Here is a 57302-nt window from a genome sequence, read left to right on the forward strand (position 1 = left end):
TGCGCGCCGCGGCATCGTGGAGCACTGCGGCCGTAGCGCCGAGCGGCCCGAGCGACTCCCGGTCGTCGCGCACCTCCGCGCTGCGTGCGGCCACGAGGGCGCCGAGGATCCCGGCGAGCACGTCGCCCGTCCCCGCGCTCGCGAGCCAGGGGGTCGCCGGGCCGCAGCTGAGCACGCGCCCGCCGGGGGACGCGATCAAGGTGAGGGAGCCCTTGAGCAGCAGCGTCGCGTCGAGCCGCTCGGCGAGGCGCCGGGCGGCCTCCTGCCGCGCGGCAGCACCGTTTCCGCCGGCTTCGGCGTCTGCGGGGGGCCGAGCGACCCATTCGCGCGGCAGCGGGGCGCGCATGGTGCGCTCCCACAGGCGCTCGAACTCGCCCGCGTGCGGCGTGAGGATCAGTGGCGCGCGATCCGCACTCGGGCGGGGCACCAGATCCAGCGCACCCGCGTCGACCACGACGGGCGCGGAGCCGTGCAGCAGCTCGAGCAGCTCGGACTGTTCGAGCGCGGAGCGAGCGGCGGGGTCCGTGCCCGATCCGATGACCCAGGCGTCGCAGCGGCCCGGTCCGAAGACGGTCTCCGGATGCGCCGCGAGCACGGCCGCCGCGGGGGCCGGCAGCCCGTAGGGCGGATCCTCGTCGTGCCCGGGCAGATAGCGCACCATCCCGGCCCCGGTGCGCCAGGCGGCGGATGCGCCGAGCACCGCGGCCCCGGGATACCGGGCCGATCCGGTGCGCAGGCCGAGCACGCCGCGCCGATACTTGTCGTCGTGCGCGCCCGGGCGCCGCAGCCGCTCGGCCGCGTGCTCCCGGGTCCAGTGCTCGGTCACCGGTGCGGAGTCCCCGCGTCGGCCGCGCGCCGCTGCAGCTGCTCCAAGGAGTCGCGCACGGCGGCCTCGAGTTCGCCGAGTGCGCGTTCGGCCGCCGCGCGGCGCTGGTCGGCCGAGCCCTCGTCGCTGAAGGTGTCGAGATAGACCTTCAGCTTGGGCTCGGTGCCGCTGGGCCGGATCATCACGCGCGAGCCGTCCGCCAGGTCGTACCGCAGCACGTCTGCGGGGACGGCTGCGGCGCCCGGCACCAGCAGATCCCGGGTCTCGGCAACCGCCGCGTCGCCGAACGCCCGCGGCGGGTCTTGTCGCACGTGCGCCGCGAGCGCGGAGCACGCCGGCATCGATTCGAGGCGCAGCGTCACCTGCGCGCTCGCGAAGTGCCCGAAACGCTCACCGGCCTCGTCGAGCAGATCCCACACCGTGCGCCCCTCCGCGGCCAACTCCCGCACCATCGCGATCGCGTCGGCGCTCGCCGAGATCCCGTCTTTGTCCCGCACGATCGCGGGGTGGGTGAGGTAACCGAGGGCCTCCTCGAATCCGAAGACGAGGTTCGGCACGCGCGAGACCCACTTGAACCCCGACAGCGTCTCGGCGTAGTCGAGGCCGTAGTCGCGGGCGACCGCGCCGAGGGCGGGGGAGGAGACGATGGTGCAGGCGAGGGTGCCGGTCAGGCGCGATCCCGCGCGCGCCGCGGCGACCCGGGCGCGCTCGGCGGCGCGCCAGCCGAGCAGCAGACCGAGTTCGTTGCCCGTCAGCCGGCGGAAGCCCGATCGCTCCTCGGGGTGCGGCAGCGCGATGGCCAGGCGATCCGCATCCGGATCGTGCGCGACGACGAGGTCGGCCGAGGCGTCGCGCGCCGCGCGATAGGCGAGATCGAGGGCGCCCGGTTCTTCGGGGTTGGGGAAGGAGACCGTGGGGAATGCGCCGTCCGGGCGATCCTGCTGCGGCACCGGGATCACCCGCGGCAGGCCGACCGACGTGAAGACTCGACGGGCGATGTCGGATCCCACGCCGTGCATCGCCGTGTAGACGACCGTGAGCCCGGCGTCGGCGCCGACGGCGACGCCGGGGGCCTCGGGCCGCTGCGGCAAGCCCGCGAGCACGGCCGCCGCCGTTTCCGCGACATAGGCGTCGGCCACGCCCGGTCCGAGCACCGCGTAGTCGGTCGCGCGGGGGATCCCGGCGGCCGGCGTCGCAGCTACGGCCTCGATGTGCGCCGCGATCTCGCCGTCCGCCGGCGGCACGATCTGCGAACCGGCGTCGGCGTCGCCGAGATAGACCTTGTACCCGTTGTCGCGCGGCGGGTTGTGGCTGGCGGTGATCATCACCCCGGCCGAGACGCCCAGGTGGCGCACGGCGAACGCGGTGAGCGGGGTGGGCCCCGCCTCGGGGAGCAGGAAGACGCGCACGCCGGCGCCCGCCATGACCTCCGCCGCATCGCGGGCGAAGACGTCGGAGTTGACGCGTCCGTCGTAGCCGATGACGATCGAGGGCGGATCCTCGGCCGCACCCCGCTGCGTCCGCTCGAGCAGGTAGGCCGCGAAGCCGGCGCTCGTCTGCGACACGACGACCCGGTTCATGCGCCGCGGCCCGGCGCCCAGGCGTCCGCGCAGCCCGGCCGTGCCGAAGGCCAGGCGCCCTCCGAAGGCGTCGCCCAGCTCGGAGATCGCGCGGGCGTCGCCCTGCCGGGCCTGGGCCACGAGGCGCCGCGCCTCCGCGCGCGTCTCGGGGTCGATGTCCTGCGCCGCCCATTCGCCGGCTGCGGCGAGCAGCCGCTCCGTCCCGTTCCCCGGCGACGCCGGCGATCCCGCGTCGCTCGCGGGCGACGACCCGATTCCGGGCAGTTCCATCGCGGTCACTCCCTCCCCACGGCATGCGCCGAAGTGTTCTCAAGCTACCACTCGTCGAGCGTCTGCCGCGTCAGGCTCCGGCGGTCGTGTTTCGCCCCGATCCGCGGTCCGGAGTAGGCTGCCTGCTGTACGTCGTCTCCCGTGTCGTCGGCCCCGCAGGTCGAGCGAGCGTGGCGAGTCGAAACCTGCGGAGCGGGTGCATCGACTCAGCTCCGCCTCGAGAACTCGATCAGCGGGGCTGATGCTCGCCGCCGAGACCTCTCGCCCCGATCCTCGTCGAAAGGAACCCGCCATGTGCGCTCCCGTGCGCTGCTCCGACTGCGGCAAGACCACCTGGGCCGGGTGCGGTCTGCACATCGAGGAGGCCCTCGCCGGCGTGGCCGAGGAGCAGCGCTGCGCCTGCCCGCGGTGATCGCGGCGTGACGGGCCCCGACCGCCGGGCGTACCGACCCTAGCCGTCGTCGCTTCCCGGCGCGTGGGGCGCCGTGTCGTTCGGCTCGAGGTCTCCGCAGCCGATGGCGGCCTGCACTGCGAGCCAGCACTCCGCGGTGTCCTCGATCGACGACAGGTCGCGGTCGATGATCTTCTCGATGCGCGAGACCCGGGCGATGAGCGTCTGCCGGTGCACGTAGAGCCGCTCGGCGGCGCGCACCCAGCTGCGGTTCTCCTCCAGGAAGACCCGCAGCGTCTGCGTGAGCGAGGTGCCGCGCTGCTCGTCGTAGGTGCGCAGCGGGCCGAGCACCTGGCGGGCGATGCCCCGGAGCTGGTCGGCGTCGTTGGGGAGGAAGAGCGACGCGGTCGTGTTCTCCTCGAAGCGCAGCACGCGGCCGGACTGGTGATTGCGGATCAGGGCGCTGCGCGCCTGCCGGTGCGCGGTGGGCAGATCCTCGAGCTGGTGGAAGGGGGCGCTCACCCCGATGCGCCCGGTCTCGCCGGTCAGCGACTCGAGCACGCGGTCGACGCGCTCGGCGGCATCGGTGAGGATGAGCACCTGCCCGTCTTTGATAGTCGCGAGTGCCGGCACCCGATGCGCCGCGAACGCCGCGTGCACCCCGTCCAGGGCGGTGCGCACGTCGTCGTTCTCGGTTACGGCGAGCTGGTAGGGAGGCTCGACGTCGTAGGTGGCGACGAGCCGGGCGGCGGGTTCGGACGGTACGGAGCCGCCGCACAGCTCGGCCAGCAGCAGCGATCCGTGCAGCTGCTCGGCCTGACGCGCCCGCGCCGTGCGCTCGGCCTGGCCGGCTTCGGCGACCGCCATGGCCAGCGAGACGAATCGCACCTCGTGCTCGGTCTGCAGCACCGGGAAGCCGATCTCCGCTGCGTGGGCCAGCGCGCGGTCGGCGAGCGGCGTCTCGGGCATGATCGCGTCGATCGCGACCGCCGCGATCCCCGCCGCGTGCATCCCGTCGAGGTACGCGCACTGCTCGTCGGCGGTCGCCGGCAGGCCGATCCCCGTCGTCATCACGAGGGCGCCGCGACCGAGCCACTTCCACGGCTCGGGCAGTTCGCACACGTGCGCCCACGTGATCGCGCGGTCCTCACCCACCCCCGGCGTCAATGAGATCGTGCCCGCCGAGGGAAGTGCGAGGAGCGACCCGACGGTGAAGGTCATGTGCCCAGAATACGGCCGTCGTCGCGCGTCATCGCGTCAGCCCCGAGCTGAGCGCGGCGGCGGCCCGGTACCCGGAGGCGACCGCTCCCGAGAGCGACTGCGCGAGCCCGGTGTGCTCGCCGGCGATCGCCACCCGTCCCGCGGGGCGGTCGAAGGCCGTCGCATCCGCCGCGGTCCAGTCGAGCCCGGCCGCGGTGTAGGACCCGCGGGTCCAGGGATCGTCAGCCCAGGTCGTGAGCAGGGGCTCGCCGTCGATCTCGAGCTCCGGACGCATCCCCTGCAGAGCCCGCACCCACCCGTCCGGGCCCTCCGTCACGCGAAGAGCATCGAGGGCGAAGGGGCCGCCGGCGAATGAGGAGAGCGCGTCGATGCGGTGCTCGCCGTCGATCGAGAGCGAGCGCCACGACCACCAGGTGTGGTCGGGGTGCTGGAGCGCGATGTCGTCGTCGACGCGCTTCAGCGGCACGCCCAGCTTCGCTGCGACGCCCATGAAGCGGTGATCCAGCGCCAGCTGCTGCGCCTCGGGCAGCGCGAATCCGAGCTCGAGTTCGCGCAGGATCGGCAGCGGTACGGCCACGACGGCGGCGTCTGCGTCGATCCGGGTCCCGTCGTTCAGCCGCACCTGCACCCCGGACGCCGTCTGCTCGACGCCGGAGACCGGGTGCTCGAGGCGCACGCGATCGCCGAGGCGGCGCGCCAGCTCGATCGCGAGCGCCTGGTTGCCGCCGACGAACCGGGCGCCGTCCTCGATGTAGCCGTCGACGGTCGAGGACTCGTGCAGCAGCACCGCCTCGGCGCTGATGCGGCTCGGGTCGGCGGCGGCAGACGTGGTGGTGCGGCGATAGACGGGATCGAGGCGGTAGTCGGCCCCGAGCGCCTCGGCGAAGGCGCGCTCGAGCGACACGCGGGACTCCCCGTCCGCGAGCATCCGGGCGAGCGTCGCGCGCACCCGCTCGCCGGTCTCGGCGAGCTCCGCGAACGAGATCACGCGACCATCGACCGTGCGCCGGCCGTACCGCACGTTGTGCGACATGAGGGGCACGCCGACCTCGGCGGCGAGGCGGCGGATCGGGAACTCCGTGGGGAAGACGTACTCGCCGCCCCGCTCGGTGATCTCGCCGTTGCCCAGGCGCTCCGACCAGGTGCGTCCGCCGACCCGGTTGCGGGCCTCGAGCACCGTGCAGGCGTGCCCGGCCTTGCCGAGCTCCCACGCTGCGGTGAGTCCCGCGAGCCCGGCTCCGATGACGACGATGTCCATGCCTGTTCCTCCTCGAACTGCGAGCGATGCCGGTTCCATGCTAGGGATGGGGCCGCGATCGGGGGCTCGGAAATCGGCTTGATCGGCCGAATCCTTATGTTCGTACCACTGAGGATCGAGCGGATGTACGAATCTATGAAAGATGGCCCGAGCGGTAACGAAGAGGTAACGGGGGCCCGGTGGGCGGGCCCGCGCGCTGCTAGCTTCGGTGGCACCCGCCGGGCTTCCGAACCCTGTGGAGGCGCCCGAGGCGAGGCGCCCCGCCGGCGGGCACCACGATCACGATGAGGTGAGGAAACACATGTCCACTCTGAAGAACCCCAAGACCCGCCGGGGGCTCGCGCTCCTCGCGGGCTCTGCGGCGCTGGCGCTCACCCTGGTGGGCTGCAGCGGCGGAGGAAACGACGAGCCGGCTCCCGAGCGCGATCTGGGCACGCCGGTCGCGGGCGAGATCGAGGCGGGGGTGCTCGACGGCGTGACCCTGACGTTCGCCGGCTCGGGCGGGATCTTCCAGGAGGGCCAGACGGAGGCGCTCTGGGACCCGTTCGCCGCGGCATCCGGCGCGATGTTCACCCAGGACGCCTTCGACGCGGGCAAGCTCAAGGCGATGGTTGACAGCGGCAACGTCAGCTGGGACATCGTCAACACCTCGCAGTTCGACACGGCCCGCGGCTGCGGCACGCTCTACGAGGAGTACGACTACGACCAGGTCGACACCTCGAACGTACCCGAGGAGCTCATCACCGACGCCTGCATGGTGCCGCAGATCCTCTACGGCCTCGTGGTCGTCTACAACACCGATGCGTTCGGCGACGACCCGCCCACGAGCGCGGCCGATTTCTTCGACACCGAGAAGTTCCCGGGCAAGCGCACGGTCAGCCAGTCCACCTACGTCGACCCGCAGACGATCGAGTTCGCCCTGCTGGCCGATGGCCGCTCCGTCGACGATCTGACGGTCGACGACATCGCCACGGGAATGGACAAGTACAAGGCCCTCGGCGACGACGTCATCGGCTGGACGACCGGGGCGCAGGCGCAGCAGCAGCTCGAGGCGGGCGAGGCCGTGATGGGGCTCGTCTGGTCGGGTCGCGGCTACGGCGCCGCGGCGGCCGGAGCCCCCGTCGCCCCGATGTGGGACGAGTGGATGATCATGGTCGACTCGAACGGCATCCCGAAGGGGGTCTCCGACAAGCAGGCCGCGCTCGCCGCGGTCAACTACTCGATCGGCGCCGAGCAGCAGGCCGAGATGACCGAGCTCACCTCCTACGCCGGGGTGAACAGCGAGGCCCGCCCCGACGTCGACGACCAGCTCGCCGAGTGGCTCGTGACCGAGCATCTCGATACCGGCGTCTCGCCCAACATCGACTTCTGGGTCGACAACTACGACGCGCTGTCGGCGACCTGGGCCGCCTGGGCGACGGGCAACTGATCACCGTGACCGAAACCACCGTCACCGAGGCCGTCGCCGCGCAGAGCGGCGACGTCCTCGGTGCGGACCCCGGGATGCGGAAGCGGCGGGGGCCGAAGAACTGGCGCCCGCTCCTGCTGCTCATCCCGGCGTTCGTGATCGTCTCGCTCTTCTTCTTGGCGCCCCTGATCGATGTCTTCATCCGATCGGTCACCGATCCGCAGCCGGGCCTGCAGAACTACGTCTGGCTCTTCACCACCGAGGCCAACCTCACGGTGGTGATCCGCACCTTCGGCACCGCGATCCTCGTCACGATCGTCTGCCTCGTGCTGGCCTACCCCTACGCGTACCTCATGACCATCGTCTCGGATCGCACGCGCAACATGATGCAGCTGTTCATCATGATGCCGCTGTGGACGTCGATCCTCGTGCGCACTCTGGCCTGGATGGTGCTGCTGCAGGACACGGGCCCCATCAACGGGCTGCTGGCCGCGTGGTTCGGGATCGGCCCGATCCCGCTGATCCGCACCACGTTCGGCGTGGCGCTCGGCATGTGCCAGGTGCTGCTGCCGTTCATGGTGCTGCCGCTGTACTCGTCGATGGCCAAGATCGACAAGCGGCTGCTGCCCGCCGCGTCGAATCTGGGCGCGAATCCCGTGACCGCCTTCTTCACGGTGTACCTGCCGCTGTCGAAGCCCGGCATCTTCTCGGGCGGCGTGACGGTGTTCATCCTGGGCCTTGGCTTCTACATCATCCCAGCGCTGCTCGGATCCTCGAAGGAGATCATGATCTCGGCGCTCATCCAGCAGCAGATCAGCGTGTTCCTGATGTGGGGCCAGGGCACCGCGCTCGGGATCTTCCTGCTCGTGTGCACGATCCTGATCCTCGTGCTGGTATCGCGCTTCAACAAGAACGGCAGCCTGTTCCCGGGGGTGGATCGCTGATGACCACGAAACGTCTGCTGGGCGCCTTCGCGGTGCTCATCGTGCTGTGGCTGATCGTGCCGACGCTGGTGATCGTGCCGATGTCGTTCAACACCGCGACGTCGTTCAACTTTCCCCCGAAGGGCTTCTCGACGCAGTGGTACGAGAACTTCTTCACGGACCCGCTCTGGCTGAAAGCGCTTTTCTCGTCGCTGCAGGTGGCCGTGCTCACGATGCTGGTGGCGACCGCGGTCGGCGTGCTGGCGGCGCTCGGCCTCTCGAAGCTCCGATTCCGGGGCAAGGGGCTGCTCGAGGGCTACTTCCTGCTCCCCCTGATCGTGCCGGGGATCGTGCTGGCCGTGGGGCTCTACTCGCTGTTCCTGCGCATGGACCTGCTGGGCACCCTCCCGGGATTCGTGCTGGCGCACACGATCGTCTCGATGCCGCTCGTCATCACGAACGTGATGGCCTCGCTGCAGGGGCTCGATCCGCGGCTCGAACAGGCGTCGGCCACGCTCGGGGCCGGCAAGGTGCGCACCTTCTTCAGCATCACCCTGCCGCTGATCGCGCCCGGTGTGACGGCCGGCGCGCTGTTCGCCTTCGTCACCTCGTTCGACGAGGTGATCCTGTCACTGTTCATCCAGAGCCCCACACTGCAGACGCTGCCGGTGAAGATCTTCAACAGCGTCACGCAGACCAACGACCCGACGGTGGCGGCGGTAGCGGTGATCACGATGCTCACCTCGGTGGTCGTCATGCTCATCGCCCAGTTCGCCACGAGGAAGAGAAAGCGACCGGTAGCGTGAACGCTATGACCCACAACGACATCCCGGTGCCCGGCGGGCACGAGCAGGAGCTGCGCGACGGGGGGCTGAACACCTCGGCCATCCACGCGATCGGCGAAGCGGGGATCAGCCTGAACCAGGTGACCAAGCGCTACGGCGACAAAGCCGTGGTCGACGAGATCGATCTGGTGATCGAGCCGGGCGAGTTCATGACCTTCCTGGGCCCCTCGGGGTCGGGCAAGACCACCACGCTCAACATGATCGCCGGCTTCACCAGCGTCACCGACGGGCACCTGCACATCTACGGCAAGCCCGTCGCGAAGCTGCCGCCGCACAAGCGCGACATCGGCATGGTGTTCCAGAACTACGCGCTGTTCCCGCACAAGACCGTGTCCGAGAACATCGCCTACCCGCTGCAGCGCCGCAAGCTCTCGAAGGCGCAGCAGAAGGAGCAGGTCGCGGCGGCGCTCGCGATGGTGCGCATGAGCGACTTCGGCGACCGCTACCCGTCGGAGCTCTCGGGCGGTCAGCAGCAGCGCGTCGCCCTCGCGCGAGCGCTCGTCTACGAGCCGCGGGTGCTGCTGATGGACGAGCCGCTCGGCGCGCTCGACAAGAAGCTGCGCGAGTGGCTGCAGACGGAGATCAAGCGCATCCACCGCGAGGTGGGATCCACCTTCGTCTACGTGACGCACGATCAGGAGGAGGCGCTGTCGATGTCGGACCGCATCGCGGTCTTCAACAACGGCAGGATCGAGCAGGTCGGCACGGCCGAGGATCTCTACGAGGCCCCGCAGACGCTGTTCGTCGGGCGCTTCCTCGGCGAGTCCACGGTGCTGCTGGGTCGGGGCGCTCCGGTCGGCGACCGGCAGACCGCGATCGAGGTGGCCGGCCACCGGATCGTCGCCGACGGGCAGAGCCGGCACGAGGATCTGGCGATCCTCATCCGGCCCGAGAATCTGCGGCTGGAGCCCGCGGCGACCGTGCCGTCGGAGCACCAGAACGCGATCCCGGTCACGATCACCGACGTCACCTACCTGGGTGCCTCGCGCCGCTACTCGGTGCGGCTGCCCGACGGCAGCGAGGGCGCGGTGCGCCTGGGGCAGGACGCGCGCATCCATAATCGCGGCGACGAGGTCGCCATGATGTGGGACATCTCGTCCGGCGTGCTGCTCGTCGACACCGGCGAGGCGGGGGAGTCGGCCACGTAGGGGCGGCTCAGCTCCGTTGTCTCGCGCGGGGCGCTCCGTCGTCCTGCGCGGTCGTTTCCGTTGGCGTGCGCGGTCCCCGTCATCCTGCGCGGTCCCCCGTCGTCCTGCGCGGTCCCCCGTCGTCCTGTGCGGTCCCCTGTCATCCTGCGCGGTCCCCCGTCATCCTGCGCGAAGTCGCAGGATCCATAACCGATTGGATCCTGCGACTCGCTGCGCTCGCGCAGGATGACGGAGGGTGCGCTCGCGCAGGATGACGGAGGGTGCGCTCGCGCAGGAAGACGAACGGCCGAGCGAACGCGTCAGCGGCCGGAATCGCCGCTCATGCGGTGATCGGCATGCTGAATCAGTCGCCCTTTTCCATATACAGGCACGAAATCGGTATCGTTGAGCGTGAGGCTCGATGAGGCGGAGGAATCGAAGATGATCAACGGCAATGTGTCCCACTGGTGGGAGCAGATCGGGGAGCCGAAGCAGCGGCCCGAACTGCCCGGGAACATCACGGCGGACGTGGCGATCGTGGGCGCCGGCTACACCGGACTCTGGACCGCCTACTACCTCGCGCAGGCGCGCCCCGATCTGGACATCGTGATCGTGGAGCAGCGGCACGCGGGCTACGGGGCGTCGGGCCGCAACGGCGGCTGGCTGACCTCCGCGATGACGGGCGGCCGGGCGCAGTACGAGCCGACCCATGGACGAGACGCGGCGGAGCGGTTCCAGAGGGCGATGAACGAGACCGTGGACGAGGTGATCCGGGTCGCGGCGGCCGAGGGGATCGACGCCGACATCAAGAAGGGCGGCGAGTTCAACGTCGCCTACACGCCGGCGCAGGAGGCCCGCATCCGGGCGTTCGCGGCCGAGGAGCAGTCCTGGAAGTACACCGATCTCGAGCTGCTGGAGGCCCCCGAGGCGACGGCGAAGATCAACGTGGCGGGGACGCGCGCGGCGGTGTGGCATCCGCATGCGGCGCGGATCCAGCCGGCGAAGCTCGCCGCCGGTCTCGCGGACGCGGTCGAACGCGCCGGCGTGAAGATCTACGAGCGCACGCGCGTCGTCGAGATCGAGCCGCACCGACTGCGCACGACGCACGGCACGGTGTCGGCCGAGTACATCGTGCGGGCCACCGAGGGGTTCACCGCGGGGCTCAAGGGCCTCAAACGGTTGTGGCTGCCGATGAACTCGTCGCTGATCGCGACCGAGCCGCTTGTGCCGGAGGTGTGGGACGAACTGCACTGGAGCGAGGGCGAGGTGCTGGGCGACTTCGCGCACGTGTACATGTACGCGCAGCGCACCGCCGACGACCGGATCGCGATCGGCGGGCGCGGCGTGCCCTACAAGTACGGGTCGCAGACCGACACCGACGGTGAGACCGCGCTCGAGACCGTGGAGACGCTGAGCGAGATCCTGCACCGCTTCTTCCCGGCCACGCGCGGCGCGGCGATCGACCATGTCTGGTCCGGCGTGCTGGGCGTGCCGCGGGACTGGGCGGCCACCGTCGGGCTGGACCGCGAGACGGGGATCGCGTGGGGCGGCGGCTACGTGGGAACCGGGGTGACGTCGACCAACCTGGCCGGGCGCACCATCTCCGACCTGATCCTCGGGCACGACAGCGAGATCGCGGGACTGCCGTGGGTGAACCATCGGGTGCGCAAGTGGGAGCCGGAGCCGTTGCGCTGGATCGCGACGAAGGGTCTCTACGCCGCCTACGGGATGGCGGATCGCACGGAGCTGGCCGGGCGGGAGAAGACCTCCCCGATCGCGCATCTCGCCGATGTCGTCACCGGACGCCACTGAGCTCCCCGCCGGTTGAGCGAGTCGAAGCCGAGTCGAGACCCGATCCGCGCAGCACGATCCTTCAGAAAGGACCACCCATGACCACCACCATCCGCACGCACGCGGTGCACGACACGGCCGCGGTCGACCTCGGACCGCACGCGCCCAAGCCCACGGCCACCACCGACGGGCTCACCGAGGCGGCTGCGAGCACCTGGTCGAACGGCCGCATCGACACCGGGCTCTGGGAGTGCACCCCGGGAGACTTCTCTGCCGAGCGCAACGGTTACACGGAGATCTGCACGATCCTCTCGGGCCGCGTCACGATCGAGGTCGAGGGGCAGGATCCCGAGGAGTTCGGCCCGGGCGACGTCATGGTGATGCCCTCCGGCTGGAAGGGCGTCTGGCGGGTGCACGAGCCGCTGCGCAAGCACTACACCACCATCGACGACTGAGCGCGATCCGCGTACCGGGCCGGCGAACGCGAACGGGGAAGGACGAGAACATGACGGAGCATCTCGGCGGCGATCTCGCGATCGTCGGTGCGCGGCTGCGCACGAACACGGATGAGGGGATCGGGGCGACGGCCCTGCTCGTGCGCGCGGGCCGCATCGCGGCGCTCGGCGACGACGCGGCGATCCGCGCCGAGGCCGAAGCGGCCGGCATCCCGGTGCACGAGGCGTCGGACGCCACGGTGACCCCGGGGCTCTTCGACTCGCACACCCACCCGCACTGGGCCGCGGAGGTCACCGCGGGTATTGATCTGGGCGGCTTGGAGACGGTGGCGCAGCTGCGCGAAGTCATCGCGGCCGAGCACGCGCGCCTGCCCGAGGGCGCCTGGCTGCGCGGCTGGAACCTCGAGTACGAGCCGTTCGAGGAGACGGGTCTGCGCGGCGACCTGCTCGAGGACGCGGCGCCCGGGCGCCCTGTCGCGCTCATCTGCTACGACCTGCACACGGGGCTCGCGACGGCTCCGGCCCTCGCCGCGGCGGGGATCACCGGGGCGCGTGAGTTCGCCGACGCCAGTGAGGTGGTCGTCGACGACGCCGGGGTGCCGACGGGAGAGCTGCGCGAACCGACGGCGTACAACCTGGTCTTCGACGCTGCGCCGAAACCATCGGCCGAGGAAGAGCGCGACGCGCTGCGGAACATGTTCCGGCGTCTGGCTGCGGTGGGGCTGACGGGCGGGGCCATCATGGACGGCCGGGATCGCACGGTCGAGCTGCTCGCCGAGCTCGAGGGCCGCGGCGAGCTGGACCACCGGGTCACCGTGCACCACTGGCACGCGGTGGGCGATGATGACGACGACGTGGCGCGAGTGATCGCGGCCGGGGACCGCCGGGGGCGCCTGTGGCAGACGGGCGCGATCAAGCTCTTCAGCGACGGTGTGATCGACACCGGCACCGCTTGGCTGCACACCGTCGACGCGTGCGGCGACGGCCGCGTGCCGTTCTGGCCGTCGTGGGAGCGCTACGCCGAGGTGGTTCGCGCCTATCATGAGGCCGGAATGCTCATCGCGACGCACGCGGTCGGCGACTACGCGGTGAGTCGTGTGCTCGAGGTCTACGCGACGCTGCCCGCCCGCGACGGGCTGCCGTTCCACTCGATCGAGCACCTCGAAGTGCTCTCGGACGCCGATGTCGAGCAGCTGCGCGGCAGCGGCGTCACCGCGTCCATGCAGCCGCTGCACATGCAGTGGCGCGCGGCCGACCACAGCGACAACTGGACCGTGCGCCTGGGCCCGGGACGCGACGCCACGGGCTACCGGGTGCGCGACGTGCTCGACTCGGGGACGACGCTCGTGCTCGGCTCCGACTGGCCGGTGGCGCAGTACGATCCGCGACTCGGCATGGCGTGGGCGCGAGGGCGGCACGCCCCGGGAGATCCCGCGGCGCCCGTCTTCGAACCCGAGCAGCGTCTGAGCGGCGAGGAGGCACTGCTGGCCTACACGCTGTGGCCGGCGCGGGCGCGCGGGCACGAGGATCGCGGGGTGCTCGCCGTCGGCGCGGTCGGGGACCTCACGGTGTGGGGCGCGGATCCGGTCGACGCGACGCCCGATGAGCTGCCCGAGGTGCCGATCCGGCTCACCGTGGTCGAGGGGAGAGTGGTGCACCGGCAGTAGCCGGTGCGGCGCGGGTCCGCTCGCGCGTCGCGCGGACCCGCGCCGCCCGACGCGCCGACCATCTTTCGCGCGTCAGTAGTTGTCGCCAAACCTGAGGTTTGACGACAACTACTGACGCGCGTGCGCGCTATCGGAGGGCTTCGGCGACCCTGCGGGCTTCGCGCAGGCCCGACTCGATCGCGCCGTCGATGAAGCCGCCCCCGGCAAGGCGCTCAGGGAAACGCGTGAGCGTTTCGCGCCGACGGCGCTGAGCGCGCCCTCGCGCTCAGTGGGGCAGGAGGGCTTCGGCGACCCTGCGGGCTTCGCGCAGGCCCGACTCGATCGCGCCGTCGATGAAGCCGCCCCACAGGTCCGCGTTGTCGGTGGTGGCGAAGTGCACGGCGCCGTCGGGCTGCTGCAGCTCCGCGAGGTCGCGGGTGAGCTGGCCGGGCCGGTGCGTCATCCAGGTGGTGCGGGAGAGCGGGTCGGTCATCCAGTCGTGGGCGGTGACCTCCGTGACCTCGATGCCGGGCCTGAATGCGTCGACCGCGGCCTGCACGCCCGCGAGGTCGTCGAGGTCGATGCGGGTGTGGTCGGGGCCGAAGGCGACGAGGACCGTGTAGTCGCCCTGCTCGTCGGTCTCGTAGAACTCGGCCTTGAGTACCGACAGCGGATGGTGCTGGCTCGCGTAGGCGAAGAAGCGGGGCAGGTGCCCCTTCGCGCGCAGCCAGACCTTGGTGCCCTGCGACGCGACGGTCTCGGTGCTCTGCCGCCGCCAGACCTCCGGCAGCGCGGGTTCGAATCGGATCCCCGCGATCGCGTTGACGGGCAGCGTGCTGATCACGCGCCGCGCGCGGATCCGCGCGCCGTCGGCCGTCTCGACGACCGCGTGCGCGTCGGATCCCGCACCGTTCTGAGTCACCGAGATCACGGTCGTGTTCAGGCGGATCTCGCCGGGGATGTCGCCCGCGAGCGCGTCGGTGAAGCCGCGCATCCCATCGACCACTCGGTAGGTGGCGGAGGCCTCGTGCATGAGCTGCCAGTGGCCTCCCGTGGCAGCGACCCAGCGCAGCGCGCTCGAGAGGCCCACCTGGTCGAGCGGGGCGTTCACGTGGCCCACCCACACCGACTCGTTGGCGGCACGGGCCTCGGGGTCGAGGTCGAGCGCGTCGAAGCGGTCCTGGAGGCTGAGGCGATCGAGATCCCGGATCGCACCGTTCGTGGGATCGACGCCGCGCGGCATCGCTTCGCGTACGTCGTCGACGACGAGCTGCTGGCCCTCATCGATCAGCGCCATGAACTCCTCGAGGGTGCCCGTGCGCGGGGTGCCGTCGGCCCCGTGCCAGGAGGCCTCCTCGGCGCGGGGGCTGCGCACGATCCCGCGACTGTAGCGGGTCATCTCGGCCCACACGTGGGGCTGCACCCAGTGCACCCAGTTGGCGCCCATCTCGAGGTCTCGGCCCAGGCGGTGGTCGGTCCAGGTGCGCCCGCCGATGCGGTCGCGCGCCTCGAGCGTGAGCACCTCGAGGCCGGCCCGGCCGAGCTCGCGTGAGGCGATGAGCCCCGCGAATCCGGCGCCGATCACCACGACATCGACCGACTGCATGTTCTCTCCTTCGAGTTCGGGGCCGGCACGGATCGCACCGGATCTCAGCCTATCCGCGGGCTCCGGGTGCGCGCCGCAGACGTTCTCACGGAATCGAGGGCGAGGATCATACGAACGTAGGGGGATCCGCCCGCGCTCCCGCTCCCCGTGCGGCCGCGGCCCGGCGCTCACCCACGCAACTTCAGTACGCGCGTCAGTAGGTGCTGCCTCACCGCTGGAATACCGACATCTACTGACGCGCGAAGATCGGGTTGGGCCGGGCCGAGTGCGACGGGATGGGCGGGGCGAGACGGGCGGGCGGGCCGGGACGGGCGGAACGGGCTTGGCGGTGCGGGCCGGTCGGGCGGGCGGGGTCGGCGGGGCGGCTACAGCCGCGCGACGACGCGGGAGAGCAGCTCGGCGAGGCGGGGCTCGGCCGCCTTGCCCTCGGCGAGCACCTCTTCGTGGCTGAGCGGATCCTCGCCCATGCCAGCAGCGGGGTTCGTGATGAGCGAGAGGCCCAGCACCTCCATGCCCGCCTGCCTGGCGGCGATCGCCTCGAGCGCGGTCGACATGCCCACGATCTGCCCGCCGATGGTGCGCAGGTAGTGGATCTCGGCCGGGGTCTCGTAGTGCGGGCCGGGCAGCTGCACGTAGACGCCCTGCTGCAGCGACGGTTCCGCTTCGCGCGCCAGTGCGCGCAGCCGGTCGGCGTAGAGGTCGGTGAGGTCGACGAAGTTCGCACCCTCGACCGGGGAGGCCGCGGTGAGATTGAGGTGATCGCTGATCAGCACGGGCTCGCCGGCCCGGAACGCGGGATCGATGCCGCCCGCACCGTTGGTGAGAAGCATGATCCCGGCGCCCGCGGCGGCGGCGGTGCGCACGCCGTGGACGACTGCGCGCACGCCGCGACCCTCGTAGAAGTGGGTGCGCGCCCCGATGACGAGCGCGTGCCGGCCGCTCGCGAGACGGATCGAGCGCAGCGTCCCCGAGTGGCCGGGAACGCCCGAGACATGGAAGCCGGGCACCTCCTCGGCCGGGATCACGGCGACGGTCTCGCCGATCACGTCGGCGGCCCGGCCCCAGCCGCTGCCCAGGGTGAGGCCGATGTCGTGGCGATCCACGCCGGTGAGGCGGGCGATGGCCGCCGCGGCTTCGGCGGCACGGGCGGTGGGGTCGAGCGGCTCGGTCATGGAGTCCAGCTTAGGGGCTGTGCTCTTGGGCCCGGGGGGGGGCTCGCGCCGGTTGAGGGAGGCGGAGGTTGCGCGGTGGATCCTGCGACTGCGCGCAGGATGACGGTGGGTGGGCAGGATGACGGTGGGTGCGCGCAGGATGACGGTGGGGGCGCGCAGGATGACGGTGGGTGCGCGCAGGATGACAGTGGGTGCGCGCAGGATGACAGTGAGTGCGCGCAGGATGACGGTGGGGGCGCGCAGGATGACGGTGGGTGCGCGCAGGATGACGGTCGGGGCGCGCAGGGCGACGAGCGGCGCCGGTTGAGGGAGCGCAGCGAGTCGAAACCCGACCGCGGCGCCTACCCCTCCTTGAGGATGCGGTAGCCGCGCTTCGGGTCATAGCCGTGGATCTCGCGGGTGTCGAGCCGCGCCATGAAGTCGAGCACGCCGGCGGTGACGACCTGGCCGGGCACGAGCACCGGGAAGCCGGGCGGGTACGGCGTGACGAAGCCCGCGGAGACGGGCTCCTCCCCCCGCGCCACCCGCTCGCGAAGCGCATCGAGCCCCACGTGTTCTACCGCTCCCCGCTTCTGGCCCAGGAAGAACGCCGGCCGGATATCTCCGTCGGGGAGTCCGGCGTCGGACGCGTACTCCGGGGCGAAGTAGCTGAAGTCGGGCAGCGGCGGCATGTCCTGCTCCGGGGTGCGCGGCAGGTCGGGATCGCGTTGCGCCTGCTCTTCTTCGAACCGCTCGGCGAGCTTCACGAGCACCTCGATGAGGTAGGCGATGGCACTTCGCGTGGTGCCGATGTTGGTCATGAACAGCACCGTGTTGCGGCTCGTCTTGTTGACCTGGATCCCGTATCGGTTCATCAGGTACTCGTGCTTGAAGGTGTCGCCGTCGACCCCGGTGCGGGTGATCTCGACGGTGATGCGGCTCGGGTCGATGACGAACTCGTCGCCCGCCCAGGCCCGCCACATGGTCGAGAGCCCGTCGCGCAGCGGCATCGGGCGCTGCACCTCGCGGTGTTCGGCGGGGATGAGCTCGGTGGAAGTCAGCACCCGATAGGTGCGGCGCAGCAGCGGGTGGCGGGCGATTGCCTGCGCGAGGCTGGTGGCGAGATCGAGCTGGCGCTGCACGAGGTCGAAGCCCTCGAGCTCCACCTGGCGTCGCCCGAGATCGAGCGAGGCGAGGATCTGATAGTTGGGCGACGTCGAGGTGTGCGTCATGAAGGACTCGTGGAAGGGCTCCTCGGCCTCGCGCACCCAGTCCTGGTCGTAGACGTGGATCATGGAGCCCTGCCGCAGCGCGGTGAGCGTCTTGTGCGTGGAGTGCGTGGCGTAGACGCGGATCCGCGCGTCGGGGCTCGGGATCAGGCGCTCGTCGAGCCACGCGTCGTCGGGCTTCGGGGTGCCGTCCGCCTCGAACAGGCGCTGCTGCTGCTCGTGATACGCCTGCGCGTGCGCGGCCGACTTGAGCTTCGCCTCGAGGTGCTTGGCCGAGGCCATCGCCGTGCGCCGGCGGGTGACCGGGTGGAAGGCGGCGAAGGCGAACCATGCCTCGTCCCAGAGGAACACCAGGTCGGGCTTGATCGCGAGACACTCGGCCATGACTCGTTCGGGGTCGTAGACGATGCCGTCGAAGGTGCAGTTGGTGAGCGTCACCATGCGCACCTCGTCGAGGCGGCCCGCGGCGCGGTAGTCGAGCAGCATCTGCTTGATGCGGCTGAGCGGGACCGCTCCGTAGAAGGCGAACTCGTCGAGCGGGTAGGCCTCGAGATAGGCCGGACGTCCGCCGGTGAGCATCATCGCGTGGTGGTGGGACTTGTGGCAGTTGCGATCGACCAGCACCACGTCTCCGGGTGCCACGAGTGCCTGGTGCACGATCTTGTTGGCCGTGGAGGTGCCGTTCGTGACGAAGAACGAGTGCTTGGCGCCGAATGCGCGCGCGGCCAGATCCTGAGCCTTCTTGATGGCGCCCGTGGGCGCGAGCAGAGAGTCGAGCCCTCCCGAGGTCGCGCTGGTCTCGGCCAGCAGCAGGTTGAGCCCGTAGAAGTCGGCGAGATCCTTGATCCATTTCGAGTTCACGACCGATCCGCCGCGCGCGACGGGCAGCGCGTGGAACACCCCGACGGGACGGCGGGCGTGATACTGGATCGCCGAGAAGAAGGGCGTGTCGTAGAGGTGGGAGATGCGGCGCAGCAGCGTGAGGTGTAGCTCGAGCTGGTCCTCGCGGCGGAACACGCGGCGGAAGCGGCGGGTCAGCACCCCGGCGAGCTCCTCGATGTGCGCTCCCGCGACGAGGTAGAGGTCGAGTTCGGGGCGCAGATCGGCGAGCGCGTCGGCGAGACCCAGCACGCGCTGCACCGAGGCGAGCGAGCTGCGCGACGACGCGGGGTGCGTGCCGGCCGAGGCTTTCGCGAGCTCGATGGTCTCCTGGAGCTCCTTGCTCAGCGGCTGCTTGGTGCGGTCGCTGAACCCCGGTCGCACCACGCAGGCGAGGATCTTGGGGTTGGTGAGCACCGCGGCGATCGCGTCCTCCGCCGAGGGCACGACGACGAAGTCGTAGATGAACGCGTCTGCGGGCCCGCGCATCTTGAGCGACTCCGCGGCGAGCGCGTCCCGGTCGGCCTCCGTGGTCTCGTCGACCACGAGCACCTCGAAGCGGGGTCTGGGGTCGGCGTCGTCCTGCAGCTCGGCCCGCTCGGCCTCCTCTAACTGCTCGTCCCGCGGCTCGTCGGGCACGGAACTGCCCCGGAAGCGATTGACGACCCTGCCGATGCGCTCGAGTGCGGCCGGGTAGTCGCCCTCGACCAGCAGATCGCGGATGGCGCGCACGTAGCGCTGGCCGAACCCGGCCCAGTAGAGCTCGATGGTCTCGAGCGCGCGCAGCGACCGGAAGACCTCTCCGTCCTGGGAGAGCACGCCGTCGTTGTCGTTGCCCATCGCGATGCGCTTCACCGCGAAGCGCAGGTACTCCCACGCATCGCTCCGCAGGCGCCAGGTGCTCGACGGCATCCCGGGATCGCGCTCGAGCGAGGCCGCCCCGGAGCGGGGTGCGGTCCGGGAACGGAGGACGTCGCCGCCGGCGATCGTGCCGCGCGTCTCGGCGGCAGTGCTGTGGGCGGTCTTGATCCTCGTCATGAGCGGCTCGTCCTTCCAAACGTCCTCGTCCTCCGGCGCCGCGGCGCGAGCGTAGCGGCGCGGTCATCCCCTGTCACGATCTTAGGCGCACCCGGATGCGCGGATCGGCACCCGCCCGTCCGGGGCTCCGGACCCCCCATCCGCCGAGCGCGCGCGTCCGCAGAGCGGACATCCGTCGAGTGTGCGTCCGCCGAGCGCGCGTTCACCGAGTGCGTGTCTGCCCCGAGCTGATGATCCGCCGAGAGATCACCCGACGAAGGTAAGGATGACCTAAGATGGAGGCGTGAATGCCCCTGATGCCTCGATCCCGGACCCGGGCGACCCGCAGTTCGTCTCCGTGCTCGATCCCGCCGGTATCGACTGCGTGCTCGCCGCCGGTGACGCGTCCGACCTGACGGAACTGCGGGCCTGGCTCGGCGGGCTCCCCGAGGATGCATACGGGCGGGTGTTCATCGAGGTCTTTGCCGAGATGCAGATCGAGGATCTGCCCGCGCCGGCCAACGTGGGCGTCACCTGGCTGTGCCGCGAGCAGCGTGAGAAGAGCCCACGTCCGGGCCTCGGCCGTCGGCGCGGCGAAGCGCTCGCGGATGCCGTTGACGCGTGGTTCGACGAGTGGCTGTGGGCCGACAGCGCGGCGGTGCGCAACATCCAGCTCTGGATGGGCGCGCGCACCAGTTCGGTGATGCAGAGCTACTGGGCGGCGCTCGACCGTCGGCTGGAGAAGCGCTGGCCGAGCTACTGCCAGAACGCCTGCCGCGACTCCTGCCCGCGCAGGCACTGAGGGCGCCCGCACCTCGCGCAGGAGGAAGCCGCTCGCGCAGGAGGAAAGCGGCGGATCGGTCCTGCACGAGTGGTGTTCTCCTGCACGAACGCCCACTTCCCGCCGGCACCCGCCGGCCCGCCGCGACCTCGTAGACTTGAGGCATGGCGAAAGCGTATGAACGGAAGCACCGCATCGCGGTGCTCGGCGGTGGCCCCGGCGGCTATGAGGCGGCGCTCGCGGGCGCCCAGCTGGGGGCCGAGGTCACTCTGATCGAACGCGCCGGGGTGGGCGGTGCCGCGGTGCTCACCGACGTCGTCCCCTCGAAGAGCCTCATCGCCACAGCGGGAGGCGTGCAGGCGGTGCGCGACGCCGGTCGTCTCGGCGTGCAGGCATTCGTGCCGGGGGCTCACGGCAAGCCGGTGCGCCCGGAGATCGCTGTGAATCTCGCCGCGGTCAACAAGCGCCTCCTGGCGATGGCGGGCGCGCAGTCGGTCGACATGCTGCGATCCCTCGAAGACGCCGGCGTGCGCGTTGTGCAGGGGGAGGGGCGGCTCGACGGCCCCAACGCCGTGCTCGTGTCGACGGCCGCCTCCGGAGGTACCGATTTCGACCGGATCGAGGCCGACACCATCGTCGTGGCCGTCGGCTCCAGCCCCCGCGAGCTCGATTCGGCGAAGCCCGACGGCGAGCGCATCCTCACCTGGAAGCAGCTCTACGACCTCCCGGCGATCCCCGATCACCTGGTGGTGGTCGGCTCGGGCGTCACGGGCGCCGAGTTCGCCAACGCCTACCGCACGCTCGGTGCCGAGGTGACTCTCGTGTCGAGCCGCGAGCAGGTGCTGCCGGGCGAGGATCCGGATGCCGCGGCCGTCATCGAGCGCGAGTTCAAGCGCCTCGGCATGCACGTGATGTCGAAGTCGCGCGCCGACTCGGTCGTGCGCACGGAGCGCGGCGTGCTCGTCACCCTCTCCGACGGTCGCACGATCGAGGCGTCGCACTGCCTCATGGCGGTGGGTTCGATCCCGAACACCGACGGCCTCGGCCTCGAGGAGGCCGGCGTCGAGCTCACCGACAGCGGCCATATCCGCGTCAACAAGGTGGCGCGCACGGCGGTCCCCTCGGTCTACGCGGCCGGCGACTGCACCGACTTCTTCCCCCTCGCCTCGGTCGCCTCGATGCAGGGCCGCACCGCGATCATGCACGCGCTCGGCGACTTCGTGCGCCCCATCGATCTGCGCAACGTCGCAGCGAACGTGTTCACGTACCCCGAGATCGCGACCGTCGGCTGGAACGAGCGCACGCTCGCCGAGGCTTCCGGATTGGCGCAGCACGTCACGCACACGGTCCCGCTCAGCGTCAACCCGCGGGCGAAGATGATCGGCTTCACGGACGGCTTCGTGAAGCTCTTCGCCTGGAAGGCGTCGGGCACCGTGATCGGCGGCGTCATCGTGGCGCACCGCGCGAGCGAGCTCATCTTCTCGCTCGCGCTCGCCGTCGAGCACCGGCTCACCGTCGACCAGGTCGCCTCGGCGTTCGCCGTGTACCCGTCGATGACGGGTGCGATCACCGACGCGGCTCGCGCGCTGCATCAGCACTGAGGCCCCGGCGCCTCGCACGGATCAACCCGGCGCGGGCCGAACGACAGGAACGAGGAGTCGGCATGAGGATCGAAGGGCCGTCGCGGCGCAGCGTGCTGGGAGGCATGCTCGGCATGATCGGGATCGGGGCCGCGGCGTCGCTCGCGGGATGCGCCGCGGGCAAGCCGGACGCGGTGCCGTCCGACGACGACGTCGAGGCGGCGGTGACGGTGCGAGCCTTCGACAACGCCTATGATCCGCCCGAGGTGGAGGTCGCTCCGGGGCAGGCCGTGCGCTGGGAGTTCGAGGGCCCCGCCGAACACGACGTGGTGGCCGAGGACGGCGGCTTCGTGAGCGAGTTGATGACCTCCGGCAGCTATACGCACCTCTTCGAGGAGGAGGGGGAGTACCCGTATCTCTGCTCGGTGCACCCCGAGATGACGGGCGTGGTGCGGGTGCGCGTCCGCTGATCCGCCCGCGCCCGCCGCGCGCCCGCCGCGCGCCCGCCGCGCGCCTCCCCAACGTTCGCGCCCCTCCCCGCCCGTCCCGCGCCCGCTGCGACCTTCGCGCGTCAGTAGGTGCTGCCTCGCGCGCGGTTTGGCCGCAACAACTGGCGCGCGTAGGAGGGGGCTGCGGCGGATCAGCCGCGTTGGAAGACCGCCAGGGACTCGAAGTGGTGGGTGTGCGGGAAGATGTCGAAAGCGCGCAAGCCGGTGAGTTCGTACCCCGCATCGCGCAGGCTGCGCGTGTCCCGGGCCAGCGCCACCGGGTCGCAGGCCACGTAGACGACGTTCGCGGGCGCGAGCTCGGCGAGCTGCCCCATCACGTCCCCGCCCGCCCCGGAGCGCGGCGGATCCAGCACCACCGTGCCGCGCCGCAGCCGATCCCGCACCGGCGCGGAGGCCCGCAGCAGCTCGCCCAGGTGACGATCGACTCGCGCGGTGACCGCGAGCGCCCCCACCAGTTCGGAGAGGTTCTCGGCCGCGTCGTCCGTCGCGCCGCCATCGACCTCGACCGTGGTCACCTTGGTGCCGGGCCCGGCGGCCTCCGCCATCGCCGCCGCGAGCAGGCCGACCCCGCCGTAGAGGTCGAGGTTTCCCGCCGCCGGGTCGAAGCGGCCCTCGTCGATCAGCTCGGCCACGGCGTCTCTCACGGCGGTGAAGAGCACGGCCGGGGCTTCGCGGTGCACCTGCCAGAACCCTCCGGCGCGCACGAGGAAGCCGCGATCCTCCACGAGCTCCCGGATCGTGTCGTGCTCGCCCGCGCGGGTCTTCTCGCCCGCGAGACCGAGGAGCATGCGCGGGTCGTCGGCAGAGGGATCGACGAGGTCGACGGTGGCCGCCCCCGGCATCGCCTCTTCGAGCGGCGCGATCCGCCCGATGCCCGCGCTGGCGAGCGGCAGGGAGGCGACCGGGATCACGCGGCGGCTGCGTGCCGCGTAGGGGCCGATCGCGCCGGTCTCGGGATCGACGTGCAGACGCACTCGGGTGCGATACCCGAGCCCGTTCGCCTCGTCGTCACCGGGAGCGGCCTCCACGAACTCGGCGAGCGCCTCGCCGAGCTCGTCGTCGTCGGCCGCCGCGAGCTCGACCCCGCCGAAGCGGTGCATCGCATCGGCGAGCACCTGCGCCTTCAAGAGGCGCTGATGGGGGAGGGCGATGTGCCCGAACTCCGCGCCCCCGGCCCGATCCTCGGGAGCGCGTTCGACCGCGGCCTCGGCCCAGACGTGCGGGCGACGGGCTTCGGAGGCGTCGAGCACCTCGACCACGGCGGCCCGCGCGAACGACTTCTTCCGTGCGTCGGTCACCCGCGCGCGCACCCGCTCGCCCGGGATCGCGTCGGCCACGAACACCACCCGGCCGTCGTGGCGCGCGACGCTCACGCCGCCGTGGGCGATCCCGGTGATCTCGAGCTCGATCGTCTCTCCGATCTCGAGCGGAGCGGACGTGGAGGGCGCGCGTGATGACATGTGCTCCATTGTCCCATCACCGGCGCACGCACCGCGATCCGTGCGGCGGGATCCGCGATCCGTGCGGCGGGACCCGCGATCCGTGACCCGTGGCTCGGCCTCAGGAGCGCTGCTCGGCGAGCAGCGCCGCGATCGCCTGGCTGCGCGAGGCGACCCCGAGCGCGCGCAGGATCCGTGAGACGTGGAACTTCACCGTGTTCTCGCTCACGCCGAGACGGTCGCCGATCGCGCGGTTGCCGGATCCGGCGACGAGCAGCTCGGCCACCTGCACCTCTCGCGGCCGCAGGCGAGAGATCGCCGACGAGGACAGGTGCGCCCGCGGCGGGTCGAGCGGGAGGACCGCCGAGAGCTCGGTGCCCCAACCGGGCGTCGCGTCTACGGAGAGGCGTCCGTTGAGCGAGTCGATGCGCCGGCGCGTGGCGCGGCGGAGCATCTCGGCATCGGCCGGATCCCCGGGGCCGTCGTCGCGCACCGACATGAGCAGATGGACGCCGTCGCAGTTCCACTGCACCCGGATCCGGGTCACCTCGGGGATGTCGATGCGGCTGAGCACGACGCGTCGTGCGACGGCACGAGCGCCTCTCGCGACCTCGTCGGGAAGCGGGCGGCCGTCGGACGGGGGATCGCCGAACTGCAGCTCGAGATCGCGCAGGCGCACGGCGGAGAGCAGATCCTGCTTGAGGCGGTCGAAGGCCACGCCGACGGGCTCCTCGGTCAGTGTCCGCACCTCGTCGGTCACGGCCCGCAAGCGGACGAGCCCGTCGGCGGCGCGCGCGATCCCCGCCGCCCTCGCCTCGGAATCGGAGAGCTTGCGCGAGCGGAGTGCCGTGAGCAGCGCCTCCAGCGTCGTCGCGTACTCGTCCGCCAGCTCGGCGAGCGCCTTCAGGCGCGCCCCCGATGTCGAGCGCGCGTGCTGCAGATAGTCGGGCCTCGCCTCATCGGCGCGTTCCTGCACGTGCAGCGAGACGATGTTCCAGACGTCGAGCACCAGGCCGGTGTTCTCGAGGGGGCTCGGGTCGGCCAGCACGAGCAGGGCGCCGTTGCGGGCGACCACCTGCAGCGCCGGACGTCTGCGGTCTCCGGTGTCGATGTGGGTGCGGCGCACGGTCTCGACCTCGGAGGTGCCCCGGCGCAGCCGCTCGAGGTCGAGGCCGCGCACGCCGCTGACGAACGTGGGATCCCCGCAGCCCTGCAGCCGCCCGCCGCTCACGTCGGCGGTCAGCATGACCATGCCGGAGTGCGGCACGATCGGCGCGAGGAGGCGGGAGAGCCCGGGCAGGATCGCGCCGAGCGGCGCGGCGAGCACGTCTGCGAGTTCGCGCAGCAGCCCCTCGGTCGGCACCTGGTCCGGCATAGCGGCAGCCTACCCGAAGACGGCTACTCGAAGGTATGGCTTCTGCCCGTCGCCGGAGTAATTGAACCGGGTTCCAGGTTCATCGATACTCGGGGGACGTGGCACGGTCGGCCACCTGTCGGAAAGGACGAAGATGTCTGGAAACAGAGCAGTCGCATACCAGGGTCCCGGTGTGGTGGAGGTGATCGACACCCCCTATCCCGAGTTCGAGCTGAAGGACGGCCCGGGGGTGAATCCGGCCAACGTGGGCCGCAAGGTGCCGCACGGCGCGATCCTGCGCACGGTGGCCACGAACATCTGCGGTTCGGATCAGCACATGGTGCGCGGCCGCACCACGGCTCCCGAGGGGCTCGTCCTCGGGCATGAGATCACGGGCGAGGTGGTCGAGGTCGGGCCCGACGTCGAGTTCATCAAGGTCGGCGATATCGTCTCGGTGCCCTTCAACATCGCGTGCGGACGCTGCCGCAACTGCAAGGAGGGCAAGACCGGGATCTGCCTCAACGTCAACCCGGATCGGCCCGGCAGCGCCTACGGCTACGTCGACATGGGCGGCTGGGTCGGCGGACAGGCCGAGTTCGTGCTGGTGCCCTACGCCGATTGGAACCTGCTGAAGTTTCCGGACCGGGATCAGGCCCTGGAGAAGATCCTCGACCTGACGATGCTCTCCGACATCTTCCCGACGGGCTTCCACGGCGCCTACACGGCCGGGGTCGGACCGGGCTCGACGGTCTACATCGCGGGGGCCGGCCCGGTGGGCATCGCGGCGGCGGTGGGCGCGCAGCTGCTGGGCGCCGCGTGCGTGATCGTGGGGGATCTCAACGAGGATCGACTCGCCCAGGCGCGCTCGTTCGGGTGCGAGACCGTCGACGTCTCCCAGGGGGATCCGCGGGATCAGATCGAGCAGATCCTCGGCGTGCCGGAGGTGGAGTGCGGGGTCGACGCCGTCGGCTTCGAAGCCCGGGGGCACGGAGCGGATGCCGCGCAGGAGGCTCCCGCGACCGTGCTGAACTCGCTGATGGACCTCACGGAGGCGGGCGGCGCGCTCGGCATTCCAGGGCTCTACGTGACGGGCGATCCCGGCGGTGTCGACGCGGCGGCGAAGGAGGGCTCGCTCTCGATCCGCCTCGGCCTGGGGTGGGCGAAGTCGCTGTCGTTCACCACGGGGCAGTGCCCCGTGATGCGGTACAACCGCCGGCTCATGCAGGCGATCCTGCACGACAAGGTGCAGATCGCGAAGGCCGTGCGGGCTACGCCGATCTCGCTGGAGGACGCTCCGCGCGGGTACGCCGAGTTCGACCAGGGTGCCGCGAAGAAGTACGTGCTCAACCCGAACGGCTACATCACGACGTGACCTCGCACCGGCCCCGCCGGTGACCGCGCCGAGGCCGGCGGCCCCCTTCGGGGGAGCCGCCGGCCTCGGGCGTTCGATGGCCCGTGGGACCGCCGCCGCGCGGCGCGCCCTGCTCGGCGAACCGGGCCCGCGATGTCAGGCGTCGCGTCGGCTGCGCCCCACGATGAGCCCGTAGATGAGCAGGACCAGGATGGATCCGCCGATGGCGAGCAGCCAGGTCTCGAGCGAGAAGAACGCGCCGATGTCGGCCCCGAACAGGAGCGAGCCGAGCCATCCGCCCACGATCGCCCCCACGACGCCGAGGAGCAGCGTGGCGATCCAGCCGCCGCCCTGGCGGCCGGGAAGGATCGCCTTCGCGATGGCGCCGGCGATGAGTCCGAGAATCAGAAATGCGAGGATGCCCATGAGAACTCCTTACCTTCGGGACGGAGGATCCGTCTTTCTGGCGTCAACGGTACGGCGTGCCGAACGCGGGCGGTAAGGGGCTTGCGAGGGCGGCGCCGGGCGGTGTAGAACGGGCGCCGCGCGAGATCACTGATGGTCCTGATCAGGCGGTTCGGGCAGGAGGCGCAGGCCGGCGGGGGCGTTGGCCGCCGCGGTCAGCTCCTCGATCCAGGCGCGGTTGAGCGTCGGCGTGTCGGCCGATTCGAACTCGAACTGCAGGGGGATCGAGGGCTGCAGCCAGATGCTGCGCTGGATGCCGGCGTCGTTCCAGGTGAAGAGCAGGCTCTCCTGCTGCAGCAGCTTCGTCATGACGACCGTGCGCAGATGGGTGAGCGCGCGGTCGTCGAAGCGGAAGATCTGCGACGGGCCGTAGTGCAGGTATCCCACGGGATGCCTCCTCAGGGGTGCGTGGACGATGGTGGGCGGATCAGCCCGCGGAGCGCTGCGCCGCGTAGGTCTCGGCTTCCTTCTCGGTGATGAGGATCAAGCCGCGCGGCGTGTGGGAGAGTTCGCCGAGCACGTCAATCCACGTCTCGTTGAGCTCGGGCGTTCGGCTGCCGGAGAAGCGGAAGATGAGCGGGATCGCGGGCGAGAGCCAGAGCGAGACCCGGCCGCTGCCGCGCTCGACCGGATTGGTCCAGCTCAGGAAGAAGCTCTCCTGGCGGCGCAGCTTCATGCCGACCGCCACCTTGAGGTGCGCCAGCGTGCGATCCTCGACCGGATACTCGACCGATGCTGCGTAGATGAGATGCCCCATCCCCCCATCATCCCACTCGCTCCGACGCGGCACCAGACCCGGCGGGGTGGGGCGCCGATCCCGCGTAGACTCGGCCCCATGCGTCTGTACCTCGCCTCCACGTCGCCGGCCCGCCTCTCCGTGCTCCGCGGAGCCGGGATCGAGCCGATCTGCATCGCCCCGCAGGTCGACGAGGAGGCGGCGGTCACGGCGCGCGAGGCCGAGCTGGGCCGACCGCTCGCGGCCCCGGAGCTCACCGAGTACCTCGGGCGGCTCAAGGCCGAGGACGTTGTGCGCCGGCACGGGCACGAGATCGACGGACTCGTGCTCGGCGGCGATTCCATGTTCCTGCTCGACGGCGAGATCCTGGGCAAGCCGCACGAGCCGCAGGTGGCGCTCGAGCGGGCCCGGCGGCACCGCGGGAGCACGGGTGCCCTGCACTCCGGCCACTGGCTCGTCGATCACACCGGCGGCGAGGTCCGCGCGGCCGCCGGCGCCGTGGACACGGCGCTCGTGACGCTCTCGGCCGACCTCGGCGACGCCGAGCTGGCGGCCTACGTGGCGACGGGCGAGCCCCTGGAGCTGGCCGGAGGGTTCGCGATCGACGGGCTCGCCGGTGCGTTCATCGAGCGCGTCGAGGGCGCTCCGAGCTGCGTGATCGGCCTGTCGCTGCCGGCACTGCGGCGGCTCGTGATCGAGCTCGGTCACGACTACCCGAGCCTGTGGACGGAATAGCGCCGGGAGTTCGACCGGCCGGGCGATTGCCACGGCCGAGGGGGTCAGATGAACTCATGAATTGAGTTCTACTGCGAACCTCTGACAACGACCGATCCCGGGTCAGCCCTTCGCGAGCAGGGCGACGGCGAGCGTCGCGATCACGCTGCCGTCGGCGAGGTCGACCCCCAGCAGCTCCTCGATGAGCGCCAGGCGCTGGTAGAAGACCGAGCGCGAGAGCCTGGCGCGTCGGGCCGCGAGCGAGCGGTTCGTCGGGTGCTCCAGGTAGGCGCGCAGCACGAGCAGCAGGTCGCCGCTGTGCCCGGGGCCGCTCGCGGCGTCGTGCTCGAGCAGCGGCGCGAGCGCCTCGGCCGCGAACTCCTGCACCTCCGGCGCGGCCGACAGCCCGCGCACCAGGTAGGCGAGCGGCTGCCGTTCGGCCTGCTGCACGCTCACGCGCCCGGTGCGCGCCGCGGGATCCAGCACACCGGCCGCGCGCACCTGCTCGAGCGAGGTGATGAGGGAGCGCACGCGGGTGCCGGAGGCGCCCATGCCGAGATGCGCGCGCCAGACCGCCGGCGTCGTCTCGGGGAGCAGCATGTCGAGCTCGTGCGCGAGCCGCACCGCGAGCGGCGGCACCGCCTCGCCCGTGCCGGCGATGCGGGGGTCGTCGTGGGAGAACGAGAGCAGGGCGAGCAGCACCGGGCCGCCGTCGTCGCCGATCCCTGCGCGGCCCATCGGGCTGCCGGAATCTGCGGTATCGGGAGCGAGGATCACCCGCCCCTCCGGCGCCACGGCGCGGCGCAGCGCGGTCTCGAGGATCGCGCGCTCGAGCGGGGCGTCGTGCCCGTGAGTCGAGTCGAAGTCGCCGATTCCCCGCAGCGTGGCCCCCAGCAGGGTGCGGCCCTCCACCGGCAGGCCGCCCGCCGCGAGCTGCACCGCCAGTTCGTCGGCCCTGCGGTAGCGGCCGCCGAGCAGCACGTCGAACAGGCGCTTCGAGCCGAGTTCGAGCCACTGCTCGCCCTCCGGGTCGGCGAGGCGACCGAGCGCGAGCGCGAAGGCTCCGAGCTCGAGCACCGTGCGACGCCCCGCGGGATGCGGCGGACCCGGCAGCGCGGTGAGGCGGCCCCAGCGCCGGCCCTGCGCTTCGACCGGCACGCGATCCCAGTCCGCGGGAGCGGGAGGCTGCTGCGCCGTCGCGCCCCAGTGCGCGAGCGCGCTGTCGGCGTCGTCCGGACCCGACCACGCGACGACGCGCCGTGCCGAGTCCTCGAGCACGACCGTCGCATCGAGGGTGTCGGCGAGGCGCTCGACGACGTAGTCGACGGGGCTGCGATTGAGGCCCAGCTCCGTGAGCATCGTGTGCACCTCGGCGCGGGCGGCGAGCGCCTCGTGCTGGTCGGCGAGCACCCGCTGATGGATGCGCTGGGTGATCTGCACGAAGCGCACCTCGCGGTGCAGGGCGATGAGCGGGATGCCGTGCGCCTCGCACGCCGCGGCGAGCGGTGCGGGCGCGGCATCGAAGTTGCGGCCCAGCTCGAGGATCACGGCCGCCGGGTCGGCCTCGGCGAGCCGGCGCGCGAGGCCGTCCAGCTCGGCGGTGTCGCGGGGCCACCCCGCGCCGGTGGTGAGCACGAGCTCGCCGCCGTCGAGCAGCTGCGCGGCTCCGGTGCCCGCGACCACGTGGGCCCAGCGGATCGACCGGCCGAGGCCGAGCGATCCCGCGATGAGCTCGGGGGATCCGGCCAGCACCTCGGGCAGTTCGAGGGCGTCGCTCACCGAGAAGGCGCCCGGCGCGTGATCCATGCGGTTGCCCTCCATGCGGTCTCTCGGTGCGGCTGCCCCGGTGCGGCGGTTCCCGGCGCAGCCGTCCCTGGTGCCGCGGTTCGACAGCGTCCATACACAGTGTACGGGAAACGTGGAAGTTCGCGATACTGTGCCGGTGGTGATGCCGTGAATCCGTTGAAATACTGGGAGGCATCGCGCTTCAGCGATCCCGAACATATTGATCGATTTGAGAGGACTATCGGATGGCACTCATCCCTCACGTCATCGGCGGAGAGAAGATCACCGCGGCCGAGCGCACCCAGCCGGTCTACAACCCGGCGACTGGCGAGCAGCAGCACGAGCTGGCGATCGCGTCGGTCGCGACGGTCGAGGAGGCCATCGCCGCTGCGAAGGCGGCACTGCCGGCGTGGCGCAAGACGAGCCTCACCAAGCGCGCCGACGTCTTCTTCAACCTGCGCCAGCTGCTCAAGCAGCGCACCCCCGAGCTCGCCGCCATCGTCACGAGCGAGCACGGCAAGGTGCTCTCGGACGCCGCCGGCGAGATCGCGCGCGGGCTCGAGAACGTCGAGTTCGCCTCGGGCCTGCTGCACCTGCTGAAGGGCGAGCGCGACGAGCAGGTCTCGACCGGCGTCGACGTGCACTCGATCAAGCAGCCGGTGGGCGTGGTCGCGGCGATCACCCCGTTCAACTTCCCGGTCATGGTGCCGCTCTGGATGATCGCCAGCGCGATCGCGTGCGGCAACACGGTCGTGCTCAAGCCCTCCGAGCGCGATCCCTCCGCATCGATCTTCATCGCCGATCTCTTCCGCGAGGCCGGGCTGCCCGACGGCGTGCTCAACGTCGTCAACGGCGACAAGGTGGCGGTCGACACCCTGCTCGACAGCCGCGACGTCAAGGCCATCAGCTTCGTCGGCTCCACTCCCATCGCCAAGTACATCTACGAGCGGGCGGCCGCCAACGGCAAGCGCGTGCAGGCGCTCGGCGGCGCGAAGAACCACATGATCGTCATGCCCGACGCCGACCTGAACGGTGCGGCCGACGCCGCGGTCTCGGCCGCGTACGGCTCGGCCGGCGAGCGCTGCATGGCGGTCTCGGTCGTAGTGGCCGTCGGCGGCGTGGGCGACGAGCTCGTGCAGAAGATCGCCGACCGCATGGCCGACCTCACGATCGGCGACGGCACGGATCCCGCCTCCGAGATGGGTCCGCTCATCACGCGAGAGGCGAAGGAGCGCGTGGAGTCGTACGTCGCAGGAGCCGAGGCCGAGGGCGCGACCGTGGTCGTGGACGGCCGCGAGGCGCAGTTCGAGGGCGACGGCTTCTTCACCGGCGTCTCGCTGATCGACCACGTCAAGACCGACAGCAAGGTCTACCGCGAGGAGATCTTCGGCCCGGTGCTCGCGGTGGTGCGCGTCGACACCTACGAAGAGGGCGTGCAGCTCATCAACGAGCACCAGTTCGGCAACGGCACCGCGATCTTCACCCGCGACGGCGGCGTCGCCCGCCAGTTCGAGTTCGAGGTCGAGGCGGGCATGGTCGGGATCAACGTGCCGATCCCCGTGCCGGTCGGCTCGTTCTCGTTCGGCGGCTGGAAGGACTCGCTCTTCGGCGACGCGCACATCTACGGCCCCGAGTCGGTTCACTTCTACACCCGCTCCAAGGTGGTCACCACGCGCTGGCCCAAGCCCGAGCAGTCGAAGGTCGACCTCGGCTTCCCCAGCAACAGCTGATCCTCCTCCGCGATCGGAGCGATCGGCGGGCCGCTCCGCCGATCGCTCCGATCGAGCGGGGGCGTTCCGCCGATCGAGCGGTTCACCCCACCGGTCGCGCGGTTCGCGCCGCCGATCGAGCGGAGTCGAGATCCGCACCAGCGGATCCCGGCTCCGCCGCGCTCCGCACCAGCGGATCCCGGCTCCGCCGCGCTCCGCACCAGCGGATCCCGGCTCCGCCGCGCTCCGCACCTCCGGCCGCCGGGCCGCACAGATCCTGACACACGAGAGAGAATGACCGCATGACCGACTTCATCGACCTGAACGGCGCCGAGCAGAGCTTCGGCGACTCCGACGCTCAGCGCGAGGTGCGCGCGAACGACCGACAGTACGTCTTCCACTCCTGGTCGGCGCAGAACAAGATCGATCCGCTGCCCATCGCCAAGGGCGAGGGCGCGCGCTTCTGGGACTACGACGGCAACGAGTTCCTGGACTTCTCCTCGCAGCTCGTCAACCTGAACCTGGGTCACCAGCACCCGGGCCTCGTGCGCGCGATCCAGGAGCAGGCCGGTCGCCTCGCGACGATCCAGCCGTCCATCGCCAACGACGTGCGCGGCGAGCTCGCCAAGCGCATCGTCGAGCACTCCTTCGATGGCGCGCGCTCGGTGTTCTTCACCAACGGCGGCGCCGAGGCCAACGAGTATGCGGTGCGCATGGCACGCCACCACACCGGCCGGCAGAAGGTGCTCGCGCGCTACCGCTCGTACCACGGCTCGACGGCGACGGCCATCACGGCGACCGGCGATCCGCGCCGCTGGGCGAACGGCGTGCTCGACGCCGGCGTGGTGCACTTCTTCGGGCCCTACCCGTACCGCTCCGAATTCTTCTCGGAGAGCCCCGAGCAGGAGACGGAGCGCGCGCTCGCGCACCTCGAGCACACCATCCAGCTCGAGGGTCCCGACACCATCGCGGCGATCATTCTCGAGACCGTCACCGGCACCAACGGCGTGCTCGTGCCGACGCCCGGCTACCTGGCCGGCGTGCGCGCGCTCTGTGACAGGTACGGCATCGTGATGATCGCCGACGAGGTCATGGTGGGCTTCGGCCGCACCGGGGAGTGGTTCGCCTACCAGGGCTTCGATGTGCAGCCCGATCTGGTGACCTTCGCGAAGGGCGTCAACTCCGGCTACGTGCCGCTCGGCGGCGTCGTCATCTCAGAGGCGATCCACAACACCTTCGGCGACCGGGCCTTCCCGGGCGGGCTCACCTACTCGGGCCACCCGCTGGCGTGCGCCGCGGGCGTCGCGACCTTCGACATCTTCGAGGAGGAGGGGATCCTCGAGCGGGTGCGGGATCTCGGCTCGCGCGTCATCGCACCGCGCCTGGCCGAGCTCGCCGCCAAGCACCCGTCGGTCGGGGAGTTCCGCGGTCTCGGACTGTTCTGGGCGATGGATCTGGTGCTGGATCGCGAGACCCGCGAGCCGCTCGTGCCGTACAACGCCGCCGGCGAGGCGGCCGCGCCGATGAACGCGGTGGTCGCGGCCTGCAAGGCCGGGGGACTGTTCCCGTTCGTGCACTTCAACCGCCTGCAGATCGCCCCGCCGCTGGTGATCGGCGAGGACGAGCTGGTGCGTGGCCTCGACATCATCGACGCGGCGCTCGACGTGGCCGACGGGTACACCACCGGCGCGTAGGCCCTGCGGTCGGCGCGTGAAGCCGCGCGCCGACGGCGGGCACAGGCCACCCCGTTCGGCGCGCGGGGCCGCCGGTCGCGCCGGTCGCGCCGGTCGCGCCGGTCGCTTCGAAGTGGGAGTCCCGTTCTGCCGCATCGTTCCGACGGATGCGGCAGAACGGGACTCCCACTTCGCGCGTGCCGCGGGCTGCGTGCTGCGTGCGGCGGGATGCGGGCTGCGGGGGCCCGGGTGCCGTGCGGTGCAGGTGCTGCGAGGCCCGGGTGCTGCGGGGGCCCGGGTGCGGCGGGGTGCAGGTGCTGCGGGGCCCGGGGCTCGGTCGGCCTAGCGGCCGCCGGTCGCGAGGCGCATGAGGTCGGAGTCGAGGTCGATGCCGAGCTCGGCGCCGCCAGCGCTGCCGTAGGAGTGCTGGTAGCTGCCCCACGCATCGCCGCGCACCGCCGTGCGGAAGCCTCCGGCCACGAGCGCCACGAGCTCGCCGGCCGCGCGCTCGATCCGCCCGCCGAAGCCGCGGTCGTTCCAATCTTCGGGGGCCGCGAAGAGCGACGTGGGCGCCGTGACCGTGCGCAGGTAGGCGAAGAGGCCGCGCAACTGCTCGTCGACCACGAGCGCGTGGCGCGCGCTGCCCGCGGTCGCGGCCAGCGCGACGGGAGTGCCGATGAGCAGGTCGTTGTCGAGCACCTGGAAGAAGGACGTGAACAGGCCGCTGGGTCCGGCCTTGTAGACCGGAGTCGACGCGACGAGCGCGTCGGCGTCGCGCAGCGTGTCGCTCGCGCGCTGCAGCTCGGGCGAGACGTGCTGCGCGACGAGGGCGGTCGTGATGTCCGCGGCCAGGGCCCGGAGATCGATGAGGCGCACGCCCAGTTCGAAGCCGCGCCGTGCTGCCAGCGCGACGGCGCGGTCTGCGACCCGGGTCGCGAGCATCGTGGTCGTGGAGGGATCGCTCGTGCCGGCGGTGATCACCGCGAGGGTGCGGGGCGGTGCGGGCTGCCCCGGCTCCGCGGTCGTGCGCTGAGCGGCTCCGTCGAATGGTGCGTTCATGTGCTGTCGTGCTTTCTCGAGAGTGATCTGATCGTGGGGTGTCGCAGGATCCTCGGGTGTGGATCCTGCGGCTGCGTTCGCTGCGCTCACTCCGCGCAGGATGACCGGGTTGGGATCTCGAGCGGCGAGGCTCCTGTCATCCTGCGCGGAGGCGAGGAACGAGCCGGAGTCGCAGGATCCAGCGGGAGAAACCCGTCTACGCGACGAGCTTGCGGCAGAGGCGCTGGAGCTCCCGCATCTCGTCGGCGCTGAGCGCGGATCCGAGCTCGCGGCCCACGCTCTTCGCGTGCGCGCGTCCCACCTCGCGCTGGATGCGCGCGCCGGCATCGGTGAGCGACACGCGCACCGCCCGCCCGTCCTCGGCGTCTGCCTCGCGGCGCACCAGGCCGCGCCCCGCCAGTCGGTCGACCATGCGCGAGAGCGCCGGCTGACTGAGCAGCACGCCGTCCTGGATCTCGCAGATCCGCATCGGCTCGTCGCCCTTCGCGAGGGTGTAGAGCACGTCGTACTCGCGCATGCCGACCTCGCTCCACATGTCCTCCGCGGCGAAGCCGCTCATGAGCGCGGCGTGGGCGGTCATGACCGCTTCCCAGGCCTCGTTGGCGAGCCTGAGGTCGGTGCGTGCGTTCATGGTCATTCCTTCTGGTTGCGAAGCGTGTGCGATCCGGGGCGCGCGAGTGGCGCCGCAGCGGGGTCAGAGCCCGAAGGCCGCGCCGCTCTTCGGCGATGAATCGAGGTAGGGGGATCCGCCCGTCACGTTATCACCGCGGTTCGCCCGCGGGCGCGGCTGGCGCGGCGGCTCGTCGCCGTACTTGGCCCGCACGAGTGAGGCGTGGGTGGGGCTCTCGGGCACCTCGGGATCCCGATCCTTCGCCATCTCGCGGCGCAGCACCGGGATCACCTCCTCGCCCAGCAGATCGAGCTGCTCGAGCACCGTCTTGAGGGGGAGCCCCGCGTGGTCGACGAGGAACATCTGGCGCTGGTAGTCGCCGAAGACCTCGCGGAAGCCGAGGGTCTTGTCGATGACCTCCTGCGGGCTGCCGACGGTGAGTGGCGTCTGGCTGGTGAAATCCTCGAGCCGGGGACCGTGACCGTAGACGGGCGCCTCGTCGAAGTACGGGCGGAAGCGATCCACGGCGTCCTGCGACCGCTTCGCGATGAACGCCTGGCCGCCCAGACCCACGATCGCCTGCTGTTGCGTGCCGTGGCCGTAATGCTCGTAGCGCTCGCGGTAGAAACGCACCAGGCGCAGGAAGTGCTCGGAGGGCGCGAACAAGTGGTTGGCGAAGAAGCCGTCGCCGTAGTAGGCGGCCTGCTCGGCGATCTCCGGCGTGCGGATCGACCCGTGCCACACGAACGGCGGCACGTCGTCGAGGGGGCGCGGAGTGCTGGTGAAGCCCTGCAGCGGGGTGCGAAAGTTGCCGTCGTAGTCGACGACGTCCTCGCGCCACAGACGGTGCAGCAGGTTGTAGTTGTCGAGCGCGAGGGGGAGCGCGCTGCGGATGTCCTTGCCGAACCAGGGGTAGACGGGTGCGGTATTGCCGCGGCCGAGCATCAGGTCCATGCGGCCCTGCGCCAGGTGCTGCAGCATCGCGTACTCCTCGGCGATGCGCACGGGATCGTTCGTGGTGATGAGCGTGGTGCTGGTGGAGAGCTTGAGCGTCGTCGTCTGCGCCGCGATATAGGCGAGGAAGGTGGTGGGGCTCGATGAGAAGAAGGGTGGATTGTGATGCTCGCCGATGGCGAAGACGTCGAGGCCCACCTCCTCGGCGTGCACGGCGATGCGGGCGAGCCCCTGGATGCGCTCGGCCTCGCTGGGGGTCTCGTCGGCGACGGGGTCTCGGGTGACGTCGCTGACCGAGAAGATCCCGAATTCCATGGTGTGCTCCGTTCTGCAGCGAGTGCGATGGTGATGCGCTTCACGGTAATTATATGCGCTTGCATGTAGTTTAACGCCCGCGGGCGCGGACTATTCCCCGGCCAGCCGCTCGGGGCGAAGCGGAGCTTCGCGCGGCGATGCCGCTGCCTGCCGCGGTGGCGGCAGCGCGGATCGCGGGCCGACGCTTCGCGTCGTCCGGTGAGCGATCCGCGCCTCTGCGGGCAGGCGACGCGCGGAGCGCGGAGCGTGGGCCAGGCGCTCGGAGCGAAGCGGAGCTTGACGATCCCTCGTGTCCGCTTTAGACTGACTAGTCAGTTTAAGAACATCGACGAGAACCGCGAGGACAACGTGAGCACTGCTGCACTCACCGGCGCACGGGAAGCCGCGAGCACCGAGGTGCTCGGAATCGACGACCTGCTCGACCGGAGCGACGCCGACCGGGGCGACGCCGACCGGGGCGACGCCGGCCGGGGCGACGAGCGCTCGCCCGCGGGGCGGGCCGTCGCCGGAGGGCGCACCGCATCCGGCCCCGCGATCGACGTGCGCGACGCCGCCGTCACCGGGCCGCGCGGCCCGGTGTTCGGCCCGCTCACCGCGATGAGCGACCGCCCCGTGACCGTCGTGCGGGGATCCCGCGGCACCGGCCGCACCTCGCTGCTGCTCGCCATCACGGGGCGCATGCGGCTGAGCGAGGGGTCGCTCGTCGCGCTCGGTGCGGCGAAGCCCGCCGAGATCCGGCGCCGCACCGGCATCGCCGGCTTCGCGGAGATCGACGCGCTCGAGCCCGCCGTGACCCTCGGAGCCACGCTGCGCGAGCGCCTCGCCTGGGCGATGCCCTGGTACCGCCGCACACCGCGAATCACCCCGGAGCTCGCGAGCGAGCTGCTCGGCGAGGCGTTCGGCGAGTACGAGCAGCCGGATCCCGACACCCTCGTGCGCGAGCTCGATCCGGCGGAGGAGATGCTCGTGCGTATCTCGCTCGCCCTCATCGAACGGCCCGAGCTGCTAGCGATCGACGATTTCGACGCGCTCCGCGATCCCGCGGAGCGCGCGATCGTGGCCGAGCGGCTCAACGCGCTCGCCGACCGCGGCACCCGGATCGTCGTCGCCACGAGCGACCCCGGCGATCTGCACCGCTTCGCCGGGCACCGTCCGGCTCTCATCGCACTCTGAACCCCGCGTTCGAAGGAAACACCATGTCGCTCTTCACACGCAGCACCGAGCTCGCGCGCTTCCGTCGGGGCACGATGCCCAAGATCGCCCTCGCCGTGCTGCTCGTCATCCCGCTCATCTACGGCGCACTCTATCTATGGGCGTTCTGGGCCCCGACGGACAACATGGACAAGCTTCCCGTCGCCATCGTCAACCTCGATGCGCCGGCCGAGACGCCCGAGGGCGACACGCTCGCCGCCGGGGACGAGGTGGTCGAGCAGCTCGAGGTGAGGCGCGAGCTCGACTGGCGACAGCTCGATGCCGCCGAGGCCGCGCGGTCGGTCGCCGACGGCGAGGTCTACTTCTCGGTCACGATCCCGCGCGACTTCTCGAGCACGCTCGCCGGCCTGCAGGAGGACCCGAAGGCCGGCGAGATCGCGGTCGTCTACAACGACAACAACTCCTTCCTCGCGTCGACGCTCGGGAAGCAGGCGATGGTGCAACTGCGCGACGCGGTGGGCGAGACGGCGACGCGCACGGCCGCCGATCAGGTGCTGGTCGGCATCGAACGCTTGAGCGACGGCACGCGCGACGCGGCCGAGGCGGCCGGCACGCTCGATGCGGGCGCCTCGGCCGTGGCCGACGGGAGCTCCGCGCTGAGCACGGGCCTCGGCGAGCTCGCCGACGGCACCTCTCGGCTGGTGGCGCAGGCGCCAGAGCTCACGAGCGGCACGAGCCGGCTCGCCGACGGGCTCGACGAGGCTCGCTCGGGCAGCGCCCGGCTCGCCGAGGGGAGCGGCGCGCTCGCCGCCGGTGCCGGAGAGGCCGCGACGAAGTCGGGAGAACTGCGCGACGGTCTCGGTCTGCTGGACGACGGTGCGGCGCGAGTCTCGAACGGCACCGCGACCGTGGCCGACGGCACCCGCGGGGTCGCCGACGGCGCAGCCGGCCTCGGGACCGGTGCGGGCGAGCTCGCCGCCGGGATGTCGACGCTCTCGGAGGGCCTCGGGCATCTCGCGGACGGCGCTGCCGCCACCAGCGCGGGTGCCGCAGACCTCTCAGCGGGGTCGGAGACGCTCGGCGACGGCGCGGCGCAGGTCTCGGCCGGGATCGCGAGCATCGCGCAGATGGCGGCCGCGCACCCCGAGATGACGCTCGCTCAGCTCGATGCCGCGCTGCAGGCCCAGGGCACCTCGATCCAGGGCGTCTCCGACGGGGCGGCCGAGGTGAGTTCCGGCGCCTCGACGCTGCGCGACGGTGCGGCGACGCTCGCCGACGGCGCGGCGACGCTCGAGTCCTCGACCCGGACGGCCTCCGAGAGCGCCGCGCAGCTCGTGGACGGGGCCGACCGGATCGCGGGAGCTCTCGGGGACCTCAGCAGCAGCGCGGAGGAGCTCGCGACGGGGGCGTCGCAGGTGTCGGCGGGAGCCGGCATGCTCCACGAGCAGACCGGATCCGCGCACGCGGGCAGCGGCAGGCTCGCGGAGGGAGCCGCCTCGCTCTCCGCCGGCGCGCGGAGCGTGGCCGACGGGAGCGGCACGCTCGCGGGCGGCGTCGCCACGGCGGCCGACGGTGCGGATCGGCTCGCGGCAGGTGCCGGTGATCTCGTCGCGGGCGCGGCCCGACTCGACGACGGCGCGCAGCGGGCGAGCGAGAAGTCGGGCGAGCTCGCGGCGGGCGCCGGCGAGGTGAGCGACGGGGCCGGCGCCTTCGCCGAGCGACTCGCCGAGGGTGCGGACGAGGCGCCCGCGTTCGCGCCCGGTCAGCGCGTCGGGATCGCCGAGACCCTGGCCGCCCCGGTGCAACTCGCCGAGACCACCGAGAACGGGGTGCAGGGGTTCGGCGAGGGCTTCGCCCCCTTCTTCATCGCGCTCGCCTCGTTCGTCGGGGCGCTCATCACCTGGCTGATCCTGCGCCCGCTACCGCGTCGGCCGCTCGCCTCGAACGCCTCGGGGCTGCGCTCGGTGCTCACCGGGTTCCGGCCGGCCGCACTCATCGGCGTGGGGCAGGTGGTCATCATGATGCTCGTGCTGGTGTTCGGGATCGGCATGCGGCCCGCGCACTGGATGGGCATGGCGGCGTTCATGCTGCTCGTCACCCTCGCGTTCCTGGCGCTGCAGCAGATGTTCATCGTGCTGCTCGGCACCGCGACCGGCCGTGTGGTGAGCCTCGTGCTGCTCATGCTCATGCTGTCCTCGTCGGGCGGCACCTACCCGGTCGAGACCACCCCCGGGTTCTTCCAGGCGCTGCACCCCTTCATGCCCGCCTCGTACGTGGTGGACGGCCTGCGGCAGCTGATCGGAGGCGGCCTCGACGGGCGGTTCTGGATCTCGCTCGCGGTGATGCTGGCGGTGCTGCTCGGTTCGCTCGCGATCAGCGCGGTGGCCGCTCGGCGCCAGAAGGTGTGGACGATCCCGCGGCTGCACCCCGAGCTCGCGATCTGAGCGCGGGGCGCGGGCGCTGGCGCTGCGGGTGCGGGTGCGGGCGCTGCGGGTGCGGGATCCGCGGGCCGCGGCGGTGGCCCGCCCTGCGCCGCGCTGCGCCGCGCCCGAAGTGGGAGTCGCGTTCTGCCGCATCCCGCACGCCAATGCGGCAGAACGCGACTCCCACTTCGGGGGCGGCGCGCACGGCAGGGCAGAGTCGGGTGCGGACGCGGCGGGACGGGCCGGAACGCGAGAGGATAGGACCATGGCACGGGGAAGTACGAAGCAGCTCATCACCGACGCGGCGGTGCGCGTCGCGGCGCAGCACGGGATCAGCGGCGCCTCGATGGATCAGATCGCCGAGGCTGCGGGCGTGGCAAAGGGCAGCCTCTACTACAACTTCGCCTCGAAGGATGCGCTCTTCGAGCAGGTGATCCGGGACGGGTTCGAGCGGCTCGGGGACGCGATCGACGCGGCCCGCGACCAGGTGGATCCTGCTGAGGCGCCCCGTGCGGTCGCCGCCGCGACGCTCGAGACGCTGCGAGGCAACCTCGACCTGGCGAAGCTCATGGCCTCGGAAGTGTTTCGCACGGACCGTCCGTGGGCGGAGGCCATGGAGCTGGCTCGATCCTCGGTGGTGGTGCGGTTCCGCGACGTGCTGCGCGACGCCCGGGCGTCGCGGGGCGAGGGTCCGGCGAGCGCCGCAGAGGCCTCTCGTGCCGCCGAGGAGATCACCGAGACGGCCGGGGCGGCCTTCTTCGGCGCCCTCGCCGGGGCCTGCCTCGACTGGTTGCTCTTCCGCCCCGAGCAGCCGGTGGAGCGGGTGCTCGACCAGGTGCTGCGCGCGATCTGAGCCGCGAGCGCGGCACCGCGATCCCCGGCCCCGTGATCGTTGGCGGCGCGATGCTCGGCGGCCGAAGCGAGAAGCCGGTCGGGATCCCGCGATCCCGACCGGCTCCCCGCGGCGCCCGGAGCCTACTCCGAGAGCAGCGCCTGGATGCGGCGCACGCCCTCGATCAGCGCGTCGTCGCCGAGCGCGTAGCTGAAGCGCAGGTAGCCGGAGGGGCCGAAGGCCTCGCCGGGAACCGCGGCGACCTCGGCCTCGGAGAGGATGAGGTCGGCCAGTTCGAGCGAGGTGGCGGGGGTGACCCCGCGGTAGGTCTTGCCGAGCGCGCCCGCGACGTCGACGTAGGCGTAGAAGGCGCCCTCGGGGGTGGGGCAGACGAAGCCGGGAACTCGGTTCAGCTCCTCCACGATCAGCTTGCGGCGGCGGTCGAAGGCCAGCCGCATCTCCTCGATCGGCTCCTGCGGGCCGTTCAGCGCCGCGATCGCCGCGCGCTGCGCGATGTTGTTGACGTTCGAGCAGAGGTGCGACTGCAGGTTCGCCGCGCCCTTGATCACGTCGGCCGGACCGGCCATCCAGCCCAGGCGCCATCCCGTCATCGCGTAGGTCTTCGCGACCCCGTTGACGAGGATCGTGCGATCCTGCAGCGCCGGCACGGCCTCGACGATCGACACCGCCCGCACACCGTCGTAGACGAGATTCTGGTAGATCTCGTCGGCGACGACCCAGAGGCCGTTGGCCTCGGCCCACTCGCCGATCGCGCGTGTCTCCTCGGGGGAGTACACCGCGCCCGTCGGGTTGGACGGCGACACGAAGAGCAGCACCTTCGTGCGCTCGGTGCGGGCCGCTTCGAGCTGCTCGACCGTCACCTTGTATCCGTGGTCGGACCCGGCGAACACCTCGACGGGCACGCCGTCGGCGAGCTGGATCGCCTCGGGATAGGTGGTCCAGAAGGGAGAGGGCACGATCACCTCGTCGCCCGGATCCAGCAGCACCTGGAAGGACTGGTAGACGGCCTGCTTGCCGCCGTTGGTCACGATCACCTGAGCGGCCGGAATGGCCCAGCCCGAATCGCGCGCCGTCTTCGCGGCGATGGCCTCGCGCAGCTCGGGCAGGCCGGTCGCGGCGGTGTACCGGAAGTTCTTGGGATCGTCGAGCGCATCGCGCGCCGCGGCGACGATGTGCTCGGGCGTGGAGAAATCGGGCTCGCCCGCGGCGTAGCTGATCACGGGACGGCCCTCGGCCTGGAGTGCCTTGGCCTTCGCGTCGACCTTGAGCGTCGCGGACTCGGCGATAGCGGCGATCTTCTTCGAAAGACGGGAGATGTTGGTCACACCTCAAGCCTAGCCGCTGCACGGCGATTGCAGCGCCGAACGATGCCCGGTGGCCTCAGAACGCTCGTCGGCGCGGGGGAGAGATACGAGTGCGCGATTCCTCATCCGACGTACCCCAGGCTACGCGCGCCAGTTGTTGCGGTCTCCCGACGGGTTTGGTGACATCTCCTGGCGCGCGAAAGCCGGTTGCGATGGCGAAGGGTGTGTCGGTGCAGTGCTCTGGATGTGTCGGGTCGCCCCGGACAACCGGCATTTCGTATGATCCCACCCAGCGCTGGCCGCTGTCGGCCGTCCGAATCCCCTCTCCCGGGGCGCTCGCCGGTTAGACAAGCGTCGGCGGATCGCGTAGAGTAGCTCGCGGTGATTGACTTTCACCAAAATTTTCTATGCCCGAAAGGGTGAGGTCGAAAGTCGCAAGATCTCCATAGGGCGGTGGCGCAATTGGTAGCGCAGCGGTCTCCAAAACCGCAGGTTGCAGGTTCGAGTCCTGTCCGCCCTGCAGATCCCGCCCGGTGCTCGTGCACCGGGCGGGTCAATTGAAAGGACGTGCGAGTGAGCAGCAGCGAGGTCGAGGAGAGCGGCGGACTGGTCGAGCGCGCCAAAGCCGACCGCGAGGCGAAGCGCAACTGGTTCAGCCGGATCGTCCTCTTCGTGCAGCAGGTGATCGCCGAGCTCAAGAAGGTCGTCACGCCGACTCGCAAGGAGCTCATCAACTACACCCTGGTGGTGATCGCCTTCGTGATCATCATGATGGCCCTCGTCTGGGCGCTCGATCAGGTGTTCGGCTTCGTCACCGTCTTCATCTTCGGAACGCCGCTCGGCTGATCCTCGACCGACGAGCCCGATCCAGATCCCGAATCAAGGAAAGCAAGTGCAGATGACCAGCGAGAACAGCAACACCCCCGAGGCCGATCTCGAGTCGGCTCTCGACGCGCTGGTGCAGTCGGTCGACCCGGTCGCCGATGCCGCAGTGGAGGACGCGCTCGAGATCGACAGCGCCGAGGAGGCCGCAGCGGCCGCGAGCGCGATCGTCGACGAGGAGGTCGAGGAGGAGGCCGAGACCGCCGAGGATCCCTACAAGGCGTTCAAGAAGGATCTGCGCCGTCGTCCCGGCAAGTGGTTCGTGATCCACACCTACGCCGGCTACGAGCGCAAGGTGAAGTCGAACCTCTGGAACCGTCGCGAGACGATGGGCGCGGTCGACGACATTTACGAGATCCAGGTCCCCATGGAAGAGGTCATGGAGGTCAAGAACGGCCAGCGCAAGATGGTGACGCGCGTGCGCATCCCCGGGTACGTGCTGGTGCGCATGAACCTCACGGAGCACACCTGGTCGGTCGTGCGCCACACGCCGGGCGTCACCGGCTTCGTGGGCAATGCCAACAACCCGGTCCCGCTGCGCATCAACGAGGCCTTCGAGATGCTCAAGAGCACCGTCGAACTCGAGCCCGCCGCCACCGCGAAGGGCAAGGCCGCCGCCAATGCGGCCGCGCAGGGCAACGTCGAGATCGACTTCGAGATCGGCGAGACCATCACGATCAAGTCCGGCTCCTTCGAGGGGCTGCCCGGCACGATCAGCGAGATCAACCCGGCCGCGGGCAAGCTCACCGTGCTCGTCTCGCTCTTCGAGCGCGAGACTCCGGTCGAGCTCAGCTTCGACCAGGTCACCAAGATGGTCTGAGTCGCGGCTCGCGAACGGCGAAGCGCCCGCACCCCTCAACGGGTGCGGGCGCTTCTGCGTTCATGCGAGCCGGGCTGCGTCCTTCTTGGCCCGCCGCAGAGCGTGGAGCAGCGGCTCGGTATAGCCGTTCGGCTGCGCCGCCCCCTCGACGATCAGGCGTCGCGCCGCCTGAAAGGCGATCCCGTCGGGCCCTTCGCCGAGCAGCGGCTCGTACGCCGAATCCGCGGCGTTCTGCCGGTCTACGACCGCGGCGAGCCGGAGCAGGCTCTCGTCCACTTGCGCCTCGGAGATCACGCCGTGCGCCAGCCAGTTCGCGAGCAGCTGGCTCGAGATGCGCAGCGTGGCGCGATCCTCCATGAGCGCGACATCGTTGATGTCGGGCACCTTGGAGCAGCCGATGCCCTGATCGATCCAGCGCACGACGTAGCCGAGGATCGACTGGACGCAGTTGTCGACCTCGGTCGACACAGCCCGGGCGGAGAGCTCGCCGTCGGCCGCGAGGGGGATGCGGAGCAACTCGGCGAGGCTGTTGTGCGGCAGCGGGGGCAGCGCCCGGCGCTCCGCGAACGCATCGCGCCGGTGGTAGTGAAGCGCGTGCAGGGTGGCGGCAGTCGGTGAGGGTACCCACGCGGTCGAGGCGCCCGCGCGCACGTGGCCGATCTTCTGCTCGAGCATGTCGCCCATGAGGTCGGGCATCGCCCACATCCCCTTGCCGATCTGCGCGCGCCCGTCGAGGCCGCAGTCCACTCCGATGGCCACGTTGCGGTTTTCGTAGGCTCCGAGCCAGGGGCGCGTGCGGAGCGCCGCCTTGGGCGGCATGGGCCCCGCCCAGAGGGAAGTGTGGATCTCGTCGCCCGTGCGGTCGAGGAATCCGGTGTTGATGAAGACGACGCGTTCGCGCGCCGCTTCGATGCAGGCCGCGAGATTCACTGAGGTGCGCCGCTCCTCATCCATGATGCCGATCTTCACGGTGCACGCCGGCAGGCCGAAGAGCTCTTCGACGCGCGCGAACAGCTCGACCGCGAAGGCGACCTCGTCGCGTCCGTGCATCTTGGGCTTGACGATGTAGATCGAGCCGGTGCGCGAGTTGCGGCCGGCCGCGGGGCCCGTCAGATCTGCGAGCGACCCCAGCACGGTCATGATGGCGTCGAGGATGCCCTCGGGCACCTCCGCCCCGTCGCGGTCGAGCACGGCATCCGTGCGCATGAGGTGGCCGACGTTGCGCACGAACAGCACCGAGCGGCCAGACAGGGCGAGCGGGCTTCCGTCCGGCGCGGTGTACTCGCGGTCCCGGTGCATCGTCCGGGTGAAGACGGTGCCGTTCTTGCTCACCTGCTCCGAGAGGGTGCCGTCCATGAGCCCGAGCCAGTTGCGGTACCCGAGCGCCTTGTCGTCGGCATCGACCGCGGCGACCGAGTCCTCGAGGTCCATGATGGTGGTGAGCGCCGACTCGAGCAGCAGATCCTGAACGCCCGCGTCGTCGCCGCTGCCGATCGTGCCGTTCGGGTCGATGACGATCTCCACGTGGAGTCCGTGGTGCGCGAGCAGTACTGCCTCGGGCTGCTCTTCACCGCCGCGGTGTCCGGCGAAGGCTTCGGGCGCGACGAGCCCGGTGGTCGCGCCGTCGTGGAGGTGCACGACCAGTTCGCCGTCTCTCACTCGGTACGCCGTCGCGTCGCGGTGCGAGCCCGTCGCAAGCGGCGCGATGCGGTCGAGCAACTCGCGGCCGCGCTCGATCACGGCTGCGCCGCGGGCCTCGTTGTAGTGCTCGCCGGGTGAGAGCTCTCCGGTGCGCTCGATGGCGTCGGTGCCGTAGAGTGCGTCGTAGAGCGACCCCCAGCGGGCGTTCACCGCGTTGAGGGCGAAGCGCGCGTTGAGGAGCGGCACGACGAGCTGCGGGCCGGCGATCTCTGCGATCTCGGCGTCGACCCCTGCGGTGGTGACGGCGAAGGGCTCAGGCTCGGGCTCCAGGTAGCCGATCTCCTGGAGGAACGCGCGATAGGCGTCGGGATCGGGCTGACCCGGGTGCTCGCGGTGCCAGGCATCGATGCGGGCCTGCAGCTCATCGCGGTGCGCAAGCAGCGCGCGGTTCTTCGGGGAGAGATCGTGGATGATCGCGTCGGCGCCCCGCCAGAACGCGTCGAGGTCGAGGCCGCGGGCGGCCGCGGCGTGCTCGACGAAGTCGACGATGGGCTGGGCCACGCGCAGTTGCGCGCGCGCGGTGTAGACGGTGTCGTGCGCGGCTGCGGCTGCGGTTGTGGTGTTGATGGAGATCTGGTTCATGCTCTCTTCGACGTTTCGTGGCGGTGCGAATGGGTTGCGCGGTGCTGGTCGTGCTGCGCGGATTGCGCGGTGCTGTGCGGCGCGCAGGGCCCTTCGGGGATCACCCTAGGGAGGATCCCTCACTTTTGGAATCACCATTCCGTATGATGGAATTCGATGAGCGAAGCAGCGGCCGCCGGGAGCGGCGAGGGAGCCGGAGGAGTCCAGTCGGTCGTGCGCGCCTTCGGAGTGCTGGAGGCCGTGGCGGAGCTCGCGCCCGAGGCCGCACTCGTGGACATTGCGCGGGCGACCGGGCTCGCGCAATCGACGGCGCACCGCTTGCTGCAGACCATGGTGAACGCCGGGTACGTGCGCCAGACCGAGGCTCGGGGCTACGCGCTCGGCGCCGCGCTCATCAGCCTCGGCACCCGCGCGACGCCGCCGCTCGCGCTCCGAGCGCGCTCGGTCATGGTCGAACTCGAGGCACTCGCTCAGGAGACAGTCAACCTCGCCGTGCTCGACGGCGATCGCATCGCCTACGTCGGACAGGTGCCGTCGCGGCACCAGATGCGCATGTTCACCGAGATCGGGCACCGCGTGCTGCCGCACTCGGCAGGAGTGGGGAAGGCGATCCTCTCGACGCTGCCGGAGACGCGTGTGCGCGAGATCGTGGCGGTCACCGGCTTGCCGCGCTTCACCGCGACGACGCTCACCGATGTCGAGTCGCTCCTCGCCGATCTGCGAGCGGTGCGCCGCCGCGGTTTCGCCATCGACGACGGCGAGCACGAGGTGGGGGTGCGCTGCATCGCGGTGCCCCTGCCCGGCGCTTCGCCCCCTGCCGCGATCTCCATCTCCGGTCCCGCCGCCCGCGTCAATGATGAGCTCGCGGCGACCATCGCCGAGGCGCTCGTCGATGCGGCCCGTAGCCTGGCGTGACGAGCGCATCGCGGGTCGGGTCGCGCGGTGCCCGGCGCACCTGATGCGGTCGTGAGCAGTTCGCCTCATGAGGCAGAGTTCATCTGGCATGGTGCAGGCCCCGCGCGATGGCGCCGAGGACGGCGTCTTGCACCTCTGGCCAGGAGTACACCAGCTGCGCGTAGCTCACACGGATCACGTGGTAGCCGCGTTGGATGAGCGCCGCGTCGTGACGGTTATCCTCTGAGCGCTGGGCCCCTGAGTGATCGCGCCCGTCGAGCTGGACGACGAGGCGATCTCCGACCAGGAAGTCGACGCGGTGCCCGTGGATCCAGATCTGCTGGCGGATGGGGATCCGCAGCCAGCGGAGGCGCGTGCGGAAGAACGTCTCCAGGCCGGAGTCGGCGAAGGGCGAGCACTCCGCGAGGAGCGCGCGGGCGTTTCCGCGCAGGGGAAGGGCCGCGAGCGCCTCGAAGTCGATGAGCCGCTTCTGCAACGCCGAGTCCCATACCGCGAGTGCGGCATCGTGCGGCTGGCACGCCGCGACGCAGTCGAGCATGTTCTCGACACCGTCGGCCAGCGTGCCGGGCGGTCGCAGCACCAGGGGCCTACGGCGATGCACCGTCTTTCCGGCGAGGTCCACGTGGCGTCCTCCCGGTGCGGCGACGTGGGGCCGATCGTGCTCGAATACCCAGAGTCCCCACCGTTTCGCCTGCGTGATGCAGGTGAGGGCGACGCCGTGCCTGGCTGCGAAGAGCAGTTGCGGATCCGCGCTGCGCAGTGCGATCCAGCCGCGTCTCGGGCGAGTGAGATCACCGCTCGCGAAGGCCTTCCGGATGCGGTAGTGGGTGTGGCCGAGCTCGACGAGGCGGGAGGTCTGGGTGATGCCGCCGAGTGCGTGCAGCTCTTGGAAGATGCTCATGCGCACCAGTGTCGTCGCCCGCTCCGCTCGGTGGGCCCGCTCCCATCGGTTTGTGGATAAGCGGAGGCGGTATCGCACGATGCCAGCTTTGTGAGCGGCGAAGGGTGGGGGGTGCACGTTGGGTCCCGACGTGAGCCGTGTTCCTCGTGCACTGATTCGCGGAGAAACTCCTGAAACCGCGGGAACTCGCGTGTTCGGCGGCAAGACAGTGCCCCTGGGGGCGAGGGGCGAGCGGGTGGGAGGCGAGGGGCGAGCGGGTGCGAGGCGAGGGGTGAGCGGGAGGGGGGGCGAGGGACGAGCGGGAGGGGGGCGAGGGGCGAGCGGGTGGGAGGCGAGGGGCGAGCGGGTGCGAGGCGAGGGGCGAGCGGGTGCGAGGCGAGGGGTGAGCGGGTGGGAGGCGAGGGGACGGGATCGCCCGGGCGCCCGCCCTTCCCGGGCGCCGCCCCTCCAGGACGTCGCGCGATCGACGCGGATCGGGTAAGATGATGTGGTTTGCGTCTGCGAGCGCCTCGGCGCGCGTAGACCGGACAGCACCGCAGCCGGATCGGCCGGCATCGCGGGAGAGCGGGGAGACCCGTTCGAGGAAAGGAAACTGTCATGGCAAAAGCCAAGAAGGTGACCGGTCTGATCAAGCTTCAGATCGCAGCCGGCGCCGCCAACCCGGCGCCCCCCGTGGGCCCCGCGCTGGGCCAGCACGGCGTCAACATCATGGAGTTCTGCAAGGCCTACAACGCGGCCACGGAATCCCAGCGCGGCAACATCGTCCCCGTCGAGATCACGGTGTACGAGGATCGCTCGTTCGACTTCGTGCTCAAGACTCCGCCGGCGGCCGAGCTGCTGAAGAAGGCGGCCGGCGTGCAGAAGGGCTCCGGCACCCCGCACACCGTCAAGGTGGCGAAGGTCACCGCCGAGCAGGTGCGCCAGATCGCCGAGCAGAAGCAGGCCGATCTCAACGCGAACGACCTCGACGCGGCTTCGAAGATCATTGCGGGCACCGCTCGCTCCATGGGCATCACGGTCGAGTAAGGGGCAACGGACATGGCACAGAAGTCGAAGGCGTACCGCGCCGCTGCCGAGAAGATCCAGGCAGGCAAGTTCTACGCTCCCGCCGAGGCCGTGGCCCTGGCGAAGGAGACCGGTTCCACCAAGACCGACTCGACCGTCGAGGTCGCCGTCAAGCTCGGTGTGGACCCCCGCAAGGCCGACCAGATGGTGCGCGGCACCGTCAGCCTCCCGCACGGCACCGGCAAGACGGCGCGCGTCATCGTGTTCGCCGTTGGCCCGGCCGCTGAGGCCGCGATCGCCGCCGGCGCCGACGAGGTCGGCGGCGACGAGCTGATCGAGAAGGTGGCCGCCGGCTACACCGATTTCGATTCGGCCGTCTCGACCCCCGAGCTCATGGGCAAGGTCGGTCGTCTGGGTAAGGTGCTCGGCCCCCGCGGCCTCATGCCCAACCCCAAGACCGGCACCGTGACCCCGGATCCGGCCAAGGCCGTAACCGAGATCAAGGGCGGCAAGATCGAGTTCCGCGTCGACAAGCACGCCAACGTGCACTTCATCGTCGGCAAGGCGTCGTTCTCGGCCGAGCAGCTCACCGACAACCTCAACTCGGTGCTCGACGAGATCTCGCGTCTCAAGCCGTCGTCGGCCAAGGGCAAGTACGTGCAGAAGGGCGCCGTCTCGACGACCTTCGGCCCGGGCATCCCGCTCGACGTCGCCGGTCTCTGAGTAGACCCGCCGAGAGGTCTCCGCTCGCGTGAGACCGATGCGCACGGTGGCCGCATCCTCCTGATCCCGGGAGGGCGCGGCCACCGCGTCGTTTCCGGGTGCGGTCGGCTCAGCCTGCGCTGTACTCGCTGCGCGTGAGGGTGTTCCCCACGTTCGACGCCTGCACGCGGAAGGTGACCGTGTCGGGCAGGTACCGGTCCTCGCCGTACTCGATGGGTCGGCCGCCGCTCGTGAAGCTCGTGCGCCGCACGCGGAGCAGGGGGCTCGAGCGGCGCACGCCCAGCAGGGCGGCGTCTGCGCTCGACGCCGGCACCGCGTCGATCGCGTGGTCCGCGTGGGCGGTCGTGATACCGAACCGCCGGTGCATGAACTCGACCACGGACGACTCGTCAGGAGGGATCGAGGCGATGCTCTCGATCATCCACTCGGGATACGCGGTGCGCTCGAGCATCACGATCCTGCCGTCGAGGCTCCGCGTGCGGGTCACCCGGAGCACATTCTCGCGGGGCGCGATCCGGAGCTTTCGCGCCTCGAGCGCGGTCGCGGCGCCGGCGTCGGAGGCGTGCACGAGCCCGCCGGGCGTCATGCCCTTGCTGCGCGCCCACTGCGCGAAGGAGCGCAGCTCGGCGAAGCTCTGGGTGTGCAGCGTCGACTGCACGATCCACCCGGCCCCCTGCACCGGGGCCACCATGCCGCGGTCGGCGAGCCCGGCGAGCGCGTTGCGCACCGTGCCGCGGGCGACGCCGTAGCGCTCGGCCAGTCGGCTCTCGGACGGCAGCGCGGTGCCCGCGGCGAACTCGCCGTCCACGATCCGGGCGAGGAGGTCGCGAAGGACCTGGCGGTGGGAGGTTGCGTGCGGGGAGCTCACCTGCCCAGCGTACGGCGACCGGAGGGCCCGCGCGTACCGCAGGTGGACAGGCGTTCGCAGGTGTCCGCGTCTCGAGCGGAATCGCTCCGAATCGTTCATGGGACGTTCACCGCCCGGTTCGGAACTGCTCACCCGCAGCCGCCGTAATGAACGGGTGAACTTCGCACCCGTCGCACGATCCTCGGAACGGATCGCACCAGCACCAGCACCAGCACCAGCACCAGCACCAGCACCCGTCGCCGCCGCGACCACCGCCCGTTCGGCGCCCGCGCCCCTCGCCGTGCTCTGCGACATGGACGGCACGCTGCTCGACACCGAGGCCACCTGGCTCGACACGGTGCGGGACACCTGCGACCACCTCGGTCTCAGCGCCCCGGGCGAGATCGCCGCGAGCTTGGAAGGCGCGACGACGGCGCAGGCCAGCGTCCGGATCGTGGCCGCGCTCGCCCGGACCGGCCGCGAGGCCGGATCGGAGGCGGAGGTCGCCGCGCGGCTCGAGGCGCGCTCCTTGACCGCGATGGAGGGCAACATCGGCTGGCGCCCCGGAGCCGAGGAGCTCGTGCGCTCGCTGCACGCCGAGGGCGTACCGCTCGTGCTCGTCACGAGCTCCTCGCGTCGCTGGGTCGCCGCCGCGGCCCGACACGTCGATTTCTCGGCGTTCGCCCACATCATCAGCGCCGACGACGTGCGTTCCACGAAGCCGGATCCCGAACCCTACCGCCGTGCCGCGGCCCTCGTCGGGCGCGCACCGGAGGAGTGCGTCGCCCTCGAGGACTCCGAGGTCGGCCTGAGCGCCGCCCTCGCATCGGGCTGCACGAGCGTGCTGGTCCGCGCGGCGGAGGCGAGTTGGGGCGCCCGCGCCCACGAACAGCTGCCGGAGCTGCGCGGCATCGACCCCGAGTGGGTGCGCGCCGCCGCGCTGCGTCGCGCACGCGCCGCGCCGTCGTGATCGTCGCCCGGACCCGTCCGCCGCCTGATCCCTCGGAGCGCACGCTCCATCCGCACGCTCCATCCGCACGACGCATCCGCACGACGCATCCGCATGACCCATCCGCATCACCCATCCGCATCACCCACTGAAAGGCATCCCCTGTGAATACTTCACTCCGCCGCGGCCTCACCCTCGTCGCCGGTCTCTCGCTCGTCGGCATGCTGGCCGCGTGCGCCCCGGCGCCCGCCGAGTCGGCAGAAGCCGGGGCCGAGCCGGCGAGCTCGGCCCAGGGCTTCGCGAAGGACGAGAACACCCTCGTGATGGGTATGGTTCCCGATCAGCAGTCGGTCGAGAGCAACTTCCAGCCGCTCGTCGACTACATCGCCGCGAAGACGGGCAAGGAGGTCGAGCTCGTGCAGTCGACGGACTACGCCGCACTCGTCGAGGCGTCGATCGCGGGACGGGTCGACATCGGCAACTTCTCGGGCTTCACCTACGTCGCCGCCACGAACGGCGGCGCACCCCTCACGCCGATCGGCGTCACCGTGACGAGCGAGGGGGCGGAGCCCGGTTACGAGTCGCTGACCGTGGTGCCCGCCGGCTCTGACATCGCCTCGATCGAGGATCTCGCCGGCAAGCGGGTGTGCTTCGTGGACCCGGGCTCGACCTCCGGCTACCTCTACCCGAGCGCCGAGCTGCTCGGCGCGGGCATCGACCCCGAGACGGACGTCACTCCGGTGTTCGCCGGCGGCCACGACGCCTCGGCGCAGAAGACCGCGCAGGGCGTCGAGTGCGATGCGGGCTTCGCGGAGGACGCCGTCGTCGAGAGCACCGGTATCGCCGACGGGCTGTTCGCGGAGGGCGACCTCGAGGTCATCAACCGCGTCACCGTGCCGGGCGCGCCGCTCGTCATGTCGACGAATCTTCCGGACGACGTGCAGCAGTCTCTCCGGGAATCGCTGCAGAACATCACGATCGAGCAGATCGCCGCAGAGGGCATCGAGATCACCGATGCGTTCCGGGCGTTCTTCACGGAGCTCGTCCCCGTCGAGGACTCGTACTACGACAGCGTGCGCAAGGTCTGCGAGGAGACCGGCGCCGCGCAGTGCCAGCCGTAGTGAGCCGCTGAGCGCCCGGAAGGCCCGGCCCCGTCGCGCGGGTCGGGCCTTCCGGGCGCACTTCCGGATCCGGGCGCACTTCCGGATCCGGCCCCTGCCGCGATCCGGCCCCTGCCGCGATCCGGCACCATCCCTTCCTCCCCCTCCGCGCATCACCCCGCCCCGACCCTGAGGAGCACAGGCCCCATGACTGACACCCCGGCAATCCAGCTCACGGACCTCTCGAAGCAATTCGGATCCACCACGGCCCTCGACGGCGTCTCGCTCAGCGTCGGCTCGGGAGAGATCGTGGTGCTCCTCGGGCTGTCCGGTTCGGGCAAGTCCACCCTGCTGCGGCACCTCAACGGCCTCGAGACCGCCACCTCGGGAGACGTCCGCGTGTTCGGCGCCCCGCTGGCCGGGGTGCGCGGCGCCCGGCTGCGCGGGATCCGCCGTCGCATCGGCTTCATCTTTCAGCAGTTCGAGCTCGTGGGGCCGACCACCGTGCTCGAGAACGTGCTCACCGGAGCGCTCGCGACCCTCCGGGGCCCGCGCCTCGGGCTCTTGAGCTACCCGCGCCGGCTGCGCGTTCGCGCGCTCGACCTGCTCGCCGAGGTGGGACTGGAGCACGTCGCTTTCCAACGCGCCGACACCCTCTCGGGCGGGCAGCAGCAGCGGGTCGCGATCGCGCGGGCGCTGATGCAGGATCCCGAGATCCTCCTCGCGGATGAACCGGTGGCCTCGCTCGATCCCGAATCCTCCCAGCAGGTGATGGCGCTGATCCGAGAGATCGCCGAGCGACGCCGGCTCACCGTCGTCTGCAGCCTGCACCAGGTCGAGCTCGCTCTCGCGTGGGCCGACCGCATCGTCGGTCTGCGCCACGGCGGCGTCGTGCTCGACCGCCCCGCGGGCGCGCTCGACGCGGACACCGTCATGCGGGTGTACCGGCAGGTGGCCGTGGACGGCGGAGCGCTCGCGAGCGCGCTGCCCGATCCCGCAGAGATCCTCGGCTTCGGCGGGGCCCCCGCGTCCGAGCCGCAGCTGAGCGGGGTTCGCGCGTGAGCGCGTCGGCCGCGGTGCGGTCGGCCCGACCGCGGGCGACGCTGCCCGTGCCGAGCCGCAACTCGGTCATCGCCGCGGCGCTGCTGCTCGCGTTGCTCGCCGCGGGGCTCTGGTCCTTCCGCGGGGTCGGGCTCTCGTGGGAGCAGCTGGCGCGGGGGACCGAGTACGCGGGCCAGTTCCTCGCCCGCACAGTGCCGTTCGTCTGGCCCACGGTCGGGGAGACCGTTCGGCTCAGCGCGCTGACCCTGGCGATCGTCTTCTGCGGCACCGCGCTCGCCGCGATCCTCTCGATCCCTGTGGCGGTTCTGGCCGCGCGCAACACCACCCCGTGGCGCGGCGGCGGCGCACTCGGCCGTTTTCTCGGTGTGACCGCGCGGGCCGCGCCCGACGCGATCATGGCAATGATCTTCGCCCTCGTGATCGGGCAGGGCGCGCTCGCCGGAGTGCTCGCCCTCGGCATCCACTCCATCGGAATGATCAGCAAGCTCACCGCCGACGCGATCGAGCAGATCGATGAGGGCCCCGTTCGTGCGCTGCGCGCCGCGGGGGCGAGCCGTGCGCAGCAGTTCTGGGGCGGAATCTGGCCGCAGGTGCTTCCCGCCTACATCGCGATCGTGCTGCACCGGGCCGACATCAATCTGCGCGTCTCCGTGATCCTCGGCTTCGTCGGGGTGGCCGGGCTCGGGCAGCAGCTCAGCCACGCGATGCAGACCCTGAACTATCGCGAGGCCATGCCGTTCGCCGTCATCATCTTCGTGCTCTGCGTGGCCTTCGAGGTCGTCTCCGCCCTGATCCGGCGCGCACTGCTCGGGGCGCAGCCGACGGGACGCGGCCTCGGGCATCGGCTGGTGCGGCGCGTCACGTCGGCTCCGGCGGCGAAGGCGGGTGCGGCCCGGGCCGCGCGCATCCGGCAGTCCCGTCTGCGCCTCGGCCGTGCGGGACGCATCCCCTGGACTCCGGATCGACTGCGCCAGGCGGGGCTGATCTGGGGCACGGCGGCGGTGCTCGCGGTATCGATCGGGATCGCGGCGACGCAGGGGAGCAGCTTCGCCTACTTCTGGAAGAATCTCGGCATCGCGGCTGCGCGCCTGTGGCCGCCGTCCCTCGCCCCGGAGAAGTGGGGCGACGTCGCGCTCGCGCTCCTCGAGACGGTGCAGATCGCGTTCGCCGCGACCCTGTTCGCGGTGGTCTTCTCGGCGCTGCTCGGCGCATTCGCCGCGCGGAACGTCGCGCCGAACCCCGGGGTGCGCGCCGGAGCGAGATTCACCCTGATCGCGATCCGCGGTCTGCCCGAGCTGCTGCTCGCCCTGTTCTTCATCATTCTGACGGGGCTCGGCCCGGGGGCTGCCGTGCTGGCGCTCGGGATCGGGGGCATCGGCCTTCTCGGCAAGCTCGTGGCGGATTCGCTGGAGGAGGTGCGCCCGGGCCCCGAGCGTGCCCTCACGGCAGTGGGCGCGACCCGCACGCAGGTGTTCGCGGCAGCGACGTTCCCGCAGGCGGTACCCGCGTTCGTGGGGCACACGCTGTATCTGCTGGACACGAACGTCCGATCGGCCACGGTGCTCGGCATCGTGGGCGGCGGCGGGATCGGGTACATGCTCGCGAGCGCCGCCCGCATCAACCAGCACGAGCTGCTCTTCCTGCTGCTCTGCGTCCTCGCGATCGTCTTCCTGCTGGAAGGCCTGTCCTCCTGGCTGCGCAGGCTCCTCGCGTAGCGCCTCGATCCCGATCCCGATCCCGGCGCTCCCGGCGATCCCCGTCCCGGGCTCGCTTCACGGTGATTCCGTTCCCGTTACCGTTCCCGTTCCCGTTCCCGCTCACGCCGGCACCCTCGTCCGCACTCTGCTCGGGCGAGGGTGCCGCTGTCTGCGCAACGGCCGGCCCTGTGAGCCCAGGCGCACACGGCCCGGCGGCCGCTGGACGCACACGGGCCGTCGACCCCCGGCGCACACGGCCCGGCGGCCGCTGGACGCACACGGGCCGCGCATGCGAACGCCCCGTGTTCGGGCCGGTCGGACCGGCCTGAACACGGGGCGAGGGGTGCGAGTGCGTCGCGGCGGGCGACCACTCCGGGGTCGCCCGCCGCGACCCCGGAGTGTGCCGCGCTACTCGGCGATCGAGCCGGTATCGGCCGCGCGACCGCGGCGACCGCGTCGGGTGAGCACGAGCGCGGCGCCCGCCGACAGCAGCGCGAGCGCTCCGGCCCAGAGCCCGGCCGCCCCGGCCGAGCCGGTCCGTTCGAGCTCCGCCGCAGCGGCGTCCCCGGCGCGCGATGCGTCGCCCGCGCCCGGTGCCGTCGTGCCGGTCCCCGGCCCGTCGGTCCCGGCGCCCGGTCCCGGATCCGTCGACGCGGGGACGAGCCCGGCGACGGCGGCGACGATGGCGTCTGCCATCGCGGTGACCTCGGCCTGCCGGTCGGCGGTGAGGTCGCGCTCCACCGCGTCCACGGCGGCGCGCACCGCGGCGGCCGACTCCGGCGTGTAGGCCCCGAGCTCCGCCGGCACGGTGCCGAGCGCCGCGTCCACGGCAGAGTAGTCCGCGTCGCGCTCGCTGTCCGGAGCGAGCTCCGCGGCGAAGCCGACGAGCGGATTCGGGATCGTGACCTGGCGCAGTTGCGTGTCGGCGGCGAAGTCGTGCGCGGTGATCACGATGCGATCCCCGTACGAGTCGAGGGTGAGCCCGCGATTGACGTCCCGCGTGGTCACCTCGGTCGCGCCCGCGGTGTTCTCGCCCCGGGCGTCCCATTCGATGTGCATCGCGAGCGTGTTCACGGCCCAGAATCCATCGGGGTGACCGTCCGCCGTGCGGCGCTGCATCGCCCAGTCCCCGAGCTCGGCGGGGTAGTGGGTGTGCCCGCTCAGCACGACCGCGTTGGGGTAGTTCCCGAGGATGCTCGTGAGACGCTGATTGTGCTGGTGATGGGAGCTGTACCACGGCAGCCACGAGGCCGAGACGGTGTTCCCGAGGGGGAAGTGGGTCATCACGACGACCTGAGATCCCTGTGCCGTCCAGTGCGCGAGCCGCTCTTCGAGGAACTCGACCTGCGCGTCGGTCATGGGCACGTCCGAGGGGCTCGCCATCTCCTGACCGAGCACGATCACGGGAAGATCACCCGCGGGGCCCTCGAGCACGTACTCGTCCCACGCGCGATCCCGGTCGGCGAAGCTCAGGAACCGCTGGAAGTTGGCGTCGAAGCCGCCGCTCGCGTACCGCTCGTGGTTGCCCATCCCGGCCACGGTCTTCGGCGGGCGGATGTCTGCAGAGGCGTCCATCACGTCGATGACCTCCTGCCACTCGCCGACCGTGCCGGACGCCACGATGTCGCCCACCATCAGCAGGCCCTCGGCGTCGGGGGAGAGCCGGGCGAAGTCCTCGATCCCGTGGGCGAGGTCTCCGGGGTGGCCCTGGATGTCCGACACCACCCAG

At 71.2% G+C, this 57302-nt stretch carries 47 protein-coding genes and 1 tRNA gene (2 of these 48 running past the window's edge); 27 read left to right on the forward strand and 21 right to left on the reverse strand.

Annotation, left to right across the window (positions count from 1 at the left end):
- From EVS81_RS11190 to EVS81_RS11205, 4 genes are all read right to left on the reverse strand, one after another.
- Positions 1-826: the 5' portion of an ADP-dependent NAD(P)H-hydrate dehydratase gene (locus EVS81_RS11190; RefSeq protein WP_130110459.1), read on the reverse strand. It extends 98 nt beyond the left edge of the window; 826 of the gene's 924 nt are visible here — the first part of the coding sequence; its start codon is at positions 824-826; the stop codon falls past the left edge of the window.
- Positions 823-2676, reverse strand: a complete 1854-nt coding sequence (locus tag EVS81_RS11195) for a phospho-sugar mutase (protein WP_130110460.1) — start codon at positions 2674-2676, stop codon at positions 823-825. The genes EVS81_RS11190 and EVS81_RS11195 overlap by 4 nt, the downstream gene beginning before the upstream one ends.
- A gap of 451 nt (positions 2677-3127) precedes the next feature.
- Positions 3128-4288: a PucR family transcriptional regulator gene (locus EVS81_RS11200; protein ID WP_130110461.1), complete on the reverse strand. Its 1161-nt coding sequence runs from the start codon at positions 4286-4288 to the stop codon at positions 3128-3130.
- A gap of 28 nt (positions 4289-4316) precedes the next feature.
- Complete coding sequence (locus EVS81_RS11205; protein WP_130110462.1) at positions 4317-5546, reverse strand: flavin monoamine oxidase family protein; 1230 nt, start codon at positions 5544-5546, stop codon at positions 4317-4319.
- 301 nt (positions 5547-5847) lie between these two features.
- On the opposite strand from EVS81_RS11205, the gene EVS81_RS11210 reads away from it, so the two are divergent.
- The 7 genes from EVS81_RS11210 to EVS81_RS11240 all read left to right on the forward strand — a co-directional run bounded on the left by EVS81_RS11210 (position 5848) and on the right by EVS81_RS11240 (position 13762).
- Positions 5848-6975 carry an extracellular solute-binding protein gene (locus EVS81_RS11210; protein ID WP_130110463.1) on the forward strand — a complete coding sequence of 376 codons (1128 nt, stop codon included), beginning with the start codon at positions 5848-5850 and terminating at the stop codon, positions 6973-6975.
- Between the two features lie 5 nt (positions 6976-6980).
- Positions 6981-7898, forward strand: a complete 918-nt coding sequence (locus EVS81_RS11215) for an ABC transporter permease (RefSeq protein ID WP_130110464.1) — start codon at positions 6981-6983, stop codon at positions 7896-7898.
- The gene (locus EVS81_RS11220; protein ID WP_130110465.1) at positions 7898-8683 is read left to right on the forward strand and encodes an ABC transporter permease; all 786 of its coding nucleotides are present in this window, start codon (positions 7898-7900) and stop codon (positions 8681-8683) included. The genes EVS81_RS11215 and EVS81_RS11220 overlap by 1 nt, the downstream gene beginning before the upstream one ends.
- Positions 8684-8688: 5 nt before the next feature.
- Complete coding sequence (locus tag EVS81_RS11225; RefSeq protein WP_130110466.1) at positions 8689-9870, forward strand: ABC transporter ATP-binding protein; 1182 nt, start codon at positions 8689-8691, stop codon at positions 9868-9870.
- Positions 9871-10290: 420 nt separating this feature from the next.
- The gene (locus EVS81_RS11230; protein WP_130110467.1) at positions 10291-11661 is read left to right on the forward strand and encodes an NAD(P)/FAD-dependent oxidoreductase; all 1371 of its coding nucleotides are present in this window, start codon (positions 10291-10293) and stop codon (positions 11659-11661) included.
- Between the two features lie 77 nt (positions 11662-11738).
- On the forward strand, positions 11739-12095 hold the full coding sequence (locus EVS81_RS11235; RefSeq protein ID WP_130110468.1) for a cupin domain-containing protein: 357 nt from the start codon (positions 11739-11741) through the stop codon (positions 12093-12095).
- A 50-nt stretch (positions 12096-12145) separates the two neighbouring features.
- Positions 12146-13762, forward strand: coding sequence for an amidohydrolase (locus tag EVS81_RS11240; protein WP_130110469.1), 1617 nt, complete (start codon positions 12146-12148; stop codon positions 13760-13762).
- 265 nt (positions 13763-14027) lie between these two features.
- On the opposite strand, the gene EVS81_RS11245 is transcribed toward EVS81_RS11240, so the two are convergent.
- The 3 genes from EVS81_RS11245 to EVS81_RS11255 all read right to left on the reverse strand — a co-directional run bounded on the left by EVS81_RS11245 (position 14028) and on the right by EVS81_RS11255 (position 19518).
- On the reverse strand, positions 14028-15347 hold the full coding sequence (locus EVS81_RS11245; RefSeq protein ID WP_130110470.1) for a flavin monoamine oxidase family protein: 1320 nt from the start codon (positions 15345-15347) through the stop codon (positions 14028-14030).
- A 365-nt stretch (positions 15348-15712) separates the two neighbouring features.
- On the reverse strand, positions 15713-16519 hold the full coding sequence (locus EVS81_RS11250; RefSeq protein WP_130110471.1) for a purine-nucleoside phosphorylase: 807 nt from the start codon (positions 16517-16519) through the stop codon (positions 15713-15715).
- A 341-nt stretch (positions 16520-16860) separates the two neighbouring features.
- Positions 16861-19518: an aminotransferase class I/II-fold pyridoxal phosphate-dependent enzyme gene (locus EVS81_RS11255; protein WP_420813285.1), complete on the reverse strand. Its 2658-nt coding sequence runs from the start codon at positions 19516-19518 to the stop codon at positions 16861-16863.
- 409 nt (positions 19519-19927) lie between these two features.
- Here EVS81_RS11255 and EVS81_RS11260 point away from each other — a divergent pair, with 409 nt between their 5' ends.
- From EVS81_RS11260 to EVS81_RS11270, 3 genes are all read left to right on the forward strand, one after another.
- Positions 19928-20425, forward strand: a complete 498-nt coding sequence (locus EVS81_RS11260; RefSeq protein ID WP_130110473.1) for an SIP domain-containing protein — start codon at positions 19928-19930, stop codon at positions 20423-20425.
- A gap of 143 nt (positions 20426-20568) precedes the next feature.
- On the forward strand, positions 20569-22005 hold the full coding sequence (locus EVS81_RS11265; protein WP_130110474.1) for an NAD(P)H-quinone dehydrogenase: 1437 nt from the start codon (positions 20569-20571) through the stop codon (positions 22003-22005).
- A 62-nt stretch (positions 22006-22067) separates the two neighbouring features.
- Complete coding sequence (locus EVS81_RS11270) at positions 22068-22454, forward strand: cupredoxin domain-containing protein (RefSeq protein WP_130110475.1); 387 nt, start codon at positions 22068-22070, stop codon at positions 22452-22454.
- Positions 22455-22624: 170 nt separating this feature from the next.
- Here the strand turns inward: EVS81_RS11270 and EVS81_RS11275 are convergent, their stop codons facing one another.
- Complete coding sequence (locus EVS81_RS11275; protein WP_130110476.1) at positions 22625-23953, reverse strand: class I SAM-dependent RNA methyltransferase; 1329 nt, start codon at positions 23951-23953, stop codon at positions 22625-22627.
- 100 nt (positions 23954-24053) lie between these two features.
- Entirely contained in the window at positions 24054-25307 is a 1254-nt protein-coding gene (locus tag EVS81_RS11280) for a helix-turn-helix transcriptional regulator (protein ID WP_240739820.1), read from the reverse strand.
- Between the two features lie 133 nt (positions 25308-25440).
- Between EVS81_RS11280 and fdhA the strand changes: the two genes are divergently transcribed.
- Positions 25441-26658 (forward strand): formaldehyde dehydrogenase, glutathione-independent, encoded by a 1218-nt coding sequence (gene fdhA / locus EVS81_RS11285; protein WP_130110477.1) that lies wholly within the window; start codon positions 25441-25443, stop codon positions 26656-26658.
- 135 nt (positions 26659-26793) lie between these two features.
- Here the strand turns inward: fdhA and EVS81_RS11290 are convergent, their stop codons facing one another.
- The 3 genes from EVS81_RS11290 to EVS81_RS11300 all read right to left on the reverse strand — a co-directional run bounded on the left by EVS81_RS11290 (position 26794) and on the right by EVS81_RS11300 (position 27859).
- Positions 26794-27063, reverse strand: coding sequence for a GlsB/YeaQ/YmgE family stress response membrane protein (locus tag EVS81_RS11290; RefSeq protein WP_130110478.1), 270 nt, complete (start codon positions 27061-27063; stop codon positions 26794-26796).
- Between the two features lie 126 nt (positions 27064-27189).
- Positions 27190-27489, reverse strand: a complete 300-nt coding sequence (locus tag EVS81_RS11295) for a DUF7882 family protein (RefSeq protein ID WP_130110479.1) — start codon at positions 27487-27489, stop codon at positions 27190-27192.
- Between the two features lie 40 nt (positions 27490-27529).
- A complete protein-coding gene (locus tag EVS81_RS11300) occupies positions 27530-27859 on the reverse strand; it encodes a DUF7882 family protein (protein ID WP_130110480.1) in 330 nt (109 codons plus the stop codon).
- 78 nt (positions 27860-27937) lie between these two features.
- Between EVS81_RS11300 and EVS81_RS11305 the strand changes: the two genes are divergently transcribed.
- Positions 27938-28573, forward strand: coding sequence for a Maf family protein (locus EVS81_RS11305; protein WP_130110481.1), 636 nt, complete (start codon positions 27938-27940; stop codon positions 28571-28573).
- A gap of 102 nt (positions 28574-28675) precedes the next feature.
- On the opposite strand, the gene EVS81_RS11310 is transcribed toward EVS81_RS11305, so the two are convergent.
- Positions 28676-30358, reverse strand: a complete 1683-nt coding sequence (locus EVS81_RS11310) for a PucR family transcriptional regulator (protein WP_130110482.1) — start codon at positions 30356-30358, stop codon at positions 28676-28678.
- 224 nt (positions 30359-30582) lie between these two features.
- Between EVS81_RS11310 and EVS81_RS11315 the strand changes: the two genes are divergently transcribed.
- Positions 30583-32067 carry a CoA-acylating methylmalonate-semialdehyde dehydrogenase gene (locus tag EVS81_RS11315; protein WP_130110483.1) on the forward strand — a complete coding sequence of 495 codons (1485 nt, stop codon included), beginning with the start codon at positions 30583-30585 and terminating at the stop codon, positions 32065-32067.
- 281 nt (positions 32068-32348) lie between these two features.
- Positions 32349-33740 carry an aspartate aminotransferase family protein gene (locus tag EVS81_RS11320; protein ID WP_130110484.1) on the forward strand — a complete coding sequence of 464 codons (1392 nt, stop codon included), beginning with the start codon at positions 32349-32351 and terminating at the stop codon, positions 33738-33740.
- A 321-nt stretch (positions 33741-34061) separates the two neighbouring features.
- On the opposite strand, the gene EVS81_RS11325 is transcribed toward EVS81_RS11320, so the two are convergent.
- The 3 genes from EVS81_RS11325 to EVS81_RS11335 all read right to left on the reverse strand — a co-directional run bounded on the left by EVS81_RS11325 (position 34062) and on the right by EVS81_RS11335 (position 36657).
- Complete coding sequence (locus tag EVS81_RS11325; RefSeq protein WP_338034592.1) at positions 34062-34868, reverse strand: CE1759 family FMN reductase; 807 nt, start codon at positions 34866-34868, stop codon at positions 34062-34064.
- A 106-nt stretch (positions 34869-34974) separates the two neighbouring features.
- Positions 34975-35409: a MarR family winged helix-turn-helix transcriptional regulator gene (locus EVS81_RS11330; protein ID WP_240739821.1), complete on the reverse strand. Its 435-nt coding sequence runs from the start codon at positions 35407-35409 to the stop codon at positions 34975-34977.
- Between the two features lie 63 nt (positions 35410-35472).
- Entirely contained in the window at positions 35473-36657 is a 1185-nt protein-coding gene (locus tag EVS81_RS11335; RefSeq protein ID WP_130110486.1) for a CE1758 family FMN-dependent luciferase-like monooxygenase, read from the reverse strand.
- Positions 36658-37005: 348 nt separating this feature from the next.
- On the opposite strand from EVS81_RS11335, the gene EVS81_RS11340 reads away from it, so the two are divergent.
- The 3 genes from EVS81_RS11340 (at position 37006) to EVS81_RS11350 (ending at position 41085) form a co-directional block, all read left to right on the forward strand.
- On the forward strand, positions 37006-37830 hold the full coding sequence (locus EVS81_RS11340; RefSeq protein WP_205879326.1) for a hypothetical protein: 825 nt from the start codon (positions 37006-37008) through the stop codon (positions 37828-37830).
- 23 nt (positions 37831-37853) lie between these two features.
- The gene (locus EVS81_RS11345; RefSeq protein WP_130110487.1) at positions 37854-40253 is read left to right on the forward strand and encodes a YhgE/Pip domain-containing protein; all 2400 of its coding nucleotides are present in this window, start codon (positions 37854-37856) and stop codon (positions 40251-40253) included.
- 244 nt (positions 40254-40497) lie between these two features.
- Positions 40498-41085, forward strand: a complete 588-nt coding sequence (locus EVS81_RS11350; protein ID WP_130110488.1) for a TetR/AcrR family transcriptional regulator — start codon at positions 40498-40500, stop codon at positions 41083-41085.
- A gap of 122 nt (positions 41086-41207) precedes the next feature.
- Here EVS81_RS11350 and EVS81_RS11355 read toward each other — a convergent pair whose 3' ends face one another.
- Positions 41208-42410: a pyridoxal phosphate-dependent aminotransferase gene (locus EVS81_RS11355; RefSeq protein WP_130110489.1), complete on the reverse strand. Its 1203-nt coding sequence runs from the start codon at positions 42408-42410 to the stop codon at positions 41208-41210.
- 426 nt (positions 42411-42836) lie between these two features.
- Here EVS81_RS11355 and EVS81_RS11360 point away from each other — a divergent pair.
- From EVS81_RS11360 to nusG, 3 genes are all read left to right on the forward strand, one after another.
- Positions 42837-42909, forward strand: a tRNA-Trp gene (locus EVS81_RS11360).
- 53 nt (positions 42910-42962) lie between these two features.
- A complete protein-coding gene (secE, locus tag EVS81_RS11365) occupies positions 42963-43235 on the forward strand; it encodes a preprotein translocase subunit SecE (RefSeq protein ID WP_130110490.1) in 273 nt (90 codons plus the stop codon).
- 52 nt (positions 43236-43287) lie between these two features.
- The gene (gene nusG / locus EVS81_RS11370; protein WP_130110491.1) at positions 43288-44091 is read left to right on the forward strand and encodes a transcription termination/antitermination protein NusG; all 804 of its coding nucleotides are present in this window, start codon (positions 43288-43290) and stop codon (positions 44089-44091) included.
- 60 nt (positions 44092-44151) lie between these two features.
- Here nusG and EVS81_RS11375 read toward each other — a convergent pair whose 3' ends face one another.
- Positions 44152-46374, reverse strand: a complete 2223-nt coding sequence (locus tag EVS81_RS11375) for a malate synthase G (RefSeq protein WP_130110492.1) — start codon at positions 46372-46374, stop codon at positions 44152-44154.
- 156 nt (positions 46375-46530) lie between these two features.
- On the opposite strand from EVS81_RS11375, the gene EVS81_RS11380 reads away from it, so the two are divergent.
- Positions 46531-47289 (forward strand): IclR family transcriptional regulator, encoded by a 759-nt coding sequence (locus tag EVS81_RS11380; RefSeq protein ID WP_130110493.1) that lies wholly within the window; start codon positions 46531-46533, stop codon positions 47287-47289.
- A gap of 79 nt (positions 47290-47368) precedes the next feature.
- Here EVS81_RS11380 and EVS81_RS11385 read toward each other — a convergent pair whose 3' ends face one another.
- On the reverse strand, positions 47369-48190 hold the full coding sequence (locus EVS81_RS11385) for an endonuclease domain-containing protein (protein ID WP_130110494.1): 822 nt from the start codon (positions 48188-48190) through the stop codon (positions 47369-47371).
- Positions 48191-48787: 597 nt separating this feature from the next.
- On the opposite strand from EVS81_RS11385, the gene rplK reads away from it, so the two are divergent.
- Together rplK and rplA are read left to right on the forward strand one after the other, a co-directional pair.
- Positions 48788-49216 carry a 50S ribosomal protein L11 gene (gene rplK, locus EVS81_RS11390; protein ID WP_130110495.1) on the forward strand — a complete coding sequence of 143 codons (429 nt, stop codon included), beginning with the start codon at positions 48788-48790 and terminating at the stop codon, positions 49214-49216.
- 12 nt (positions 49217-49228) lie between these two features.
- A complete protein-coding gene (gene rplA / locus EVS81_RS11395; protein ID WP_130110496.1) occupies positions 49229-49918 on the forward strand; it encodes a 50S ribosomal protein L1 in 690 nt (229 codons plus the stop codon).
- Positions 49919-50027: 109 nt separating this feature from the next.
- Here the strand turns inward: rplA and EVS81_RS11400 are convergent, their stop codons facing one another.
- The gene (locus tag EVS81_RS11400) at positions 50028-50786 is read right to left on the reverse strand and encodes a GntR family transcriptional regulator (RefSeq protein WP_240739822.1); all 759 of its coding nucleotides are present in this window, start codon (positions 50784-50786) and stop codon (positions 50028-50030) included.
- 154 nt (positions 50787-50940) lie between these two features.
- Here EVS81_RS11400 and EVS81_RS11405 point away from each other — a divergent pair, with 154 nt between their 5' ends.
- The 4 genes from EVS81_RS11405 to phnE all read left to right on the forward strand — a co-directional run bounded on the left by EVS81_RS11405 (position 50941) and on the right by phnE (position 55591).
- On the forward strand, positions 50941-51735 hold the full coding sequence (locus EVS81_RS11405) for an HAD family hydrolase (protein ID WP_165384253.1): 795 nt from the start codon (positions 50941-50943) through the stop codon (positions 51733-51735).
- A gap of 143 nt (positions 51736-51878) precedes the next feature.
- Positions 51879-52835, forward strand: a complete 957-nt coding sequence (locus EVS81_RS11410) for a phosphate/phosphite/phosphonate ABC transporter substrate-binding protein (RefSeq protein ID WP_240739823.1) — start codon at positions 51879-51881, stop codon at positions 52833-52835.
- 186 nt (positions 52836-53021) lie between these two features.
- A complete protein-coding gene (phnC, locus tag EVS81_RS11415; protein ID WP_130110499.1) occupies positions 53022-53876 on the forward strand; it encodes a phosphonate ABC transporter ATP-binding protein in 855 nt (284 codons plus the stop codon).
- On the forward strand, positions 53873-55591 hold the full coding sequence (phnE, locus tag EVS81_RS11420; RefSeq protein WP_240739824.1) for a phosphonate ABC transporter, permease protein PhnE: 1719 nt from the start codon (positions 53873-53875) through the stop codon (positions 55589-55591). Before phnC ends, phnE begins: the two co-directional genes overlap by 4 nt.
- Positions 55592-55981: 390 nt before the next feature.
- Here phnE and EVS81_RS11425 read toward each other — a convergent pair whose 3' ends face one another.
- Positions 55982-57302, reverse strand: partial view of a DUF4073 domain-containing protein gene (locus tag EVS81_RS11425; RefSeq protein WP_130110500.1) — the 3' portion only. Its footprint extends 1139 nt past the window's final position; the window shows 1321 of its 2460 coding nt (coding positions 1140-2460); its start codon lies off the right edge, out of view; it ends in the stop codon at positions 55982-55984.

This window comes from Leucobacter triazinivorans (assembly GCF_004208635.1).
Taxonomy (GTDB): Bacteria; Actinomycetota; Actinomycetes; order Actinomycetales; family Microbacteriaceae; genus Leucobacter; species Leucobacter triazinivorans.

Coding starts and splice junctions, on each gene's coding strand:
- EVS81_RS11240 (WP_130110469.1), top strand. CDS start 12,146: ATGACGGAGCATCTCGGCGGCGATCTCGCGATCGTCGGTGCGCGGCTG.
- EVS81_RS11385 (WP_130110494.1), bottom strand. CDS start 48,190: ATGAGCATCTTCCAAGAGCTGCACGCACTCGGCGGCATCACCCAGACC.
- EVS81_RS11245 (WP_130110470.1), bottom strand. CDS start 15,347: ATGCAGTCGGTCGATGTCGTGGTGATCGGCGCCGGATTCGCGGGGCTC.
- EVS81_RS11320 (WP_130110484.1), top strand. CDS start 32,349: ATGACCGACTTCATCGACCTGAACGGCGCCGAGCAGAGCTTCGGCGAC.
- EVS81_RS11310 (WP_130110482.1), bottom strand. CDS start 30,358: ATGGATCACGCGCCGGGCGCCTTCTCGGTGAGCGACGCCCTCGAACTG.
- EVS81_RS11195 (WP_130110460.1), bottom strand. CDS start 2,676: ATGGAACTGCCCGGAATCGGGTCGTCGCCCGCGAGCGACGCGGGATCG.
- rplK (WP_130110495.1), top strand. CDS start 48,788: ATGGCAAAAGCCAAGAAGGTGACCGGTCTGATCAAGCTTCAGATCGCA.
- EVS81_RS11275 (WP_130110476.1), bottom strand. CDS start 23,953: ATGTCATCACGCGCGCCCTCCACGTCCGCTCCGCTCGAGATCGGAGAG.
- EVS81_RS11350 (WP_130110488.1), top strand. CDS start 40,498: ATGGCACGGGGAAGTACGAAGCAGCTCATCACCGACGCGGCGGTGCGC.
- EVS81_RS11335 (WP_130110486.1), bottom strand. CDS start 36,657: ATGGAATTCGGGATCTTCTCGGTCAGCGACGTCACCCGAGACCCCGTC.
- EVS81_RS11210 (WP_130110463.1), top strand. CDS start 5,848: ATGTCCACTCTGAAGAACCCCAAGACCCGCCGGGGGCTCGCGCTCCTC.
- phnC (WP_130110499.1), top strand. CDS start 53,022: ATGACTGACACCCCGGCAATCCAGCTCACGGACCTCTCGAAGCAATTC.
- EVS81_RS11200 (WP_130110461.1), bottom strand. CDS start 4,288: ATGACCTTCACCGTCGGGTCGCTCCTCGCACTTCCCTCGGCGGGCACG.
- EVS81_RS11255 (WP_420813285.1), bottom strand. CDS start 19,518: ATGCCGTCGAGCACCTGGCGCCTGCGGAGCGATGCGTGGGAGTACCTG.
- EVS81_RS11315 (WP_130110483.1), top strand. CDS start 30,583: ATGGCACTCATCCCTCACGTCATCGGCGGAGAGAAGATCACCGCGGCC.
- rplA (WP_130110496.1), top strand. CDS start 49,229: ATGGCACAGAAGTCGAAGGCGTACCGCGCCGCTGCCGAGAAGATCCAG.
- EVS81_RS11205 (WP_130110462.1), bottom strand. CDS start 5,546: ATGGACATCGTCGTCATCGGAGCCGGGCTCGCGGGACTCACCGCAGCG.
- EVS81_RS11265 (WP_130110474.1), top strand. CDS start 20,569: ATGGCGAAAGCGTATGAACGGAAGCACCGCATCGCGGTGCTCGGCGGT.
- EVS81_RS11250 (WP_130110471.1), bottom strand. CDS start 16,519: ATGACCGAGCCGCTCGACCCCACCGCCCGTGCCGCCGAAGCCGCGGCG.
- EVS81_RS11230 (WP_130110467.1), top strand. CDS start 10,291: ATGATCAACGGCAATGTGTCCCACTGGTGGGAGCAGATCGGGGAGCCG.
- EVS81_RS11300 (WP_130110480.1), bottom strand. CDS start 27,859: ATGGGGCATCTCATCTACGCAGCATCGGTCGAGTATCCGGTCGAGGAT.
- EVS81_RS11280 (WP_240739820.1), bottom strand. CDS start 25,307: ATGCCGGACCAGGTGCCGACCGAGGGGCTGCTGCGCGAACTCGCAGAC.
- EVS81_RS11220 (WP_130110465.1), top strand. CDS start 7,898: ATGACCACGAAACGTCTGCTGGGCGCCTTCGCGGTGCTCATCGTGCTG.
- nusG (WP_130110491.1), top strand. CDS start 43,288: ATGACCAGCGAGAACAGCAACACCCCCGAGGCCGATCTCGAGTCGGCT.
- EVS81_RS11375 (WP_130110492.1), bottom strand. CDS start 46,374: ATGAACCAGATCTCCATCAACACCACAACCGCAGCCGCAGCCGCGCAC.
- EVS81_RS11290 (WP_130110478.1), bottom strand. CDS start 27,063: ATGGGCATCCTCGCATTTCTGATTCTCGGACTCATCGCCGGCGCCATC.
- EVS81_RS11270 (WP_130110475.1), top strand. CDS start 22,068: ATGAGGATCGAAGGGCCGTCGCGGCGCAGCGTGCTGGGAGGCATGCTC.
- fdhA (WP_130110477.1), top strand. CDS start 25,441: ATGTCTGGAAACAGAGCAGTCGCATACCAGGGTCCCGGTGTGGTGGAG.
- EVS81_RS11345 (WP_130110487.1), top strand. CDS start 37,854: ATGTCGCTCTTCACACGCAGCACCGAGCTCGCGCGCTTCCGTCGGGGC.
- EVS81_RS11305 (WP_130110481.1), top strand. CDS start 27,938: ATGCGTCTGTACCTCGCCTCCACGTCGCCGGCCCGCCTCTCCGTGCTC.
- EVS81_RS11330 (WP_240739821.1), bottom strand. CDS start 35,409: ATGAACGCACGCACCGACCTCAGGCTCGCCAACGAGGCCTGGGAAGCG.
- EVS81_RS11235 (WP_130110468.1), top strand. CDS start 11,739: ATGACCACCACCATCCGCACGCACGCGGTGCACGACACGGCCGCGGTC.
- EVS81_RS11380 (WP_130110493.1), top strand. CDS start 46,531: ATGAGCGAAGCAGCGGCCGCCGGGAGCGGCGAGGGAGCCGGAGGAGTC.
- EVS81_RS11225 (WP_130110466.1), top strand. CDS start 8,689: ATGACCCACAACGACATCCCGGTGCCCGGCGGGCACGAGCAGGAGCTG.